This is a genomic window from Alkalibacterium pelagium (assembly GCF_900109325.1).
GTDB lineage: Bacteria > Bacillota > Bacilli > Lactobacillales > Carnobacteriaceae_A > Alkalibacterium > Alkalibacterium pelagium.
Genome location: NZ_FNZU01000004.1, coordinates 173,015 through 218,978, shown reverse-complemented (window position 1 = coordinate 218,978; position 45,964 = coordinate 173,015). Strand labels below are relative to the sequence as shown.

The window sequence follows — 45,964 nt, the reverse complement described above, 5'->3', positions numbered from 1 at the left end:
CTCTACCCAAATGAAGAACAAAAAAACTATTTTGCGAACTGTTTTGGTTGTGCCCGCTTCATTTATAACCAAATGCTTAGCGACAAGATCGACCACTATAAATTGACGAAACAAATGCTCAACAATACGCCCGCTCAGTACAAAGAAGCGTTTCCTTTTATGAAAGCGGTTGATAGTCTGGCTTTGGCGAACGCTCAGCAGAATTTGGAACGAGCCTACAAAAATTTCTTCCGGGATAAATCCATTGGATTTCCAAAATTCAAATCCAAACACCGTTCAAAAGCGAGTTATACCACCAACAATCAAGGGGGAAATATCCGAATTGAAGATGGTAAGATCAAACTGCCTAAAATCGGATGTGTAAAGCTTGTCCAGCATCGTACTTTTCAAGGCAAGATTAAATCATGTACGATATCAATGAATAAATCGGGAAAATATTTTATATCCATTCTTGTGGAATCAGCGGACGAAACGCCCCAATTAGTTGAACGGAAGATCGGGATTGATTTGGGTATTTCGGATTTTGCGATCACCACCAATGATTTAGGGGAGACTGAGAAGCACAAAAATCCAAAACCGCTGTACAAGTCCGAAAAGAAGCTGAAGAAGGCGCAACGGTCATTATCCCGCAAACAAAAAGGCGGTAAGAACCGCAATAAAGCACGCATTCAAGTGGCCAAAAAGCACGAGAAGATTGCCAATCAGCGCAGAGATTTCTTGCACAAACTATCCAAAAAGATTACAGACGAAAACCAAGTCATTGTAATCGAAACGTTGTCCAGTAAGAACCTGATGAAAAATCATAAACTGGCAAAAAGCATTGGTGATGCAGGATGGTATGAATTCGTCCGCCAATTAGAATATAAATCCAAGCAAAAAGGACGGACACTTATCAAAGCAGACCGATTTTATCCGTCCAGTCAGGTTTGTTCGAGTTGCGGACACCGAGACGGCAAGAAGCCGCTCAACATCCGGGAGTGGGACTGCCCGAATTGCGGGGAATACCTTGACAGAGATATCAATGCCAGCAAGAACCTCTTGGCGTTGGCCAAGTAAAAGAAAATCAATGAGGCAGGGACTGCCTTTTGAGCCTACCCATATCCGATTCCACTGTCTGTATGAAGTCTGTGCAGATAAGAATGGAGTTCGTAGGAAGCCCCCACTTCAAAATCCAAAGGATTTAAGTGGTGGGTAGTTCACCGGGTATTCACCGATTGCCTCCGGGTGGTAATCGACATCTTCCTCAGATGTTATGTAAAAAGGAATGCTGTTTTCTTCATTTGACTGATTTGTCCAGAAGACAGTTCCTTCTCTTCTAGACTCCCAAATAATATCAGTTACTTCCGGTTCTGTTTCAGTGACTTCCAGTGTCTGTACGGATTGTATCAATTCCGCCTGACGTTCCTGTTCCCGCCTTGCATGATTCTGATTGGCTGAGTCACTTCGATTCGTCATGAAAAAAGCAATGCCTCCTAGAAATAGAAGCATGAACATCACCACTGAAAGTGAGCCAAGTATGTATATGATTTTATCCTGTCGTTTCATCGAGAATACTCCTTTTGTACTCGCTACTCTCTCACATCTTCTACAGTTAACGTCACGTACTCATCTGATGGCTGCTCATAATCGGCAGCTGCATCGTTCATTACTACATTGACTATGAATGAAAAAGTCATGACTGCCACAATGATAATTCCCACTGCCATGGCTATCCCAGCAGTGATTTTTAGACGTTTATCCATGTGATTCCCTCCTTTTCGTATTTAATGGTGTTGATTAATGTGCAATAAAAACAGATTCACTTGCATTTAAATTCATTAGTATGATTTATAGTGATATATTCATTTTATTCACTCTTCTATACTTGTTTATTCTAGTTCAGATGATTAGAGACTTCAAGGTGACTGATGATTCTTCTAACTAATGTCACATTTGAGTGCCCATTTTTAAATCGAATTAAACGTTTAGTTTTAAGCAAAAAAAAACCGACCAATGTCTCGACTTTTATCATCAGCCCATATTCAGATTTGATTTCTGAACATGGGATGTAGGGACAGTCTTAAGCATTGGTCGGTCCTGCAATTTAGTCTACGTTTGCTTCAAATTCATCCTTCACGCGCTGCAGCATGTCGGGGTCTGTAATAAGTGCTAGAGCAGTATGGGTCAGTCCGGCAATGGTTTTTTCCATTCCCTGATACGCTTCTTCAGTCAGCGTGCAGTCTCTAAATTCAGTCGTGTGTGCTGAAACGGATTTGCCATTAGTGATTTCAAAATATGGATTTATTGCCGGAACAACCTGACTGACATTTCCCACATCCATTGACCCCATAGAATCCCGCTCATCAGTAATCATTTGAATGCCAAGCTCTGACATCTTCTCATTATATAAGGAAGACAGCGTCTCATTTGTGATCATATTCTTGTAGGCTGCTTCATAGTGACCCCATTCCATTCGGCAGTCCGCAGCTAGTGCTCCGGCTTCTGCACAGCGAATGACTTTTTCACGCAGCTCATTCAAGTAAGGCATATCCATTGCTCTAACGTAAAACTCGGCTCTCGTATAGTCCGGAATCACGTTCGCTGCCTCTCCGCCTTCTTTGATGACACCATGAACGCGTGCGCTCGGGTGAATCTGCTGGCGGAGTGAACTGACATTATTGAAGAAGTTGATGCAGGCATCAAGGGCATTTTTTCCCTCGAAAGGTGAGGCAGCTGCATGAGCGGTCTGTCCATAGAATCTGAATTCAATGGCTTCCATGGCCATGGACGTGCCACTGGCCTGATAACTGTCAGATGGGTGAGTACAGAATGCAATATCTACATCGTCAAAGGTTCCGGCATCCGCCATAGTCACTTTATCTCCATTAGTCTCCTCTGCCGGCGTTCCTAGGACAACCACTGTCCCACCTGCCTCATCAACCAGTTTGGACAAGGCTAGTCCCGCCCCAGTATCGGTCGCCCCGAGCAGATTATGCCCACAACCATGTCCGATACCAGGAAGGGCATCATATTCAGACAAGTAGGCAAGGGTTGGTCCTTCTTTTTCTCCTTTATAAACCGCTCTGAACGCTGTACCGATTCCCAGATAAGGGTATTCCACATCAAATCCATGTTTTTCAAGCAATTCCACATGAGCCTTTGATGACAGAAACTCTTCGTGACCCAGTTCAGGATTAGCATAGATATACTCGCTCAGCTCCTGAAGTTCCGGTCTTAAGTCTTTAGTGATTGAATCAATTTTTTTATTGTACTGCTCACTCATCCGTTTCATCCTCTACTGTTCGTCTTTTTCAGACTAATATAATATAAATGTCCGGTAAATACAAATCGGTTTTTGTGTTATGTCATTGTTACTAACCCTTCTTTTCGGTATAATACACCTAATAAAAAATTATATATTACATAACCACACTAATCTAAAGGAGCGATCCATTTGACCCAGTCTCTACATAGGTTCTCATTAGTAAAGCTAGCTATATTTTTTGGATTTCTGATCGTAATTAGTGGCGTAGCTATCTATCTGTTTTCTCACTCTATCCCTCAAGGAGTATTGAGCTTAGTTCTGGAATTCGGTATTACTTTATCGATATCTCTCTTTGTAATTAGAGAACTGAAAAAAGCAGATGTCTCTCTCCATTCGATTATTGGAGATTTATCCATGAAAAGAAAACTGACTGTCTTTTCAGCTGCCCTATCTGCAGGTAGACTGCTTATTTATTTTTCATTCGCCGGGCTGATTCTACGCCTCACTTTGCTCCAGCCTACGTTTCTAGCCCAAGTAGAAGCGCTTATGAATGATACATCAAGTTCACCTAAATTAAGCCCCAGATCCATGATCGGTGCCGTCCTCTTTGCTCCAGTTATAGAAGAAATTATTTTTAGAGGAATCATCTTGAATAAGTGGGCTGAGAGAAGCAGCAATATCCGTGCCCTTGTGCTGAGTTCGCTAGTGTTTGGACTCATACACTTCGATTCATTAATTGTGCCTCAACTCATTGGAGGGTTGATTTATGGTCTAGTCTATTTAAAAACTAAGAAACTCATCTATCCAATTTTCATGCATGTACTACATAACTTACTTCTTTTTTCACTATTACTTATACCTGTCGATGAAGTACCAGAAACGGCTATTGTAACTGAACAGTTGATCGATGAACTTACTACAGCTTTAAATATAAGCAGTCTGGTATTCATAATAAGTTTGCCCATTTTTCTATTTACTCTATATAAGTACAGTAGAAATCTAAACGATGAGATGACTCCTCTCACTTTCAATACTGGTCTCTATTCCGACCGGACATAACTGGTTACTTGAATAACATGTAAAGACCCTTTCCAAAGCAACTATAGCTGCTGGAAAGGGTCTTTTCTGTGTTTATTAAGGTGTCCGACTACTTAGTCAGCCTTTCCTGCAATAACGTCGATTTCAACTAATGCGCCAGCTGGAAGTGCGGCTACTTCATAAGCAACGCGTGCCGGGAAAGGCTCTTTGAAAAATTCTGAGTATACCTCGTTCATGTCCTGGAAGTTGGAAATGTCGCTTAGAAGTACAGTGACTTTTAGGACATCAGAAAGCGTCAGGTTTTCTTCTGCCAGGATATACTCAATGTTTTTCAATGATTGTCTTGTCTGTTCCTTGGCTGTTTCAGCTGTGATTTTTCCTGCTTCCGCATCGATCGGCAGCTGACCCGAAACGTAAACGGTATTTCCGAATATGACCGCCTGTGAGTAAGGTCCGATTGCTGCTGGTGCCTGTATAGAATTTAAAATGCGCTTGTCTGATGTTGTCATGAGTAAGTCTCCTTTTAATTGGTTTAATATGATAGATCTAAACTTTTACTATACTGTCTGGACACTGACTTGGCTTCCGGCAGTCGTCCGTTCGACAATAATATGAGAAGGGATGCGGGTCTTCAGTTCATCCACGTGAGAAATGATTCCCACTAGTCTGCCGCGTTCCTGTAAATCGAGTAATGTTTCGATGGCTTTGTCCAGAGAATCGGAATCCAGCGTCCCGAATCCTTCATCAATAAAGAGGGTGTCGACACTGACCCCGCCGCTCTGACTTTGGATCACATCGCTGAGTCCCAGAGCCAGTGCAAGGGAGGCTTTAAACGATTCCCCACCGGATAGCGTGTTGACCCCTCTCACTTTGCCTGTTTCGTAGTCGAACACGTCCATATCCAGCCCTTTGGGTTTATTCCCTTTGGCCGCATCCATCTTCCTCTGCAGCTCATAGCGGTTATTGGTCATTTCTCCAAAGCGTTCGTTGGCAGCGATCAGAATTTCATCGAAGTAAATCCCGAGGACATACCGTTCGAATGAGATCCGGTCCGTTTCATTACTTGTACCACCTGCCATCATGGCCAGTTCAGTATATATCCGGTAGTCTTTTTCCAGTTCATCGCTCTTGCCCTGATGAATGGTAATCGTTTCGACTGCACGCTGATTCTGATTTACTGTTTTGACCAGGTCATCCCGATTTTCTTCCAGGTCCGGCAACCTTTCAATAATCGACTCGCACTGATCACGGTAATCATCAACCGGCAGGAGCTTGTCTTCCTTATCCAGATGCGCCTGGACTTCTTTCATTTGAACAGTAAGGCTGTGTCTAGCTTTCTCATAATCATTGATCGCTCGCTGCATCTTGTCAGCTGTCTCGTGTTCTAGAACGAGGGACTCGAAGCTATCGTCCAGCTTACTTTCTTGAAGTCTATGTTCAAAGTGAATTCGCGCCTCTGAATGTTTGTCAGTCAGCTTATTGATGCTTTCCTCCGTCAGTTTGATCGCCTGCTTATTAGCAGACTGCCTGCTGCTTAGATCCTGGACAAGTGACTGATTATCTGAAGCTGCCTGCTCAGTTTTTCTGATCAGTGCTTCTTTTTCTGCGATGGATTCTTTGACCTGCTTCTCAGAGTCATAGGATACAGCTGCTTTCAGTTCACTGCATAATTCACTCAGCTCACCAATCCGCCTAGTCATATGCTGCTCGTCTGATGCCAGCTGAACGCGTGCTTCGGACAACTCTCGTTCCTCTTTTTGAAGAGCCTCCAGTTTTTCTGTCAGCTTGCCTTCAGTTTCCACCCGCTTCTGTTTCTGCTTCAGATCTTCTTCCAGCTTATTCAGTTCGTCTGTCAATTCACGACAGCTTTTCTTCGTCTGTTCAAACGCTTCATCCGCGTCCGTATGCTCAATGCCAAGTTCCTTGCACCGCTTACCGACTGCTTCCGAAAGCTGCTGCAGATGAACACCGATCCGATTATAGCGGGCTTCAGTATCTGCTTTTAATTTCTCCAGACGATCGACGTCTTCTTTAGATACTGAATCAGCTGCTGCGTGAGCTTTTTTAGGGTGATCCGTTCCACCGCAGACCGGACAAGGTTCGTTCTGTTCAAGATCTCCTGCCAGAACCACGGCGATATTGCTGTAATACGCTGACTTGGCTTCATCCAGTCTTTCTGTCGCCTGCTTGAGGTCCTTGTTGGCTTTTGAAAAGACCTGCTTAACTTCAGCACCTTCTTTTCTCAAATCGCACAGTTCCTTCAGTTTTTCGAGTCTCTGCATGGCTTCTGATTTTTTATCTTTCAGCTTGCCGATTCGATCATAGCTATCTGGAAAACTGCTTTTGATGTGTTGAAGTTCCTTCAGCTCATCCTGCTGAGACTGGACGGCCTGCTTGACTGCTTCCATTTTTTCTTTAATCGAAGCCTGTCTTAAGCGGTTTTCCTTCAGCTGTTTTTCTGCCTGACTGATTGCTTCTTCTGTCTTCTCCACTTCGCTCATGCGTTCCAGCTCTTTTTTCAGTGTCTGAATCGCTTCTCTGACACGATCCAGCTTACTCAGTTCGTCCTGAACCAGGGCCTTCTGTTTTTCCGCTTCAGCAAGAGAATCAGTCAAACTCTTCTGCTTGTCAGACAAGTCGTTCCGTTTTATCTGTTCGTCTTTTAACTCCTGGGCCAGATCATGTTCTCTCTTTTTTGCCTCTACAAGTTTTTGTGCTTCATCGTTTTTAGCCAGCTGTTCCTTGTAATCCGCCACTACTTTTTCAGTCGCATCCAGCTCGATTTTTTCTTTATCGAGAGCTGCCTTCTTCTCAAGGTATTCGATCAGTCGCTCAGTAGCTGTTCTTTCTTCCTGAAGATTTCCGATTTTCTGCTTGAGTTCAGTGAGGTGCTTAGCATCTGTTTCGATGAGTCTGGTCGTCTCTTCCAGTACTGTTGGAATGTCGAACTGGTCGATGGCTTTTTCCAGCGTCTGATTGTCTTTGATCTCGATCGACTGAAAAGCCAGACTGACTGCCTGAGCATAACTGTCTCTTTCTTGTTTAAGCACTTTGGCCTGTTCTTTAAGTTTCTCCTGAAAGGCTTCAAACTGGTCTGTCTGGAAAATATTCCGGAAAATCTTTTCCTTGTCCGCACTGTTCGAATCAAGCATGCGCCGAAAGTCCCCCTGAGGCAGCATGACGATCTGCCTGAACTGGTCATGAGTCAGTCCCAGAAGTGCTTCGATTTCTTTATTGGCTTCATTGATTTTAGTGGTGACCTGATCCCCATTATGAAATGCAACACTGGCTGCGACCTGCTTGGTTTTTGTCCGCGTTCCCGGACCGGTCTGATTCGGTTCCCGTCTGACGGAATACCGTTTCTGTCCCAGTTCAAACTCCAGCTCTACGTAACAGAGATCCGTATCTTTCGCATGATCGGATTTATATGTATCTTTTTCACGACCATCCTTTGATGGTTTGTCAAATAGGGCATAGGCAATCGCATCGAAAATCGTCGTTTTCCCTGCCCCCGTCGGTCCACTGACCAGAAAGAGGGCAGATTGATTGAACGCTGTAAAATCGATTTCGACTTCTCCTTTATAGGGTCCAAAGGCGCTCATTTTGAGTTTTAATGGACGCATCTACTCTCCTCCTTTCTGAACATCTTCCCAGACGCCGTTAACCACCTGTTTTCGCTCATCATCCAGCGGCTCGTCCTTGAAATTCTCGTAAAAATCATTGAAGAGTTCCAGGACATCCTTCTTGTCGGCCAGCTGATGGGTACGTGTCGTTTCTTTAGGCTGCCTGTCTTTTTTGGATAAATATTCAAGTCCCATAGCGTAAGGGTAGCGCCGTCTCAGCTGATGCATCGCGTCCATGACGTACCCTTTATCCTCCAGCTCGAAGAAAACATAATCTTCTGATTCATCCTGCATCAGTTCATCAAAGAACCCTCTTACCACCCGCAGGTCCCGTTTAGGATTGGTCGGAATCGTCTGCACATCGATCATGTCTTTTTTCAGATCGACCAGCAGATGCTGCTTCTTATGTCCGGCTTCTGATTTTGAATACTTCACAGGTGATCCACTGTAACGGACCCGGTCTGATTTGACCTTCTGAGCTTTGTGCAGATGGCCGAGGGCAACGTAGTCGAAGGCATCAAACAAATTGACATCAACGTATTCTGCCGTCCCGATGCTTAACGGGCGTTCTGAATCGGAATCTTCCACCGACTCTTTTCCACCGTTCACTACATACCCATGGGCAATCAATATATTCAACTCATCCGGGTTCATTTTTTCTTTAATCGACTCGATCTGGACGCGTGTCGCATCCTGCAGATCCTTGATTTCATCATTACCCAGCAGTTTTCGAATAGCGACATGATCCGCAAACGGCAGGAGATAAAAATTAGCGCCTTTGAGCGTTACTTTCCGGATATCTTTTTTGAGTGTGCCTTCAATGTACAGCTGGCTGGTCGAAAGCAAATCCGCACCGTATTCCAGCCGTTCATTGCTGTCATGATTTCCTGCGATAGCCAGGACCGGTATCCCCGCTTCGCGAATCAGACGAGTGAAAATCTCCGTAGCCAGAATGACCGCCTCTTTAGGAGGAATCGCCCGGTCATACAAGTCGCCTGCCATGATCAGGACATCGACATCTAATTTCTTGACCTCATCGACCAGTCGGTGCAGAACCTCTGCCTGATCTTCAAGCATCGAAAACTCATTGACGATTTTTCCAATGTGCCAGTCCGCAGTATGTAAAATTCTCATGCCTTACCTCTCCTTCTTTCCGTACGTTTCACGTCTTATCTTTGACTTGTATTTTATCAGAAAACTGGCACAGACTAAATAGGACAGTCGGGCATTCCGTTCTAAATGTGTATGCTGGTAACGGCTTTTAAATAAAAATCGAAACATAAAAAAAGCGCGCACCTTCTATATTTGAGGGTACACGTCAGTCTTTCTGAAAATTCATTTGTATTAAATTATGGCCAGGAAGGGAGTTGAACCCTCACGAGCGTTACGCTCACCAGATTCTGAGTCTGGCGTGTCTACCATTCCACCACCTAGCCGGAACATTCACTAGTATAGCACATCCCCCAGAATCTGTTAATACTTTTTTCATACCGGGAGTAAACTTTTATACAAGCTGACCCCTCTCAAGACGAGCGTCTGCAAGAGCTGATTCGTGAAGAAAGTCCTACGGTGATGGTATAATATATACGAAGCTCGACTGGATAGTGAATGGAGTGATCTTATGAGCAAATATGAATCGCCCGAGTATCATGTGCTGACGAAAGAAGACGAGTGTGAGCTAAGAAGGTATACCGATTTTTACGTTGTTGAATATGAGAACTCTAAGGATCCCGAACTTAATAAAGGATTCGGTACACTGTTTAAGTATATCTCCAGTGATAACAAGATGGACGAGAAGATTCCCATGACTGTCCCAGTTATTCAGAACAAATCGAAAGAAACAAAGAAAATGGCTTTTGTTGTCCCTGAAAAATATCGTGATCATATCCCTAATCCCAACAATCCCAATTTGACGGTCCGTAAATTTGAAGAAGGTCTCTTTGCGGCTGTTTGCTATTCTGGACGGACCAGAGAAGGCAAAGAGCTTCGAATGATGAATAAGCTGACACAGTGGCTGGAAGGTAAAGGCTATCAGACAGATTCCGACTTCATGGTCGCAGTGTATAATGGCCCGTTCACTCTTCCAACAGCCCGGCGTAACGAAGTCTGGGTAAGAGTGACCGAGAAAGATTCAATTGAAGATAACAAAAATGATGAAGGAGATAGCTAAATGACTGATTGTTACTACTGCAATAAAGAAAAAGAAGCCTTTCTCATTGAAAATGATGTGGCGGCGGGGTATTATGACGAGTCTCCCTCTTCACCAGGACATTTTCTAATTATTACTAAACGCCACACGCCAGACTTTTTTGGCATGACTCCAGAAGAGCAGCAGGGAGTCAATGACTTGCTCATGCAGGCCAAGGCACTCGTCGACAAGGAACATGGACCTGACGCTTACAATATCGGAGCGAATTGTGGCCCAGCTGCCGGACAGTCCGTGCGGCATGCTCATTTTCACCTGATTCCCCGCTATAAAGGTGATGTTGAGAATCCTAGAGGCGGGGTCAGAAATATCATGAAGTGAGGCTAGTGTATTACTACTATATATCTTTGAGGAGGACCTTTGATTGCAGCCTGAACACTCTAATAATAAAGTCAGTTCCACTCTTTTGCGGTTGATTCTTTTCGGGTTTCTTCTCGTCAATATTTACGTGATGGCAACGACAAAATCAAACATTGCATTGGGTCTTGCGGGATTGTCGTTTGTATTGATTTCCGGTCTTCTTCTTGTGCCCCTGATTACCGAATCAAGAAAATAAATGTCCACAAAGACAAATCAAGCACATGACAGGTTCATTTACCTTGTCTATGTGCTTGTTTGTATTTTCAGTCAATTTTAGTTGAATAATCCAACTCAGCCATCATGAAAAAAGTATCTAGTTGTCTGACTACCCGACCGGAGAAGTTCTGTTTCTCTTCTTCTGAAGCCTCATGAGAAAAGTGGATGTCAAAACCAAGTGCATCATCCGGTAAAGGGTTCATGACCATTTCTTTTCCGGTAGTCAAGCCATTGACCAGGCTGACAATATTGAGCAGAGCAACACTGGTAATCTGCTTTTCCTTAGGTGTTAAGCTATCTTCTTGAGTATTACTGGTTACAATAATTTGCATGCTAGTCTCCTTATCCTGACATATGATGCTTTTATTGTACCTTTTTGTTATGCTTAATCACATCAATAATTAAGAATTGGAGGATTTATCTTGTACACAAAAAAACAGCTGATTGTCTTATTGCTTCTCGTTTGTATAGGACTTGGTATCAATTATTTTCTCGAGCCTTCTTCTCCACTGCCCACTCTTTATTTCTTATTTTTTATCCTTGCTGGTTCGTACTTTCTGTATCAGAATCATAAGAACAGAGAATAACTTCCTTTCAGATTACATTTTCATCTGTCTGATGCCTTCTTCTAGAATCTCAATCTGACGAATGGTTTCATGATCCTTAACCAGCTTCTCTTTTCCATTCACAAGTGTCTCGTAGAGCGCTTCGTAGAAATAACTGTAGCTCCCTTTTTCCGAGACGACTTTTTCCTCGTGATACTGGCCATCTTCAGACATATAACACAGCGTGCCGTAATGTTCCGGCAGATCCAGGCCAAAGTCCTCGTTGGTCGGCATATAAAACAGCTTCAGATGTTCTTCCTGACGGTCTTTTGATTCCTTGATGAATGTGCCTTTTGTGCCATAGACAACGAAACTCGGGCGTTCTTTCAGACGGAAGTAGCTCGACTTGACGGATACTTTAAGGTTGTTGTCATAAAATAAGTCCAGGTCGAAATAGTCGTTCATTCGTCCTTCTCCCAGAAGCTGACGCACATCATATTGAATATCCTGAGGATTTCCAAAGTAAGACAGAACCTGATCGACGGTATGGCAGGCATGGGTGTACAGGAAACTTTCCATGGGATCGAAGTGGTCAATCTGCTCAGGCACTTCCGGACGGAAATAGTCGAAATGCATTTCCACTTCTAGAACATCTCCAATTTTTCCGCTTTCAATCACTTTTTGAACAGTCAGAAAGTCCGAGTCGAAACGGCGGTTCTGATAGCATTGGATAAACAAGCCTTTTTTTTCTGCCAGAGCAAACAGCTCCTTAGCCTGGTCCGATGTTTCCGCAAAAGGTTTCTCGACCAGTACGTTCTTCCCGTTTTCCAGCGCCTCTTTAGCCAGAGGATAATGGGTATGCGGCGGGGTCGACAGAACCACAAGGTCGATATCCGGATCATTCCAGATCTCTTCGCTTTCTTTAACGTACGTCACCCCCTCGACAGCATCCCAGTCAGAGGTATCTCCTTTCGAGAGAATTTTCTTTATCTTAATCGTGTCGACCAGACTTGAAAAAGGGATGTGGTAGCGGTTCGCACTCTTCCCGTTTCCGATGTAGGCAATAGTTAACATATGCTTCCTCCTAATGTGTTGTCATCTCACTTACTATTTAATCACGTTGGCTTCCTTCTGTAAATTATCTCAGTTAAGTGGGCAGTTTTTTCAGAAAAGTCGGTCAGAATTGTTTGTTTACTGAAATAAATTACCCAAAAACTGGTTAGATTGCTGACTTTTATGTACACTTAGTTTTAGGAGGTGGATCGCATGTCATTATTAACAGATCTGAAACACGATGAACAGTTCAATGCATCGGAAAAAGCAGTCGCTCAGTACATAATTACCAACAAGGAAGAAGTCCTTAATTTATCGATTCAGGCTCTTTCGGAACTGACTTATACCTCCCCTTCAACTGTGGTCAGACTCTGCCGGAAAATCGGTCTGAAAGGCTTCAAGGATTTTAAAATCAAGTGGTCCGCCGAGCTGCAGAAGGAATACAACGCCATATCGAATGTGGACCCTGATTTTCCTTTTACAGATGACGATTCTTACGGAGAGATTCAGAAGAAAATCCTCGAGCTGTTCACTGATTCTCTTAATCAGACGAGTCAGCTGCTGTCACCTGATAAGCTTGAACGGGCTGTGGAGCTTCTGCTTCAGGCTGATAAAATCGGGGTATTTGCGTACGGCGATACTTACCTGCCTGCCTTGAATTTCCAGAATAAGCTGATGAAAATCGACCGGTCTGTTCACATGGCAGCCTTGCCTGGAGAAAATCGCCACCTCGCAACAAATTTCAGACAAGGTGACTGCGCCATTGTCATTTCCTATAGTGGGGAAAGTAAGAATAATTACTACATCACCCAGCTGCTCAAGCAGAACGGAGCGACGATTATTGTGATAACGGGCAATCCGTCTTCGCATATTGCTTCGCTTGGAGATTTGATTCTTCCAGTGGCTGAAAGCGAAAGCCAGTCAGTCAAGCTGTCGACTTTCTCGTCACAGACAGCGATCGATTATGTGCTGAACACCTTGTACGGCTGTCTATTCGTTTCAAATTACGACAAGAACCAGTCCAAGCGCATCGCATCCGAGACCCTGTTTCTGGATGAGCGGTTTTAAGTTTGGTCTAATTTACTTATTGAGAGAAAGGGTTGAGTTAAATGTTTATGTTCGATTTTCTATTTGGTTTTATTTATATACTGGTTGCTCTGGCTGTACCCGTACTTGTCATTTACTTAGTGATTCTTATCAGGAGTATATCTAGATCACTTGAGCGGATCGCGACAGCTCAGGAACGAATGGTCGTGAAGGCCAGAAAAAGTGAACGCTTGAAAGAGTCGGAATAAATCAAAAGCAGTTGAGCGGATAATTAAATCCAGTGCTCAACTGCTCTTTTTCAATGATGAAGCCTTCCGACAGTCGTCGGAAGGACCATTATAATAGGGCCCAGGTGGGTTTTAGAACCCACTCAGGTTTCTTTTCCCCATCGAGTTGGTCGCAAGACATCACTTAGAACCAACCCAGTCCTCATTCCAAGGCGAGTGCGTCGCAAGACCATCCTTAGAACCCACTCGGCATCCAAATCCCATCGAGTTGGTTGCAGATGGCATAATACCATCCCGATATCGATCAAGAACTAAAACAGCACACCCACAAATCCCATAACTAACGGGGCCAGAATAACCACGACGATACCGGTCAAGACGATCGACAGCCCAGACATTGCGGCCTGCACATCACCAAGTTCGATAGCTTTAGCTGTACCCATAGCATGTGATCCAGATCCCAGAGCTACTCCTTGAGCGACCGGGTCGTTTATCTTTAGCAAGGCAAAGATTGGCGGGCCGACAACAGTTCCGAGCACCCCTGTGAAGACCACGATGGCTACTGTCAACGAAACAATGCCTCCTAGTGAATCAGACACGCCCAATGCAATCGCCGTTGTGATCGATTTCGGAAACAGGGTCGCCACCAGTTCCTGATTGAACTGAAACAGAATACTGACGATGACCAGTATCGCTGTATGGAACAGTACGCCCAGAGCGATGCCGGATAAAATAGCTGTGTAGTAGGTCTTCAAGTAGACGAAGTTTTTTTCCAGCTTAATAGCCAGTGCGACGGTAGCCGGTGTGATCCACAAATTGATGAATCGGCCACCTTCATTGTACTGCTCATAAGGAATTCCTGTAACCAGCAATAGAATGATGATGCAGGTAATTGAAAAGATCAGCGGATTGAATAACGGGTTTCCCGGCCATCTTCTATGAAACAGTGTACCTAACAGAAAGAAAAAGAAGGTGATGAATAAGCCGAAAAACGGGTTGGTCGATAAAATATCCATCATATCAGGCCAACTCCTTATTGAAGCCGGCTTGCTGGTCAGTTTTCTCATCTTTTTTCCGCTTGAGCCACTGAACGACTAATGCTACAAATCCAATCATCAACGTTGTCGTGACAAATATCGTCACCAGGAGCTGCCACCAGATGTCTCCTAATATACCGAAGTTCGTCATCAGACCTACTCCTGCGGGAACAAAGAAAATCGCCATGTTGTCAGTCAGCCAGCTACCGACTTCCTCTACCTGCTTCAGTTTGACCCATTTAAAATGAAGTGCAAAAAATAACATCACCATCCCGATCACGCTTCCCGGTACAGCAACCGGACTGATCAATGATAAAAACTCTCCTATGAATGAAAATAAAAATATCCAGAAAAGCTGTTTTAACTGTCTCACCTATACTCCTCCTCAAGCTTCTTCTGCTTTATTTTATAGCAAACCCCCTACTTTGAAAAGGAATGAAAGCGCATTTGTTCAACAGTTAACATAAACGACATAAATAATTCTAACGGTTTACACTCTACAAGTTAAAAGTATGTATAAAAAAGACCTTCAAGTCAGAAGGTCTTCTTGATTACAGTGGTGCTGATCACTATTTACCTGAATATCATTCCACCATCTGATATGATTGACTGTCCGGTAATGTAGTTTGATTCATCTGATGCCAGGAAAGAAACAAGGTTTGCTACATCTTCCGGTTCCTGTGTGCGTCCCAAAGCTATATCTTGAGCATATTGTTCGAATGCTTCGCCTTTTTTTGTTCCCATGTGTTCCATCATTTTTTCGTCCAATCTGTCCCACATTGATGTTCCTGCTATACCGGGGCAATAGGCATTAACGGTGATTTTATCTGGTGCGAGTTCCTTAGCCGCTGCCTGGGTCAGACCTTTAACCGCAAATTTTGAAGCAGTATAAGGGGAAAGCATTTCGAATCCTTCTTGACCCGCAATACTACAGGCATTAATTATTTTTCCGCCTTCGCCCTGTTCTTTTAGCTGTCTGGCAGCTGCCTGTATTCCATAAATAACCCCTTTTACATTGACATCAAGTACCATGTCGACTGAGTCCGGTTCAACTTCAACAATTGGAGCGACGTCTCCTTCGATACCAGCGTTATTGATAAAAACGTCCAGACGCCCAAATGTATCGACTGAATGCTTGACCAAATCTGTCTGATCCTCAGGTTTAGAAACATTGCCCTTGAAAGTCGATACATCATAATTACTGGACTTAAACTCTTCTTCTACTTTTTCCAATGCAGATTCATCCATGTCACTGATCACGACTTTAAAGCCATCTTCTGCAAGTCTCTTTGCGATTCCTTTTCCTAAGCCTTGAGCTCCACCTGTTATTACTGCAACTTTATCTTTTGCCATTTAAAAGCCCCTCCTATAAGGTTCTTATCCTTAGCTGACTACCGACTCTGATGTCACCTCTTTCTTTTTTATCTTTAGACCCAACTTACCACTAATTCTGTTTGATTCCTAACGAAAGCGTTTTTATTGCTTTTCACCTTCATTCTCTATGTACACATCGATTGTTGAATTATAAGTCAATCAAATAGAGCTAACAATTGGTACTATATAGTAAATATGGAGCTGGTGCGTAATGACTCTTATTTAAAATTATGTTACCCTTGCGGAGGTATTGTCATAGTTAAAGATAAATCTTGACAATGAGTCTCGGAAAGGAGGACAGGTACTTGAATTATAGTCTGATAATATATGTAGTGGGTGCTGTTTTTCTAGGTTCGCTTATGCGTTCTACTTTTGGCTTTGGGGATTCTGTTGTCAGTATGCCTTTACTGGCTCTGCTCCCGATTCCTTTTTCAACAGCGGTATCTCTTGTCGCACTTGTCGGTTTCACTGTTGCTCTTTTCTCTTTATTTTCAGGTTGGAATAAACTTGATCCAGCCATCTTGAAACAATTATCTCTGTCTACGTTAGCTGGCATCCCCATTGGGCTCCTCTTAGTCGTTTTTGCAGAACGAGCGTGGATTGATTTGTTTCTCGGCCTGCTGTTGGTCCTTTATGCTGGTTATTCATTAGTGAGTGCCAGTAGAACTAACCATTCAATTCAACAGACGGTCAGTCGACCTGGATATGCTATTCCTTTTGGCTTTTCCTCTGGAATGCTGGGAAGTGCCTATAATATGAATGGCATTCCTGTTGTACTGTACGGCACAATGAGAAACTGGACCCCCGATGAATTCAAGGATAACATACAGGCTCACTTTCTCATTTCCAGTATTCTGATTGTGCTAAGCCACTTCCTGAGCGGATTCTGGACACAGGAACTAGGTCTATACTACGCTCTTTCTCTTCCTGTAATAATAATGGCTATCAAGCTAGGAGACATAATCTATTCCAAAATACAAGTTGACAAGTTCAAGACTATCGTGCTAATTATCATCCTCTTACTGGGACTGTTTATGCTTGCTAGCTTGATTTGATTTGTCATAAGTCGATTATCGTACCTGATCTTTCACACCTTTATCACAATTTTTCAGGTATTTTATTCTATTCGCCAGGAGTGGATGTCGGGGCCGTACTTCTGTGGTATGATAGAAAAGATGAAAATAAAGGATGAGTTGGAAGGAGCCACAATGTCTGTGATTGTTTTAGCAGGGATGATTGGAGCTGGAAAAAGTACATATACCACTCTGATCTCAGAAGAATTAAATAGTACGGCGTTTTATGAGCAGGTAAAAGATAATGCGATTCTGGAGAAGTTTTATGACAACCCGAAAAGATGGGCATTTTCTCTGCAGATTTTCTTTCTGAATACACGTTTCAGAAGCATCAAGCAGGCGCTGGTGCATCGACATAATGTGCTGGACCGTTCGATCTACGAAGATGCCTTGTTTACTCGTATCAACTATGAACAAGGGAATATGAGTGAAGCGGAAATGTCTTTATACACTGATTTACTTGATAACATGATGGAAGAAATTGACGGCATGCCGAAAAAAGGTCCGGATCTGCTAATTTATCTTAGGGGATCACTGGATACACATCTGGAGCGCATCCAGAAACGTGGGCGTCCGTTTGAACAGGTCGAAGGGAATCCAGAACTGCTCGATTACTACAAGAAGCTTCATAGCCGATACGACGACTGGTTTGCATCGTATGACAAAAGCCCGACTCTGGTGATCGATATCGATGAAATCAATCTCGAGCTGCCAGGTCATCAGGAACTGGTCATGAAGAAAATAAAGGACGCCCTGAAAGAAACGCAGGAAGTCTAAATAACTTAATAAACACACAAAGTCATCAAACGTTCGGTCTGATTAATCTTCCATAGGATGAATAATTATTCAGTACGTTTGATGGCTTTTCTTATATCATTATCTCTAGGTTCAGCAAAATATTGAAAGGAATGTGATTCTAATGTCTATATCGTACTATGGCTTATTCTCATTCGAACATTGGCAGTTCTACATCGCAGCAACGAATGAAGGCCTGTGCTTTGTCGGCTCCATGCCTGCTTCAGTAGAAGAATGTCTGAACTGGCTGGCTGCCCATTACCCTGACCATTCTGCAGAAAAAAATGAAGTTGAACTAAGGCCATACGTCGAAGCCTTTCAGTCTTATCTGTCAGGCCAGTCACGGTCCATCGATGTACCGGTCGTTCAAAATGGAACGGATTTTCAGAAGAAAATATGGCAAAGTCTGGCTGCTATTCCATACGGAGAGACGGTCACGTACGGTCAGCTGGCTGAAAAAAACGGGCTCTCACCCAAAGCTGCCCGGTCTGTCGGGACAGCAATCGGTAAAAACCCGCTGCTTATTGTTTTTCCTTGTCATCGTGTCGTGCCGAAGTCTTCAGCTCCGAAGAAATTCAGAGGCGGCCTCGACATGAAAGCACAGTTATTAAAACTGGAAAAGGAGCATAAATCGCAAGGAACACGAAAATTTTGATCCTATTTAAAATCAAAGCCGTTATCCACTGGTGCATAGCCTGTTTTCTCTTTCGTATCGGTCAAGTCCATGAATTTAAAGGTGTTGTCAGACAGGCCGTGGACGATCATGAAAGGTTTCTCGAGCGTCACTTCTGCACACTTTTGTATCAGCTGATTCAGATCGCGTTTGCTGATGTATGTGCTGCGTTCACGCATATCCGGCTCCTCGCCGTTTTCCTTCATGACTTCCAGTGACCGGTAGCCGCCAATACGGATCGCAACGACTTCCATGTCAGTTTCACTTCCGTAGTAATGGCCGATCGCTTCACCGAATGCTTTGCTTGCCCCGTACAGATCCGGCGGCCGGACCGGGCTCGTCGTTTTGACCTGCTCATCAGCAGCATAACCTTTTACGGCATGAATACTGCTGGCAAAGATCAGCCGGCTGACTCCCCGCTCGCTCGCGGCCTGCATCATGTTGTAGGTGCCGTCGATATTTACCCCTTTCAGTTCATCGTACTTGGCGAAAGGAGACGGATTTCCGGCAAGATGAATCACCGTATCTATACCTTCACATAATCGTCGACAATCAGAGAGATCTGTCACATCAAATGTAACTAAACGACACCCTCTATCATCCCATTCAGCAATGGCGGAACAGTCCTTGTCCGCAGCGGTCAGATCATACTTATCCACTAAATCTTCAATCAGGCGCGAGCCGATTCGACCGGCCGCACCAGTAAGCAGCAGCTTCTTCATCTGTCACCTCTCCAGTTTAACTGATTTTTCCAGAACGTTTCATCAGATCGATCACTCTTAAAAATGCCAGCTTGTAGCACAGGAAGCGCATAGTGACATCACTTTCTGATGAGAAATAAGCGTTGTAGACACGGTAGCTGACATTTTTCATGCGGTCGCTCATGTCCTTCAGAATGGTTTCTTTAGATTTTGAATCATTTGTAAAGCCTTGAACCCATTCCAGATAGGACACGGTTACTCCTCCGGCATTAGCCAGAACGTCAGGAATAATGACTTTTCCTTTAGATTCCAGGTACTCATCCGCTTCTTTAGTAATCGGACCATTTGCACCTTCAACCAGAATATCCGCTTTGATGTCGGCCTGATTATCAGATGTGATCTGATCTTCAATAGCTCCCAGGATCAGAACATCACAGTCCAGCGTCAGGACTGCATCAGGATCTCTGACTACTCCTTCGACGCCCAGTTCCTTCAGCTCTTCTTCGTTCGGGAGGCGGTCATTCTTTTCTTTGAATGGAGCAAGTTTTTCAACATCCAGGCCATTTTCGTTATAGATAGTAGAGCGACTATCAGATACTGCGATCACCGTATGTTTCTTCTCACAGTTGGCCGCCTCAATGGCTGCAGCCCGACTCAAGTTTCCGAACCCTTGGACAGCGACGATTACATTATCTTTCTCTCCAATGGCTTTGACCGTTTCCTTACGTTCAGTATGATCGTCATTGACCGACAGACTCCCGCTCAGTACAGCTTCAACTAGATAATAGTAGCTCAGGAAGGTCCCTATCCCCGTCGATTCAGCACGACCTCTAGTTCCACCATTGGCAATGCTTTTACCAGTGAAGGTGTTGATAAACGGCTGGTTCGGATGCAGCAGCTTGTACTCTTCCGTCATCCAGTCCATCGTTTCTTCACCAGTTCCGACATCGGGAGCTGGAATATCTTTATACGGACCGATCTGATTCTGCAGCATGCGGACAAATGCTTTACTGACTTCTTTCAGCTCACGCTTGGAGTGTTCGCGTACATTGATATGCACGCCACCTTTTCCTCCACCATAAGGAAGATCATGCAGGGCATTCTTCAATGTCATCAGCATCGCCAGTGTTTCCACTTCTGACTGGTGTACACCTGTACTGAAACGGATTCCCCCTTTGTAGTATCCGCAGGCATTGTTGTGCTGGACACGAAATGCCGGGTATGTACCGATCGATCCATCATCCTTGATGATGCGCAGGTCACTTGAAATCACTTTGTCGATGCCCTTTAGCAGGTCTCCCCCCATTTGAACCCACTGATCTCGGCTGTCTCCCCATTGGGTCAACGCTTCCCTGTCTTCTGCTATCACGTGATCCACTACGTCCTGTATCAGCTGTGTTGTTGTATTTTCAGTCATGAAATCCCTCCGAATGATTATATTAGAATAATTTAATCGTTGCTTTATCATTGTATCATAATTATAAGTTATATGGCGAATGCCAGCTCAAATTTATCCGATTAATCCTTACGGCTTATAATCACAATACTGTACTATGAGTTTCTCCCATAATCTTTTTTCATAAAGAAAAAACAACCCTCAATTATGGTTCTGCCACTGACCTTTACACCGGTACCAACATTTACCTTTACGAACTACAAAAAACCGCCAGCTTCTCCAAAATATAGAGAAGTCTGGCGGTTCGATTGCTAAATAGAAGCATACAGCTTAAATGAGTGTACCTTGAATATTCAGCTTTTTCTTCAGGTACCATTTTGCTGCGAAGGCTACTACCCCGATAACGAGTGTAATGGATCCCGGTATCATCGGATTCAGTGCCTGAGGCAGCATGGCCGTACCGAATGCCATCAGGACGATCCAAGTAATCATGGTTATCGTCGTCGCCACGATGTACTTAATGAATCCACCTTTTACGCCTGGTTGAGGCGCATACTTAGTGATGACCATAACAGCCAGTCCACCAAGCAGGAAGTTCAGAATCATTGTGATCAGCCCGAGTCCCGCTTCCTGATTTCCTACAAGATAAGAAATCCCTGTAATGACGGCAAACATACCGCCTAACAGCAAGGCTCCGTCGAGATAGATCTTCCACGATTCTGAGCGTTCAACCGGACCAGTCATATCAGCGTGGTCACTTTCAGTCAGGTATCGGGCCTGGTCTGTAGCCGTCCCGTAGAGTTTGCGAGCTGTCAGGTGATTCGCCTGTTGAGAGACGATGTTCTTCAGCATCTCATTGAACACCAGTGTCTTATTGTCTTCAGGAAAACCCGCATCGTCAAGCTTGCGGTTCAGTGTCATCATGTATTCTCTGTTTTTATTTGTTAACTGATCGAACAAGGCGTCGTTTTCTCTCTTCTTATCTTCAAGAGTCACTTCCGGTTCCTGTTCAACCGTGTCTTTTTTCTTCGGCATGTGTTCTGTTTCCTCTCTTTCCTACACGTTAAAGCGGAACAAGATAACGTCTCCGTCCTGGACTACGTAGTCTTTTCCTTCTGCTCTCAGTTTTCCTGCTTCACGCGCAGCTTTCTCACTACCTAATTCATTGTAATCCTCAAAGGCTATCGTTTCAGCACGAATGAACCCTCTTTCGAAATCGGTATGAATGACGCCGGCAGTCTGAGGAGCCTTCATTCCTTTTTTGAATGTCCATGCTCTGACTTCTTTTGGTCCGGCAGTAAAGAATGTAGCCAGGCCAAGTAAATCATATGAAGAACGGATCAGTTTATTCAGTCCAGGTTCGGTTACCCCAAGGTCATCAAGGAACATCGCTTTTTCCTCATCATCGAGTTCAGCAATTTCTTCTTCAATCGCCGCTGAAATGGCAACAACTTCCGCGCCTTCTTCCTGAGCAATCTCGCGGACAGTCTGCAGGTACTGGTTACTTTCCGGATCCGCGATTTCTTCTTCAGCTACGTTAGCTACATACAGGACCGGCTTGCTTGTCAGTAAGAACAGCGAGCGAAGAATCGGCAGTTCTTCTTTAGTAAAGTCCAGTACGCGGACCGGTTTTCCTTCTTCAAGAACGGGTTTGATTTTTTCAAGAACTGCCAGAAGTGCGACAGCATCTGCGTCTTTGGATTTAGCCTGTTTTCTGACACGTTCGATTCGTTTGTCGACGGCTTCCAGGTCGGCCAATGCCAGTTCCAGATTGATTGTTTCGATATCTTCTGCCGGATTGACGCGTCCAGATACGTGAGTAATGTTATCATCTTCAAAACAGCGGACGACATGACAGATTGCATCAACTTCACGGATATTGGCCAGGAATTTATTCCCCAGTCCTTCCCCTTTGCTGGCTCCTTTGACGATACCGGCAATGTCAGTGAATTCGAACGTGGTCGGTACGACTTTCGCCGGGTTAACCAGTTCAGCCAGACGATCAAGACGCTCGTCCGGTACTTCAACGATTCCGACGTTCGGATCGATGGTCGCAAAAGGGTAGTTCGCAGCTTCTGCTCCTGCTTTAGTGATTGCGTTAAATAACGTAGACTTTCCTACGTTGGGTAATCCTACAATTCCTGCTGTTAAAGGCATGTATGTGTTCACCTTTCTCTTTCTATAATGGTCTTTCTCTTTGAACTCTAGTCTTTCAGTACTTTTTTCATCTTACGGTCGAATTCACGGCGGGGCATGAGAACCAAATGGCCGCAGCCTGTACATCTGATACGGATATCCGCTCCCAGACGAATAATTTCCCATCTATTGACCCCACATGGGTGAGCCTTCTTCATTTCAACTTTATCGTGCAGCTCATATGTTTTATCCACTTGATTGCCTCCTGTCCCAATAAATCCAGACGCTCAGTCTATTGATCTAATTTAAGTCGATATTCAGTTCTTCAAGAATACGGTTCAAGTCATCGGGTGAGACGTATTCAATTTCGATCTTCCCTTTGTCACCTTTTTCGCGAATGATGACACTTGTGCCGAACTTGTCCGTCAGCAGTTCTTCAGACTTTCTGATATAGACAGACTTCACGGGAGCATTATCCTTCTTGCCGTCCGTCTTCGGATTCTGATTAGCTTCTGCCACAAGGTGCTCCAGCTGTCTTACTGTCAGTTTCTCTTTCACTGCACGGCGGGCCAGCTTCTTGATCTTGGACTTGTCTTTAAGCCCTAACAGTGTACGGGCCTGGCCGTTTGACAGTTTGCCTTCCTGAACGAGCTTTTTCACTTCTTCAGGGAGAGACAACAGACGCAGGTGGTTAGCGATATACGAGCGGCTTTTACCCAGTCGTTCAGCGACCATTTCCTGTGTCATGGACAGTTTATCCATCATCATGTTGTAGGCTTCTGCTTCTTCCAGAGAGGTCAGGTCTTCTCGCTGCAGGTTTTCAAGAATGGCGACCTGCATCATGACTTCTTCATTCAATTCTCTAACGATGGCAGGAATGCTGTCTTTTCCTGCGAGTTTGGATGCTCTGAATCGTCGCTCACCTGCAATGATTTCATAGCCTTTAACAGATGACTTGCGAAGGATGATCGGCTGAAGAACGCCTGACACTTTGATTGACGCTGCCAGTTCATTCAGTGCATCCTCGTCAAAATGACGTCTAGGCTGATAAGGGTTCGGACGGATCTCCGTCAGATCGATCAGTTCCACACGTTCGTCATTGTTTCTGACTTCCTCTTCAAAGTCGGGCACGTCGAACAGGGCATCGATACCTCGGCCTAAGCCTTTTTTCTTATTAGCCATTACCCAACACTTCCTTTGCTAGTTCCTGGTAGACTTCTGCCCCTTTAGACTTCAGGTCGTAATCGATAATAGACAGGCCGTAACTTGGTGCTTCGGACAAACGGATGTTTCTTGGAATAATAGTCTGATAAACTTTTTCACGGAAATACTTCTTCACTTCATTGACGACTTCAAAGCCCAGATTAGTTCGGGCATCCAGCATCGTGAGCAATACGCCTTCAACTTTCAGATCTTTGTTGAAGTGCTTCTGGACCAGACGGACAGTGTTGAGAAGCTGACTTAATCCTTCCAGAGCATAATACTCACACTGGACAGGAATCAGGACAGAATCACTTGCTGTAAATGCATTGATCGTAAGATGTCCCAGAGAAGGCGGGCAGTCGATCAGAATATAGTCATACTGATCTTCAACCGTTTCTACTGCACGCTTCAGACGGGTTTCTCTCGCCATCAGACTCGTCAGTTCCACTTCTGCTCCGGCCAGCTGAATCGTTGCCGGGACCATGCTCAGGTTATCGCGACTTGATGACAAAATGACATCTTCAAGTGGTTCTTCGTTGATCAGAACGTCATAAATATCTTTGTCCACTTCACCTTTACGGACACCCAAACCACTGGTTGCGTTGCCCTGTGCGTCCATGTCGATCAGAAGCACTTTCTTACCGGCATAGGCAAGTGAGGCGCCCAGGTTGACAGTTGTCGTTGTCTTGCCCACTCCGCCTTTTTGGTTTGCGACAGCTATAATCTGTGCCATACTACTCCTCCATACTTTCTGTTATCATTAAACCAGCGGACTCTTATTTGGAGTGCCGGGTTTTCTAGGATATTTATTCGGTGTTTCTTTTGTCTTGTCTATAAGGATGATATGACGTTCCCCAGCCTCTTCAGGCAGTTCAAAGGAGATATCGTCTCTCACTTTTCCGCCCAGCAGACCGATCGCTTTGCGTCCTTCATCCAGTTCTTCCGGTGCATGAGCGGCCTTCATGGCAATAAAGGTTCCGCCTTTTTTAGCAAGCGGCAGACACAATTCTGACAGGACACTCATACGCGCTACTGCGCGGGCCGTCACAAAATCAAAAGAGGCTCTGAACTGTTTATTCTGACCGAATGTTTCTGCCCGGTCATGAAACAAATAAACATCTTCCAGCCCCAGCTCATTGACGACAGTTTCCAGAAAGCCGATTCGTTTCTTTAATGAATCGACAATGGTGATCTGCAGATTCGGGTAGATGATTTTCAGGGGGATACTAGGAAACCCAGCACCTGAGCCTACGTCGCATAGACTGTGGACCCCTTTGCTAAAATCTACATAAAGTCCTGCAGTTAATGAATCGTAAAAATGTTTCAAGTATACTTCTTCTTTTTTAGTTATTGCAGTTAAATTGATTTTTTCATTCCATTCCTGAAGCAGTTCCAGATAACGCTCAAACTGACGCATCTTTTCTTCTGTGACGGGAATGTCTCGCTTGGTTAATTCAGACTGAAATTCTTCTGGAGTCATTCTCTAAAATCCTTTCTATAGTCACTCGTGAAACAGTTTTTTGTTTCACAAAATCCCTCTCTTCACTTTATACCAAATGGCTTATAAATACAATGGCTGCAAGAGATTTTTTCCAATCAAAAAAATCAGACTGATATAAAAAATCGAGGAAAAGGTTACGTTCTGGATGTCACTTAACATTCTTAATGTCATCCTTGTGCAGCATCGACATTCAAAATTATTTGATCATCACTGGCATTACTAGGTAAAAAAACCACGATCAGACTTTTGTCAGTCCGAATCGTGGGTATCACAGCTTTTATTGCTTCTTAAATTTAGGGCTTCTCGCAGCTTTCGTTTCACCGACTGCTTTCAGAGCATAGCCAGTGATCATTGGTCCGAAAATCTCAAAGAAAACTGCTCCTGCCAGGACGACACCAGTAATAGCTCCGGAAACGTTAGGAATGCTTCGTTCAGCTACAGTAGCAAGTCCAATGGCTATACCAGCTTGTGGAAAGAGCCCGAGACCTATATAGGGCCGTATTTTCCTGCTCACATCTGTAAACTGAGAAAAGATCAATGAACCCACATATTTGCCGATTGAGCGGGCTGCAATATAAGCAAGTCCAGCGACGCCTACCGTACCTATAATCGATAAATTGATATGCGCACCAGCTAAGGTCAGGAATATGACGAACACCGGCATTTCAATGCGGTTTAGTAAAGTGGCGATCAGAACTTTTCTTGAAGTCAGGTTCGTAATGGCAATCCCTGAAAAGATATTGGTCAATACCGGAGACAGCCCGTACATGGAGGCAATACCAGTATTGAAAAGAATGACAGCAAGCAAAATGACCAGTAATTTGTCATTTGACGTCTCTTTTCGTATAAAGAAGGAAACAAACAGACCACTCAGTGCCCCGATCAGCGCGCCGAGGAAAATATCCAGCAGGACAGACCCCAGGAGAGCAATTCCTCCCGGCCCCTGATCTCCAAAGGACTGAACAAAAGATACCATCATACCAAATGCCATGATAGCAACCAAGTTGTCGAAAGCGACCAGTCCCAGTACATTCTGAGTCATTTCTCCTTCCGAACGCGTATCTTTAATGACTTCAACTACTCCTGCCGGCGACACAGTCAGTGCCAAAGTCCCTAAAATCAGCGCATACTGTATCGGCAATCCGACCAGCCATGTCAGCAGTGATGTGACCGCAACTGTCAAAACAGCATTGCCCATAGATATAGTTACCAGATTTTTTCCGAATTTTTTAAACATGAGATAATGCAGCTCAGTCCCTACGGAGATGGCCAGCATGCCGAGAGCCAGTTCGTTTACGAAACCTAAACTGTAATAGATCTCACTTGTAATAAGGTTCAGTACGCTCGGACCGAGCAGCAGACCACACAGGAGATACCCGCTGACAGTGGGCAGACCCACTTTACTTGCCAGTTTCCCTCCAGCCATGCCGACCAGCATAAGGATTGCAATGTATAACGAATATGTCATGTTTAAAACCCTTCTTCTATATTATTTTCGTTTTCGATGCCTTTCGTAAAGTTCACAGGTACACTAAAGAATATGGCTGTGTCAGGCTCCGACAAGTCTCCACAGACACTCTCCACAATCGATAGAACCTCTTTACGTTCTTCTTCGCTTTTAACTACTGTAAAGATCGTTTTGCTGTTTGATTCCCGTTCTTCTCCCAGTTCTGCAAACATTGAGAACATCGGAAACTGATTTGAAATAAGGTGACCCATGCCGCTACTGTCCAGCACAGTCGCACCCTTTATTTTATAACGCATAAATAACGTCAATATCTCGTCCAGCAGATCCGTTTTGTTCAGTACGATGACAACTAACTCCATTTGTCTCTTCCTTCTTTCTAAAATTTTTAAAAGTCATCTAAATCCATATTAAATTATGCGCCTAATAGCCTTTAAATTCAAGGGATTCTTGAAAATTGATTTATTTTCAAAAAATGATTTGACCTTTTTATTTAAAGATGTATACTATGTGTGTGGATCTCATATGTGTTCCGGCAATTACGGACGTATGTGGGATATATTTGACTAAAAAAGGAGATTGACACAACTAAATGTGGCAGTATAAACAATTTGAAGAATTAAGTGCACATGACTATCATCAGATCGTTAAAGAACGTACAAAAGTGTTTGTTGTCGAACAAGGTTGTGCCTATCAGGAAATCGATGACATCGACCTGCACGCTGTTCATCTGATCAAACGTCAAAAAGGAACTATCAAGGCCTATGCCCGAATCTATAAGCAGGATAAAAAAATGCGCATCGGACGCGTACTCGTTCCTCAGGAATTTAGAAGCGAAGGACACGGACGTGAACTGCTGAAAATTGCTCTCGATTATATTATATGCAAATACCCTAAAGCCGAAATCGAAATTCAGGCTGAAGCCTATCTTAAAGATTTTTATGAATCCTTTGGCTTCCGTGCAATTTCAGATTTATATTATGATGAAGAAATCGGACACTACGACATGGAACTGAAAAAAGAAGAACCTGTCGTCCACGTTTAATTTTAAACTATGACAAAGCAGCCGCCCTCTATGATTATTTTAGGGAGCAGCTGCTTTTTTTGTTATATAAAATTGAAGAAAAGATACACGGCGTAGATGAGTGCAAGCAAGATGCCTTGTCCCTTATTGATCGACTCTACTCGCTTGGTGAGAATCGGTATGCTCAGCAGGATGAAGATAAGGATCAGAATCGGGAACTGCAGCAGGTAATAACTCTGCGGCACTGAAACCCCACCAGGCAGGATACTGATCGTCGTACCCATGACAAGCAGCAGGTTCATCATATTGGCGCCCAGAACATTACCGATCGCCAATTCCCCATGGCCGTACCTGACTGCCACCAAAGTCGTGGTCACTTCCGGCACGCTTGTCCCGAAGGCAACCAGTGTTGACGAAATGACCGTATCAGGTATTCCCAGGCGTGCGGCTCCAACTTCAGCTGAAGCGACAAGTAAAGTGGCACCTGCCGTCACACCCAGTGAGCTGGCTGCGAGTATAAGAATGGATTTTATCAGGCCGCCTTGTTCAGCTGGTCCACCAGAATCGTTAGCTGCTTCAACCGGGAGCTCTTCCATCAGATGATCCGGTTTCTGCTTCACGGTGTACCAGAGATACAGCGGCAGAATAACAAGCAGAGCGCCACCGCTCCATCTAGGAAGCAATCCACCGGCTTCGTTCATTCCAGCTACAAAACTGGTCCCGATAAACAGAAAGGACAGCCCACTCATGAACAGGAAGGTCTGCTGCATGCCTTTCTTTACAGGGATAATCCCTCCAAGGGCACCAACCCCCAGAACCAGGGAGGCGTTGGTGATCATTGATCCGATGGCATTTCCTAGCCCGAATTCACCATTTCCTCCAATCGCCGCAGCAAGTGAGGATGCAACTTCCGGAAGAGTCGTGCCTATGGACAGGACCGTCGCTCCGACCACCACTTTCGACAAGCCAAGCTGCAGAGAAAGCTCCACTGCCTTATCAATCAGCTTATCCGCAGACTTGGATAGAATCACTAAGGACAAAATAAATATAAGTATGATAATGCTCAAATGAAAATCTTCGATGTAACCAGCCAACACACGCGCCTACTTTCTGATTTGTACTATTTATCAATAGTATAACAGAATATAGGGCCCTGGAGATTAATAAGGTTATTAGAATGTTTCTTATATCTGACGACCGATTGTTCAGACACCAGAAGATAAGCTGTCTTTTTTGATGATGATACTATTCATTGTAAAGCCAGCGTTCGTCCATACAAACAATCTAAGGTCATAACGCCTCATCTAATAAAAAACCTCCTTAAAGACAATACACATCTAGAAGAAGGTTCGTTTTATGATTTATTATTATGGGTTTACCTTACGCTGGTAATCAGCAGGAAACCAAGCCCTCCGATAACAGAGCCGATGAACGGACCCAGGACCGGAATCCAGGCGTAAGCCCAGTTTGACGCCCCTTTATTGGCCACTGGCAGAACCGCATGCGCGATTCTCGGACCCAAATCTCGCGCCGGATTGATGGCATAGCCCGTCGTTCCGCCTAATGACAGCCCGATCGTCAGAATCAGCAGACCGACGATGACCGGATTCAGCCCTTCTGTAAATTCGCCTTGCGTGAATGCCAGTAGAGCATAGACCAGAAAGGCCGTAGCCATCGCTTCACTCACAATATTCCATTTATTTTTCTTGATAGCCGGCGAAGTGGAGAAGACACTTAAGATCGCATCTTCATCCGAAGTTTCTTCAAAATGCGGATAATAATGCAGCCAGACCAGGGTCGCCCCTAGAATACCACCGATGATTTGAACCAGAATATAAGGCAGCACGAGTGCCCAGTCGAACTGTCCGGCAGAGGCCATACCCAGTGTCACGGCCGGGTTCAGATGAGCCGGTGACAGCCACCCGATTGAATAGACGGCCATGGTTACAGCCAGTCCCCATCCTATTGTGATATGCAGCCAGCCTGTATTAAATGATTTTGTTTTGTTCAGTACGTTTCCTGCCACGACACCATTCCCGATATAAATCAGAATGGCCGTCCCGAAAAATTCCCCTGTCAATTGTTGTAATACTGAAGTCTCCATACTGTCTCCCTTTAGTCGTTAGTTGAATGAATGGTTAGTTTCCGATTGCGTCCATATAATAGTGAAAGTTCGTGTTGCCTCCAGACAGCACATACACCTCTTTGAACCCGATGTTCAACAGCAGGTTCTGGGCTGTGTTGCTGGTCACCCCTTTATTGCAGTATACCACTGTCGGCAGTGAGCGGTCCAGATCAGCCACACCTTTGCGCAATTCAGGCATTGGAATGCTGACGGCGTTATCGACATGCCCTTTCGCATACTGCTTAGGCGAACGGACATCGATCACTTGAAGCTTGTCGCCTCTTTTCTGACGATTGATGAGTTCTTCCGGAGTCATGACCGGCAGCTGTTCTCTCGCATTTTCCAGCACCATTCCCGTGTACATAACCGGGTCTTTAGTTGTGCTGAATGGCGGCGCATAGGCCAGATCAAGATGGAAGAGGTCTTCCGCATTGGCTTCAAAAGTGATGGCGGTCGCAAACACATCAATGCGCTTGTCCACGCCTTCTGGTCCCACGATTTGTGCTCCTAGAAAACGTCCAGTCTCTCTATCCGCTACAGCTTTGATGATCATATTCTGGCCGCCTACGTATGTCGCATGTGCGGGCTTGATATTATGGATCACCACTGGATCGAAGCCGGATTTTTCAGCTTCTGCAGCAGACAGACCTGTATATCCTACAGTCAAGTCGAATAACCTGAAAATGCCGGTTCCAATTGTTCCTTTGAATGACAGTTTGCCTCCTGTCATGTGATCCCCTGCGATACGTCCCATTTTGTTGGCAGTAGATCCAAGGGGATGATAAATCGGCTGTCCTGTCACCCGATGGAAACTTTCAGCCACGTCTCCCACTGCATAGACATCTTCTACAGATGTGCGCATGAATTCATCAACTTTTACTGCCCCTGTTTCACCTAGTTTGATTCCTGTTTCTTTAGTCAGGAACGTGTTCGGACGGACACCGACAGCCAGGATGACCATATCTGTCTCAATATCTACGCCTTTATCAGTCTTCAGCACGGTCGCCTTTCCGCTGCCCTCTATTGTCTGAACTTTATCATTCAAATGCAGCTTAACGCCTTTGTCTTTGAGTTTCTTTTCAATATGATAAGCCATATCCGGATCGATTTTAGGAAAGACCTGAGACGCCAGTTCGACTACTGCCACGGTCATTCCTTTTTCTGTCAGCTGTTCCGTCATTTCCAGACCGATAAACCCTGACCCGACAACCGTCACGTGTTTAATGTCATTCTGGTTCATGTAAGCATCAATAGCTTTCGTGTCAGCCATCGACTTCACATGAAAAATATTGCTGTACGTATCCAGGCTGAACGGAGAAGGCGCAAGTGAATATGACCCTGTCGCCAGAACCAGTTTGTCGAACGTTTCACGGAACCCCTTGCCTTCTTTTTTATTGTACACTTCAATTTCTTTTACTGAAGGATGGATTGCTTTGACATGGTGGTCTGTATGGATATCGAAATCAAATCGTTTCTTGAACCACTGAGTATTTCTTGGGATGAGCGTGTCCACTGAGTCGACTTCTCCACCTAAAAAATATGGCATCCCGCAGACTGAGTAAGAAATATCTTCTCCAGATTCATATACGACAATCTCAGCCGTTTCATCATTTCGTCTCGCTTTTGCGGCAACAGATGTCCCAGCTGCAACCGATCCAATCACTACTATCTTCATTTGTTTCCTCCTTAAAGTGCATGAAAATCCAACTTAAGTCTCCTTTTTAGTTTAACAGATGCCCTTATAGCTGGCTATCAAAGTTTTTTTGCCTTTGTGTAAATATTGTGTAAAGGATAGGGACTAGCTGAACAGCCATCCGACTGCCTCATTTTCCACCATAATATACAGTCCCAGGGCGATAAAGACTAGAGATACAATCCACCGCTCATACTTTTCAATAAACACGTTGATCCGTCTCACTTCTGATATTTTATAAGCAGCTCCAAGCATGACTCCCGATAGAGCGTAATATACAATCAGCGTCAGAACCAGCTGATACCAGTCGATCGAGGCAAATAGAGGAATGTATACCCCTAAATTATCTCCGCCGAACGCCAGCATCAGGAAGAACACTCCGACAAAGGGTTTGGAATGTCTGGAAAAAGAAACGGATATTTTTTCTTCAGCTTCTTTTTCATCATCAGCCGGTCTGAAGAAGACACGTACCCCCAGGCCAATAGGAATCAGCCCAAGAAATCCGATCCATTCCTGCCGGACGAACTGCAGACCGAAACGAGCCATCAGACTGATCAGGATAATCACAGTAAAGCCTGTGAAAACGGCAGATATGATACCGATATACTCCCTTTTACTGTGGTCAGTCCGGCTGAACAACAGAACCATTACGATAATATGATCAATACTGGTTCCTATATACGATAAGATCGCTGTCACAAGTGCTTCACCCATTCTGCTCACCTCAGTTTCAAATCGTTTTATTCAGTTTATCAGTTACAGATGCCGTTAGCTACAGTAACGCCGGCTCATGTAAAAAGTATGTCAATTATTGAATAGTCTATTCTATTAAGGGAGCTTTTTTATTATACTGATAAGAGCTAGTTGAGGGGGAATTAATTTGAGTGAAATGAAAAAGAACGTGCCCTGGTCGACATTCCTAAAAGATGTTCTGGTCTGCTCGCTGGGTGCATTCGGTGGACCTGAAGCACACTACGGTGTCTTTACAGACCAGATGGTACTGAAAAAAGAGTATTTGACTGAGGAAGATATTGTGGAACTGATGGCTTTGTGTGCCTTTCTTCCAGGTCCGAGCAGTACACAGACGATCATCGCCATCGGATATAAAATGGGCGGACCGCTCCTTGCACTGCTGACGATGCTTGTATGGGCTCTGCCTGCACTGGCAATCATGACTACCTTATCCTTCCTGTACCAGTTTCTGGATGTCTGGAACATCTCGCCGGACGTGCTCCGCTATGTCGGACCGATGGCGGTCGGCTTCATCATATTGGCTGCGTACAAAATCGGGAAGAAGGTCGTCTACGATAAATTGACGCTTGTTCTGTTCCTATTTGGAGCGATAACCACTTACTTTATACGATCGGCCTGGATTTTTCCATTGGTCTTCTTGATCGGTGGACTGGTCACCCTGTCGATTACGCGCGAGAAAGATCTGTGGTATAAAGTTAAACTGAATCCTCCATATAAATATATGGCCTTGTTCATTTTCTTTACTTTAGGAAGCCTGCTTGCTGCCTTTCTGTTTGAAAATCAGTTCGTCAGCTTGTTTGAACGCTTTTATCGTTACGGATACTTAGTGGTTGGTGGCGGTCAAGTCGTCATTCCTCTAATGTACACCGAACTTGTTGATGTCAATGCATTCATGAGCAGCGACCAGTTTCTGACTGGGTACGGTCTCGTTCAGGGTATGCCTGGTCCGATGTTCAGCTTCAGCGCCTATGCTGGCGGGATGGCTGTCCAGAATCCGACCGTGCTGACACAGATTCTTGGTGCACTTGCCGGCGGGATCGGGATTTTCCTGCCCGGTGTCCTTCTGATTTATTTCGTTTATCCGATGTGGGAAAGACTTAAACTGGTCAAAGGCTTCCGCGTCGCTCTGAAAGGAGTGACTGCTGTTGCAGGAGGACTGATCGCTGTTGCGGCTGTCATCCTCACCCAGCAGAGCGGGGCGACCTGGGACAATTTGCTTGTGACGCTGTTTACACTCGTTCTACTATACACTAAGAAAGTTCCGGTGCCTGTCATTGTGGGGACAGTTATTCTTTTGGGCTTTATTGTCTCCTGAACGCTTGAACTTGAATTGCAGCACTATTAATAGGTCCTATCCATTTTACTTGGGTAGGACCTTTTGATGTGTCAGATTATAGTGTCTAATTCGTCTGCCTGTCTGCTTATTTTATCAGATTCAGCAGCGATCCCATTAAATTCAGAGATCGCTACATGAATTTCTTTTTCACTTTGTTCAATATGCTCCTTGAGATGTGTATTCCCATCTACAACCAGATCGATGTTATTTGTGACTGCCTGAACATCAAGTTTTATATTTTCTGCAGATTCATGAACTTGTTTGGACAGCCGCTTGACCTCCTCAGCAATGACCCCAAATCCTAACCCATACTTGCCCGAACGTGCAGCCTCTATAGAGGCATTCAGTGCCAGAAGATTAGTTTGAGATGCAATATCCTGAATCGTTTTAACAATACTCTTGACCGATTCATTCTTTTTGAGTAGTTCGCTCAAGTTCTCTGTACTGTCATTAGATTCTCTGATCATGGCCTTACTTTTTTCAAGCAGATCTTCTCCTTTTGAAATCCCGTTTCTCGAAGACACAGCCATGCTCTTGGATAGCTCCAGTAATTCTTGGGTCACAGCTTCAATTTTTAACTGCCTTTCTGTTATATCCGTCGCAACCTTTGACACCCCGATGACTCTATTTCCAAGAGCATCATAGATTGGAAAGTATGTAGCTTCAAGCCAAATTACCTCTCCATAAGCATTTTTACGCATGATTTTATCCTGGAAGCTTACGCCATTAAGCAGGTTATTCCAGAGTTCTACATAGTCAGGGGAATTATAGAAATCAGGAAAACAGAACGTCTTATGTTCTTTACCAAGCACATCCTCTTTTCTATATTTGAGGGCGTGTGCAAAATTATCGTTAACATATGTGACTCGTTTGTTTGTATCAAATCTGACAATGGCCAAATTGTCCTCCAGCGCCTTGACCAGCACCTCATCGTAAATAGAATGTGCTTTTACCTCTCCAACATACTCCACACCTTTATCTCCTTTTTAAAGGGCGTTATATAACGCCTCATATTTTTAATAAAATTATAATCGTCGGATTACTGCTTTGTTAACACGACCGTTGAGGGTCACTATTCCTAATTCGAACTAATTTTGTAACGTTATTTATTATAACTCACGAGCCATGATATAGGAAGAATTTGAACTCGCTTTGTCTTTTTTTCTCAGAAAGAAAAGAATAACCCTTTAAACCAGTGCATTTTTCTAAAAAGTAGGTATAATAAAACCTAATGACTTATTGAGAATATAGAGTACAAAAGAAACGAGGCAAATATTTAATGATTACAGTAACAGATGTAAGCTTGCGCTTTTCAGACAGAAAACTGTTTGAAGACGTCAATTTAAAATTCACAAATGACAATTGCTATGGCGTTATCGGTGCGAACGGTGCCGGTAAATCGACCTTCCTTAAAATCTTATCTGGAGAAGTTTCTCCAACGACTGGTGACGTTTCTATGCCAAATGACCAGCGTATGGCTGTCTTGAAGCAGAACCATTTTGACTACGAAGACTATACGGTTATCGACACAGTCATCATGGGTCACGAACGTCTGTATGCCATTATTCAGGAAAAGAACGATATCTACATGAAGCCGGACTTCTCTGACGAAGACGGCATCAAAGTGGCGGAACTTGAAGGTGAATTTGCTGAACTGAACGGTTGGGAAGCTGAACCTGAAGCCACTACTCTGCTACAGGGTCTGGGTATTCCTGAAAATCTGCATAGCCAGAAGATGAGCGAACTGACAGCCGGACAGAAAGTGAAAGTCCTTCTGGCTCAAGCTCTATTCGGTCAGCCCGATGTCCTGCTTTTAGATGAGCCGACTAACGGACTCGACACGCAGTCCATTATCTGGCTGGAAGAATTCCTGATCAATTTTGAAAATACAGTTATTGTCGTTTCCCACGACCGTCATTTCCTGAACAAGGTCTGTACACACATGGTCGATGTGGACTTCGGTAAGATCAAGCTCTTCGTCGGAAACTATGATTTCTGGCTTGAATCAAGTCAGCTGGCTGCCAAGCTGCAGGCTGACCAGAACAGTAAAAAAGAAGAGAAAATCAAAGAACTTGAGGCCTTTATTGCACGATTCAGTGCCAATGCATCGAAATCCAAGCAGGCAACATCTCGTAAGAAAATGCTGGATAAGATCACTCTGGATGACATTCAGCCGTCTTCACGCCGCTATCCATTTGTCGGATTCAAACCTGAGCGTGAAATCGGAAACGACTTGCTCCGTGTAGAAAATCTGTCTAAAACAATTGATGGAAAACAAGTCTTAAGTAATATTTCCTTCAATCTGGGCCGTGACGATAAAGTGGCATTTGTCAGCCGTAACGATGTCGCCATTACAACTTTATTCAAAATTATCACGGGTGAAATGGAACCTGATACTGGGTCATTCCAGTGGGGAATCACGACTTCACAGGCTTACCTGCCGAAAGATTCGTCAAGTGAGTTCAACAACAGCTCAATGACTATTCTTGACTGGCTGCGTCAGTATGCTTCCAAAGAGGAAAACGATAATACATTCCTGCGCAGCTTCCTGGGACGCATGCTGTTCTCCGGTGAAGAAGTGCTGAAAGAAGTCAACGTGCTGTCCGGTGGAGAAAAAGTCCGCTGCATGCTGTCCAAGCTGATGCTGAGCAAGGCGAACGTTCTGGTTCTGGATGATCCGACCAATCACCTGGATCTGGAATCCATCACCTCACTGAACAACGGGTTGATCGATTTCAAAGGGTCTGTCCTGTTCGGTTCACATGACCACCAGTTCATTCAGACAGTAGCCAACCGCATCATTGAACTGACACCAAATGGCGTCGTCGACCGTGCGGAAACCACTTACGATGAATTCCTTGAAAATAAAGACGCTCAGAAACAAGTCGCTGCTTTATATGAAGCGTAAGACAGCCTGACTGACGTTAAATAATTATAATCAGCCGACTTAAGAGACTTGATTCTCTTGGGTCGGCTGTTTTTTGTTTACCCGGTGGCATGTTTTCCTCGATTTAGTCGAAATCCGAGGTTCAGTCTGCCTAAGATAGTCATCTTCAGCAGAGTCCCCTCATTTGCTCGACTGAGCTTACCGAAATCGAGACTAAGTTCTCAACGTTTTAAGCTGAATCTTGTCTATTAGTATGAGCTTTATGGCTTTATGGCTATAAAATATGTTATACAAGTTTTTGCTTCTTTAAAAAAAGATTAGTTGACATTACATAGACGACTGTCTATATTTATTACATAGACAGCCATCTATGTAATGATGGCAAACTTGATTAAAGGAGGTCATGTATTTGGATTACCAGGAGACTTCAAAAATTCTAAAAGCCATCAGTGATCCTAACCGGATGAAAATCATTGATATCCTATCCTGCGGCAGCCAGTGTGCCTGTGATATTCTGGAGCATTTTGATTTTACACAGCCGTCTTTGTCTCACCACATGAAAGTACTTGAAAAAGCCGGCATTATAACGGTCAGCAAGCAGGGGCAGTGGCATCATTACGAGCTGAAGGAAGCTTTTATCACGTCATTCATGGATACAATGATGTCTCTCTTTTCAGCAAATGAAGACAGCTGTATTTGTACAACTAAAAACTGTTCACACAAAGGAGAAATAACTCATGACAAAACTCGAACTATTTGAACCAGCAATGTGCTGCTCTACAGGCGTCTGCGGACCTTCCGTCGACGAGACATTACTTACAATCACGTCTGTATTCGAAGGACTCTCCCAGGTATCCAGTGTAGAAGCGTCCAGACACAACCTGACAAGCGACCCGGATGCATTCGTCAGCAACCAGAAAGTTCTGACCCTTATGAAAGAAAGCGGGAAAGATAGCCTGCCTATTACATTAGTAAATGGCGAAGTCGTTAAATCAGGCACTTACCCTTCGATTGAAGAACTGACCAATTATACTGGTGTGGTTTTCGTCGAGCAGAGCGAGTCTTCCTCAAGCTGCTGCGGAGGATCTGGATGCTGTTAGGAGGCAAACAATGAATGTATATGACCCAAATGAAATTGATCTGACTCCTTATCTTTTCTTTACCGGCAAAGGGGGCGTCGGTAAGACAACGACAGCCTGTGCCACTGCTGCACACTTGGCTGACCAGGGACATGCTGTTTTACTAGTCAGCACAGACCCGGCCTCTAATTTACAAGATGTATTCCAGACGTCTTTATCCAATAAGCCTGTGGCGATTGAGGGCATCCCCAATTTAAGTGTCGCAAACTTCGACCCCGTCACTGCAGCGGCTGAATATAAAGAAAGTGTCATCGCGCCTTACAGAGGAATTCTTCCTGATTCTGCTTTAGAAAATATGGAAGAACAATTATCCGGTTCCTGTACAGTGGAGATTGCCGCCTTCAACGAATTTGCCCATGTTTTAACAGATAAGACAATCAAGTCCAGCTACGACTACATTCTCTTCGACACGGCGCCTACTGGACATACGCTGCGTATGCTTGAACTACCTTCCGCCTGGAGCCAGTATCTCGATGAAAATACAACTGGCGCTTCCTGTTTAGGCCAGTTATCAGGTCTGGGCGACAAGAAAGACATGTACGCGCACGCTGTAGAAACGTTAAGTAAGAAGGATCTGACGACATTGATCCTGGTCTCACGACCGCAAGCCTCTTCACTTATTGAAGCAGACAGAGCGAGCCAGGAGCTTAGCCAATTAGGCATCATGAATCAGCTGCTTATCTTAAACGGCCTGCTCGAAGGTGCTGACGATGCATTATCTTCAGCGATAATTTCTCAGCAGGAGCGAGATGTGAAACAGATGCCACAACAGCTCCAGTCAATCACACAGTATGCCATTCCTTTAAGACCTTATTCTATTACCGGTATCGACAGATTGCGTGCTTTTCTCACTGATAAACCAGTTGAAGCAATTCAGATGAATCAGTCCGTCACCCCATCTGCTACACTTCAGGACATGGTTGACGATCTGATCCAGTCTAATAAAAATATCATCTTTACTATGGGCAAAGGTGGCGTCGGCAAGACAACGGTTGCGATTCAAATTGCACAGTCCCTTGTTCAGGCTGGTAAACAAGTGCACCTGGCCACTACTGATCCGGCTAATCATATCCATCTCTATCTAAATGATACAGATAAACTGACTATCAGTCATATCGATGAAGAAAAAGAACTCGCTGACTATACAGAAGATGTATTATCGAAAGCACGAAAGACGATGAATAAAGACGATCTCGCTTATATAGAAGAAGATCTCCGTTCCCCCTGTACACAGGAAATTGCTCTATTCCGTGCTTTCGCAGATATTGTAGACCGTGCGGATGAGGAAATTGTCGTTATTGACACTGCACCTACAGGTCATACCCTGCTTCTTTTAGAATCCACACAAAGTTATGCAAAGGAACTTGAACGAAGTGCCGGAGAAGTCCCTATCTCTATTCAGAAACTTCTGCCACGTCTTCAAAACCCTGATGAAACAGAAGTCGTCATGGTGACTCTTCCAGAGACGACGCCTGTCTATGAGTCCATGCGGCTGGACGAAGACCTCACTCGTGCCGGCATTGCGCACTCCTGGTGGCTGATCAATCAGAGCATGTATGCTGCTGATTCCACACATCCAGTCTTGCGTGCCCGTGCTGAAAATGAAGTTCAATGGATCAACAGAGTGGCCGACTTATCTGACGGACGATTTGCCACAGCTGAATTTACTCCTGAATTTGATACCGCACTAACTAAATGACTGAATACAGACAGCCTAGCAAGGATGTCTCTGTTTTTGCTCATTTAAAGCTATATTACCTCCTCAAACTCCCGTCATATCAATGGTTAAAATTGACAACGGTTACGGGGTGTGCTAGATTTTGGATAACATAATGCGCGAAGAAGGGGAGGATACATATGGGAAGAGGAGGCGGCCGTGGCGGCGGCGGAGGTTTCAGTGGCGGTGGTCGAGGCGGCGGTTTCGGCGGTGGTCGAGGCGGTGGCGGACGCAGCAGTGGAGCCGGTAGAGGCGGCGGAAGCTTCGGTGGCGGTGGTCGAGGCGGTGGAGGCTTCGGCGGAGGTTTCGGTGGCGGCGGCTACAATAGGCGACCCGGACATTACGGGCCTCGCATGGGACCGATCTGGATGTTTGGCGGTTTAGGACGGCGCCGGAGATACCCTCGAGGGGGCGGTGGCTGTGGATTTATGGGCTGCGGCAGTATAATATACGTAATGATTTTTCTTTTTATAATGTTCAGCCTATTCTATGCAGTTGATGACGGATCAAGCGGAAACGGTGGATCAGGTAATATCACAACGTCCACTGTTGAGCGAGAGCCTTTGCCCGCAGGTTCCGTTAATGAAACGGATTACTATACCGATAACTTGGACTGGATCGGGAATCATACTCGAATGGTCGACGGGCTTCGCCATTTCTACAATGAGACGGGTGTCCAGCCTCATGTCTACATCACTGGAGATATCGACGGCAATACATCACCTTCAATGGATGAAGTGGAAGCATACGCAAATAACTTATACGATGAATTATTTACAGATGAAGCCCACCTTCTGCTTGTATTTTTTGAACCCCGGTTAAATGACTACACGACCTATTATATCGTTGGTTCTCAGGCTAGAAGTGTGATCGATAGAGAAGCAGGAGACATCCTGCTCGACTATCTGGACAGATATTACGCTGATGGAACCCTGACTGATGAAGAATATTTCAGCAACTCGTTCAGAGATGCAGCTGATCGGATCATGGAAGTCACGACGTCTCCATGGATTCCAGTACTGAGTATTTTCGGACTCGTTGTTCTGATTTACGTGTTATATAAATGGTGGAAGTCACGTCAGGATGCTAAAGAAAAAGAAGCTAAACGGAAAGACGATATGCTTAACAAACCGATCGATACATTCGGTCGTTCAGAAGCAGAAGATTTATCTAAAAAGTACGAAGATGACGATTGGGATAATTATTAACATGCACCATCACTATAGGAGGATGAAGACATGGCAATTTTAGACCGCTTTTCAGATATTATCAGTGCGAACGTTAATGCACTGATCGACCGTATGGAAGATCCGGAAAAAATGATCGACCAGTACTTGCGCAAGATGATGGACGATCTGGCAGAAGTGAAGCAGAATACAGCCAGTGTCATGGCAGAGGAAACACGAGCTAAGCGTCTGGTGGATGAAAATGAAGCCGAAGTAGTTAAGTATGGTAATTTCGCTAAAAAAGCCCTGGAAGCAGGCAACGACGACGATGCCAGAGTATTCCTTTCCAAAAAACAGGAACTGGAAGATGTGGGTACCGGTCTGGCCAATGCTTATGCTAAAGCACACGAAAATGCGTCCAAGATGCGTCAGATGCACGATAAGCTGGCCACAGATATTGAAAAAATGCGTCAGCGTCGGGCTATGATCAAAGCTCAGCTGTCCGTTGCGGATACTCAGGACAAACTGAACAAAGCATCGGAATCTGCAGGAAAATCAAAAGGTGCCATGAGCTCCTTTGAACGGATGGAAGAAAAAGCCAGCCGTCGCCTGGACGAGTCCAATGCGATGGCTGACTTGAACAAGGAACATAAAGACGAAGCACAGACCCTTGAAGAAAAATATGCGTCAGAATCCGGGTCGGCAGCTGTCGAAGATGAACTTGCGAGAATGAAAAAAGAAATGGGTCTGTCTTCTTCAGACGAAGACTAATTTTATACTAAATGAAAAAACAGCCGCTTACCGATTCGGACATACAGTCCTGCCGGTAAGCGGCTGTTTATTTTATTAAGTCAGCAGTGTTGACTGTTTTAACCTACTCGCCCTCTTCTTCAATCGAGAACACTGGCGTAGAAAGATATCGTTCACCCGTATCCGGAGCGACAGTCACAACCGTTTTCCCTTTGCCCAGTTGTTTTGCCACTCGAATAGCCGCCGCAATGTTGGCACCTGACGAAATACCTACCAATAGTCCTTCTTTCCGCGCCACTTCACGTGTCATGTCGATGGCTTCTTCACTCGTCACGGTCACGATGTCATCAATCAGATCACGTTCAAGGATATCCGGAATGAATCCTGCCCCCATCCCTTGAATTTTGTGCTTCCCTTTTTCTCTTCCGCTTAATACAGCGGACTCATGGGGTTCAACAGCAATGATCTGGGTAGATGGGTCATGCAGTTTCATCACTTTCCCTGCTCCAGTAAGCGTTCCGCCAGTTCCGACCCCTACTACAAAGGCATCAGGAGTCTGTCCTTCAAGCGCTTCGATGATTTCAGGACCAGTTGTCTGAATGTGAACAGCAGGGTTTGCCGGATTCTTAAATTGCGAAGGCATGAAATAATTATCCTGTTCAGCCAGTGTCTGCGCCCTGTCCATGGCTCCAGGCATGCCATCATCGCCAGGCGTCAGTTCAAGTTCAGCACCGTAAGCTTTCATCAAGGCACGTCTTTCCACACTTAACGTGTCCGGCATGACAAACACTGCCTTGTACCCTTTAGCCGCAGCGATCATCGCCAGTCCGACACCTGTATTTCCACTGGTCGCTTCAACTATGGTATCGCCTTTTTTCAGAAGACCCTCTTTCTCTGCCTCTTCAATCATATTCAAGGCAATACGATCTTTCACACTTCCTCCTGCATTACGCATCTCGATTTTTACATAAACATCTGCAGAATCATCTGGTAACAGACGGTTCAGTTTCAATAAAGGTGTTTGACCGATTAATTCTGTAATGGATTGGGCTATTTTCACGTTTACACTTCCTCAATTGTTAGTTTGATTACAGTTTAGTATGTATAAGCCTATTATACAAGAAAAGGGTATCAGACAGAAGACAAAGAAATCTCCGACCGCTGAACTCATGATAGGCGGTCGGAGGATGTAATAAGTCTATTCGATTTCAATGCGTTTGGAGTTGGATGGTGTCGGATTCTGCTTAGGCAAAGTAATCGTTAATAGCCCCTTATCAAACTGTGCACCGATGTTGTCTTCGTCGATATCCTGAATGATGAACTGACGACTGAAGGAACGACTGGAACGCTCTCTTCTAATATACTGACGTTCATCATCACGTTCATCTGATTCAGTTTCTTTTTTAGCTGTGATCGACAGAACGTTATCTTTGTAATCCAGTTCAATGTTTTCCTTTGACATGCCCGGAAGTTCCGCTTCAACAACAAAAGCATCATCTTTTTCAATGATATCTGTTTTGAATTGACCGAAGTCTCCGAAGTTCTGCCCTAAAGCGTCATCGAAAAACCGTCTGCCGAAATCCATGAAGTCTCTTCTGGTTGGAAATAAGTCACTCATCTTTAGCCCTCCTTTCCATAGTTCTATATACTTTTCCCTTATCCTCGCTTATAGTGTACTCTTTTTTTGTGAAAAGACAAACGAAATATACCGGATGTCATTATATATTTTTTACAGATTTCATTTAGTCCGTAGCCTCTTTAAGTATCTCTTCTACCTGAATAAAGAGGGCCTCTGGTGACAGCTCCGGATGGATAATCTCCTCAGTCTGGAGGGTCATCACGGATGCAGCCATTCCCATTCTTACAGCCTTCTCTAGAGAACAATCTTTGACCAGACCATATATCAGTCCACTTAAAAAGGCATCACCTGCACCAGTTGTATTGACAGGATCTACCTGTATCCCTTTAAGGCGACGAATACTATTCGAATCATTATATACAGCTCCTCCATCTTCAAGAGGCAGAACGATCTGCTTTGCCCCTTTTTTCATTAACGAATCGACAGCCCTTTTCGCGTCCTCGTTACTGCTTATTTTCTGATCAGCCCAGATCTCAGCTTCGGACTGATTGGGTTTGATGATATCTGCCAGTGTGAATACCTCTACAAGTTTATCAGCTTCTTCTTCAGAAGCTGGATCCAGCAGGATGGTCGCCTCTGGAAGAAGCTCTCTTATACCCGCAAGAACCTCCGGCTCAAGACTGCCGTCCAAAATACAATACTTACTTAAATGGATCGTTTCTCTGATCGACTCGAGGGAATCTCTTGTGATGCTGTCTAAGACATTGGGCGACTTGACACTGAGACTTTCACTCCCATCTGCATGGGTAGCGATTAGAATCGTCGGTGTCGATCTCTCATCTTTGATGACGACATCACTAGTATCTATCCCCCATTTATCCGCCTCCTTCAGAGCTTCCATTCCAAAAGCATCGTTACCCACTGCAGAGATCAGCTTCACAGGTAAATCAAGAGCGCTTAAGTTTCTAGCAATATTCCACCCCACTCCCCCAAGGGTATAACTGGACGTTCCTCTGTTCATTTTGCCCTGATTAAAGGACTCTGCTGTAATACTAATATCAGCTGTTATTGCACCAATTACAAGGATTGGTGCTTCTTCAGATTCGCTTTGTTTTTGAGTCATAGGTATCATCTCCGTTTAAGTCGATAGAGTCAAACATCCACTTTCAATCCTGATCAAAGGGATGGGAAGTGGATGCTGGTCTTTGTCTAATTATTAAGATGTTTTTCAAGTTTGTCTACATAATGCTTATCAAATAGTGGCTTGATTGACTGATGTCTCTGAATGCGTCTGATCGCATCCCCTAGAATCGGGGCGATACTGATGACCTCAATCAGTTCACAGTTATTTTTCTCTCTGATGTCGATCGTATTCGTTACAATCGCTTTTTTGATTCCTGATCGGTCAATTCGATCGATAGCGTTATCAGATAACACAGGATGTGTCACGCAGACATACACGTCTTTTGCACCGGCATCCTTGAGCATCTCGCAGGCTTTTGTGACGGTCTTTGCCGTGTCCATGATATCATCGAATAAAATACAGGTGCATCCTGATACATCTCCTACTACGTGCATTTCTTCATCAATATCTTCATCTGCCAGTCGTTTGTCGATAATCGCCAACCGGGAGTCAAGCAGCTCAGCCATTTCTCTAGCTCGAGAGACTCCGGCATGATCTGGTGAAACAACAACGGTCTCTTCTCCCCCGAAGTCTCTGTCAAGGAAATAGTTCGCCAGCGTTGCAATGGCGGACAGATGATCCATTGGAATATCGAAAAAGCCCTGAATCTGAGGTGCATGCAGGTCCATGGTAATCATCCGTGTGGCTCCGGCAATCGTCAGCATATTCGCCACTACCTTAGCTGTGATTGCTTCACGTGGCCCCGGCTTTCTGTCCTGCCGGGCATACCCGTAATAAGGCATAATTACATTGATCGTTCTGGCGCTGGCCCGTCTCAATGCATCAATCATGATCAGAACTTCCATAATATAGTCATTGCTCGGATCATTTGTGGACTGCAGGATATATACATCAGCCCCCCGCACACTTTCTTCTATGTTGATCCGTATTTCTCCATCTTCGAACCGGGTAATATCCGCTTTGCCCAGCTCCATTCCAATTTCCTCAGCAATTTCTTCAGCCAAGGGACGATTGGAATTCATTGAAAACAGCTTCAAATTAGATTGTCTGATTTCTCTATCCATGACAGCCTCCACTCATTCGATGATCCCATCTTTACCTTAATTTAAGCATACTTATGTAAAAATGCAAGCGTTAGCGAAAGGAAATTATACCATCGTTTTTCTCTGGGTTGCATCCTTAGAATTGATCAGGACCTATTTAGGATAGGAGATTTAAGAGCCCATAATGGGTATGCACCCTCTACTCTATAGGCTGACGAAAAATGTGCTACACTAGGACCAAACACTAAAAGGAGACGATCGATAGATGACATTTTCATTCAATGGTCTGGACCACTTTCAGATTACCGCACCCTTAGGGACAGAAAAAGAGGTCAGACACTTCTTTGTAGAGGTCCTTGGGTGTCCCGAAGTCGAGAAGCCTCAGTCTTTGAGCCATTTTGACAGCCTCTGGTTTGATATGGGCCGGCACATTATCCATGTCGGACTGGATGCAGATCATCGGCCTGAAAAAAGAGGACATCCCGCTTTTGATGTCAAAAATATTCAGGGTCTGATGGATCGGCTTGACGACCATGGCGTCGCTTATGAGGAAGACTCCAACATGCCCGGAGCCCGTCGCTTTTATACGTACAGCTTCTTCGGTCACCGCATGGAGTTTCTGGAATGGACCGACAAACCGGACACTCTGAAAACGCAAGCTGAAAAAGCCGGTGAGCAGTGAGGACATAGCCAGG

The 45,964-nt window shown here is 44.6% G+C and carries 49 protein-coding genes and 1 tRNA gene; 19 read left to right on the top strand and 31 right to left on the bottom strand.

The genetic code is table 11. The features are described 5' to 3' along the window. Nucleotides 1-1,056: IS200/IS605 family element RNA-guided endonuclease TnpB (gene tnpB, locus BMX79_RS05135; RefSeq protein WP_091479897.1), on the top strand; the 1,056-nt coding region annotated here is incomplete at its 5' end. Between the two features lie 108 nt (nucleotides 1,057-1,164). Here the strand turns inward: tnpB and BMX79_RS05130 are convergent. From BMX79_RS05130 to BMX79_RS05125, 3 genes are all read right to left on the bottom strand, one after another. Further along, on the bottom strand, nucleotides 1,165-1,545 hold the full coding sequence (locus tag BMX79_RS05130; RefSeq protein WP_091479895.1) for a hypothetical protein: 381 nt from the start codon (nucleotides 1,543-1,545) through the stop codon (nucleotides 1,165-1,167). A gap of 23 nt (nucleotides 1,546-1,568) precedes the next feature. After that, a complete protein-coding gene (locus BMX79_RS12505; RefSeq protein ID WP_170230966.1) occupies nucleotides 1,569-1,742 on the bottom strand; it encodes a hypothetical protein in 174 nt (57 codons plus the stop codon). Nucleotides 1,743-2,083: 341 nt separating this feature from the next. Further along, nucleotides 2,084-3,262, bottom strand: coding sequence for a M20 family metallopeptidase (locus tag BMX79_RS05125; RefSeq protein ID WP_218025347.1), 1,179 nt, complete (start codon nucleotides 3,260-3,262; stop codon nucleotides 2,084-2,086). A 171-nt stretch (nucleotides 3,263-3,433) separates the two neighbouring features. Between BMX79_RS05125 and BMX79_RS05120 the strand changes: the two genes are divergently transcribed. Beyond that, nucleotides 3,434-4,303 (top strand): CPBP family intramembrane glutamic endopeptidase, encoded by an 870-nt coding sequence (locus BMX79_RS05120; protein WP_091479890.1) that lies wholly within the window; start codon nucleotides 3,434-3,436, stop codon nucleotides 4,301-4,303. Nucleotides 4,304-4,395: 92 nt separating this feature from the next. Here the strand turns inward: BMX79_RS05120 and BMX79_RS05115 are convergent, their stop codons facing one another. From BMX79_RS05115 to BMX79_RS05100, 4 genes are all read right to left on the bottom strand, one after another. Beyond that, a complete protein-coding gene (locus BMX79_RS05115) occupies nucleotides 4,396-4,791 on the bottom strand; it encodes a Rid family detoxifying hydrolase (RefSeq protein ID WP_091479887.1) in 396 nt (131 codons plus the stop codon). A gap of 48 nt (nucleotides 4,792-4,839) precedes the next feature. Continuing rightward, nucleotides 4,840-7,905, bottom strand: coding sequence for an AAA family ATPase (locus BMX79_RS05110; protein ID WP_091479884.1), 3,066 nt, complete (start codon nucleotides 7,903-7,905; stop codon nucleotides 4,840-4,842). Next, on the bottom strand, nucleotides 7,906-9,039 hold the full coding sequence (locus BMX79_RS05105; RefSeq protein WP_091479881.1) for an exonuclease SbcCD subunit D: 1,134 nt from the start codon (nucleotides 9,037-9,039) through the stop codon (nucleotides 7,906-7,908). A gap of 218 nt (nucleotides 9,040-9,257) precedes the next feature. Next, nucleotides 9,258-9,341, bottom strand: a tRNA-Leu gene (locus BMX79_RS05100). 185 nt (nucleotides 9,342-9,526) lie between these two features. On the opposite strand from BMX79_RS05100, the gene BMX79_RS05095 reads away from it, so the two are divergent. Genes BMX79_RS05095 through BMX79_RS05085 form a run of 3 tightly spaced genes read left to right on the top strand, consistent with a single transcriptional unit; the run spans nucleotide 9,527 to nucleotide 10,667 of the window. Then, nucleotides 9,527-10,075, top strand: coding sequence for an SOUL family heme-binding protein (locus BMX79_RS05095; protein WP_091479878.1), 549 nt, complete (start codon nucleotides 9,527-9,529; stop codon nucleotides 10,073-10,075). Beyond that, nucleotides 10,076-10,432 carry an HIT family protein gene (locus BMX79_RS05090; RefSeq protein WP_091479875.1) on the top strand — a complete coding sequence of 119 codons (357 nt, stop codon included), beginning with the start codon at nucleotides 10,076-10,078 and terminating at the stop codon, nucleotides 10,430-10,432. Nucleotides 10,433-10,475: 43 nt separating this feature from the next. Beyond that, a complete protein-coding gene (locus BMX79_RS05085) occupies nucleotides 10,476-10,667 on the top strand; it encodes a hypothetical protein (protein WP_091479872.1) in 192 nt (63 codons plus the stop codon). Nucleotides 10,668-10,734: 67 nt separating this feature from the next. Here the strand turns inward: BMX79_RS05085 and BMX79_RS05080 are convergent, their stop codons facing one another. Both BMX79_RS05080 and BMX79_RS05075 read right to left on the bottom strand, forming a co-directional pair. After that, nucleotides 10,735-11,019, bottom strand: coding sequence for a hypothetical protein (locus tag BMX79_RS05080; RefSeq protein WP_091479870.1), 285 nt, complete (start codon nucleotides 11,017-11,019; stop codon nucleotides 10,735-10,737). Between the two features lie 267 nt (nucleotides 11,020-11,286). Beyond that, on the bottom strand, nucleotides 11,287-12,306 hold the full coding sequence (locus BMX79_RS05075) for a Gfo/Idh/MocA family oxidoreductase (RefSeq protein WP_091479868.1): 1,020 nt from the start codon (nucleotides 12,304-12,306) through the stop codon (nucleotides 11,287-11,289). 192 nt (nucleotides 12,307-12,498) lie between these two features. On the opposite strand from BMX79_RS05075, the gene BMX79_RS05070 reads away from it, so the two are divergent. Together BMX79_RS05070 and BMX79_RS05065 are read left to right on the top strand one after the other, a co-directional pair. Further along, nucleotides 12,499-13,353 carry a MurR/RpiR family transcriptional regulator gene (locus tag BMX79_RS05070; protein ID WP_091479865.1) on the top strand — a complete coding sequence of 285 codons (855 nt, stop codon included), beginning with the start codon at nucleotides 12,499-12,501 and terminating at the stop codon, nucleotides 13,351-13,353. Between the two features lie 41 nt (nucleotides 13,354-13,394). Then, a complete protein-coding gene (locus BMX79_RS05065; RefSeq protein WP_091479863.1) occupies nucleotides 13,395-13,580 on the top strand; it encodes a hypothetical protein in 186 nt (61 codons plus the stop codon). 290 nt (nucleotides 13,581-13,870) lie between these two features. On the opposite strand, the gene BMX79_RS05060 is transcribed toward BMX79_RS05065, so the two are convergent. The 3 genes from BMX79_RS05060 to BMX79_RS05050 form a co-directional block, all read right to left on the bottom strand. After that, nucleotides 13,871-14,578, bottom strand: coding sequence for an LrgB family protein (locus BMX79_RS05060; RefSeq protein ID WP_091479861.1), 708 nt, complete (start codon nucleotides 14,576-14,578; stop codon nucleotides 13,871-13,873). Between the two features lies 1 nt (nucleotide 14,579). Then, a complete protein-coding gene (locus BMX79_RS05055) occupies nucleotides 14,580-14,969 on the bottom strand; it encodes a CidA/LrgA family protein (RefSeq protein ID WP_091479858.1) in 390 nt (129 codons plus the stop codon). A gap of 200 nt (nucleotides 14,970-15,169) precedes the next feature. Continuing rightward, a complete protein-coding gene (locus BMX79_RS05050; protein WP_091479856.1) occupies nucleotides 15,170-15,949 on the bottom strand; it encodes an acetoin reductase in 780 nt (259 codons plus the stop codon). Nucleotides 15,950-16,275: 326 nt separating this feature from the next. Here BMX79_RS05050 and BMX79_RS05045 point away from each other — a divergent pair, with 326 nt between their 5' ends. From BMX79_RS05045 to BMX79_RS05035, 3 genes are all read left to right on the top strand, one after another. After that, nucleotides 16,276-17,025 (top strand): sulfite exporter TauE/SafE family protein, encoded by a 750-nt coding sequence (locus tag BMX79_RS05045; RefSeq protein ID WP_091479854.1) that lies wholly within the window; start codon nucleotides 16,276-16,278, stop codon nucleotides 17,023-17,025. A 153-nt stretch (nucleotides 17,026-17,178) separates the two neighbouring features. Then, a complete protein-coding gene (locus BMX79_RS05040; protein ID WP_174760385.1) occupies nucleotides 17,179-17,820 on the top strand; it encodes a deoxynucleoside kinase in 642 nt (213 codons plus the stop codon). Nucleotides 17,821-17,962: 142 nt separating this feature from the next. Continuing rightward, entirely contained in the window at nucleotides 17,963-18,493 is a 531-nt protein-coding gene (locus BMX79_RS05035) for a methylated-DNA--[protein]-cysteine S-methyltransferase (protein ID WP_091479852.1), read from the top strand. Nucleotides 18,494-18,495: 2 nt separating this feature from the next. On the opposite strand, the gene BMX79_RS05030 is transcribed toward BMX79_RS05035, so the two are convergent. The 10 genes from BMX79_RS05030 to BMX79_RS04985 all read right to left on the bottom strand — a co-directional run bounded on the left by BMX79_RS05030 (nucleotide 18,496) and on the right by BMX79_RS04985 (nucleotide 27,275). Then, entirely contained in the window at nucleotides 18,496-19,233 is a 738-nt protein-coding gene (locus BMX79_RS05030) for an NAD-dependent epimerase/dehydratase family protein (RefSeq protein ID WP_091479849.1), read from the bottom strand. Between the two features lie 16 nt (nucleotides 19,234-19,249). Then, nucleotides 19,250-20,629 carry a Glu/Leu/Phe/Val family dehydrogenase gene (locus BMX79_RS05025; protein ID WP_170230965.1) on the bottom strand — a complete coding sequence of 460 codons (1,380 nt, stop codon included), beginning with the start codon at nucleotides 20,627-20,629 and terminating at the stop codon, nucleotides 19,250-19,252. A gap of 309 nt (nucleotides 20,630-20,938) precedes the next feature. Next, nucleotides 20,939-21,643: a DUF1129 domain-containing protein gene (locus BMX79_RS05020; RefSeq protein WP_091479844.1), complete on the bottom strand. Its 705-nt coding sequence runs from the start codon at nucleotides 21,641-21,643 to the stop codon at nucleotides 20,939-20,941. A gap of 21 nt (nucleotides 21,644-21,664) precedes the next feature. Further along, nucleotides 21,665-22,765: a redox-regulated ATPase YchF gene (gene ychF / locus BMX79_RS05015; RefSeq protein ID WP_091479842.1), complete on the bottom strand. Its 1,101-nt coding sequence runs from the start codon at nucleotides 22,763-22,765 to the stop codon at nucleotides 21,665-21,667. Between the two features lie 47 nt (nucleotides 22,766-22,812). Beyond that, nucleotides 22,813-22,998, bottom strand: a complete 186-nt coding sequence (locus BMX79_RS05010) for a DUF951 domain-containing protein (RefSeq protein WP_091267780.1) — start codon at nucleotides 22,996-22,998, stop codon at nucleotides 22,813-22,815. A 46-nt stretch (nucleotides 22,999-23,044) separates the two neighbouring features. Then, nucleotides 23,045-23,926, bottom strand: a complete 882-nt coding sequence (locus BMX79_RS05005) for a ParB/RepB/Spo0J family partition protein (RefSeq protein WP_091479840.1) — start codon at nucleotides 23,924-23,926, stop codon at nucleotides 23,045-23,047. Beyond that, nucleotides 23,919-24,680 (bottom strand): ParA family protein, encoded by a 762-nt coding sequence (locus BMX79_RS05000; protein WP_091479837.1) that lies wholly within the window; start codon nucleotides 24,678-24,680, stop codon nucleotides 23,919-23,921. Before BMX79_RS05000 ends, BMX79_RS05005 begins: the two co-directional genes overlap by 8 nt. A gap of 27 nt (nucleotides 24,681-24,707) precedes the next feature. Further along, the gene (gene rsmG / locus BMX79_RS04995) at nucleotides 24,708-25,427 is read right to left on the bottom strand and encodes a 16S rRNA (guanine(527)-N(7))-methyltransferase RsmG (protein WP_091479835.1); all 720 of its coding nucleotides are present in this window, start codon (nucleotides 25,425-25,427) and stop codon (nucleotides 24,708-24,710) included. A gap of 298 nt (nucleotides 25,428-25,725) precedes the next feature. Next, on the bottom strand, nucleotides 25,726-26,916 hold the full coding sequence (locus tag BMX79_RS04990; RefSeq protein ID WP_091479832.1) for a cation:proton antiporter: 1,191 nt from the start codon (nucleotides 26,914-26,916) through the stop codon (nucleotides 25,726-25,728). A 2-nt stretch (nucleotides 26,917-26,918) separates the two neighbouring features. Beyond that, a complete protein-coding gene (locus BMX79_RS04985; RefSeq protein ID WP_091479829.1) occupies nucleotides 26,919-27,275 on the bottom strand; it encodes a hypothetical protein in 357 nt (118 codons plus the stop codon). Nucleotides 27,276-27,505: 230 nt separating this feature from the next. On the opposite strand from BMX79_RS04985, the gene BMX79_RS04980 reads away from it, so the two are divergent. Beyond that, entirely contained in the window at nucleotides 27,506-27,958 is a 453-nt protein-coding gene (locus BMX79_RS04980; RefSeq protein WP_091479827.1) for a GNAT family N-acetyltransferase, read from the top strand. 62 nt (nucleotides 27,959-28,020) lie between these two features. Here BMX79_RS04980 and BMX79_RS04975 read toward each other — a convergent pair whose 3' ends face one another. The 4 genes from BMX79_RS04975 to BMX79_RS04960 all read right to left on the bottom strand — a co-directional run bounded on the left by BMX79_RS04975 (nucleotide 28,021) and on the right by BMX79_RS04960 (nucleotide 32,469). Further along, nucleotides 28,021-29,034 (bottom strand): sodium:calcium antiporter, encoded by a 1,014-nt coding sequence (locus BMX79_RS04975; RefSeq protein WP_091479825.1) that lies wholly within the window; start codon nucleotides 29,032-29,034, stop codon nucleotides 28,021-28,023. 278 nt (nucleotides 29,035-29,312) lie between these two features. Continuing rightward, nucleotides 29,313-30,041 (bottom strand): MIP/aquaporin family protein, encoded by a 729-nt coding sequence (locus tag BMX79_RS04970; protein ID WP_091479823.1) that lies wholly within the window; start codon nucleotides 30,039-30,041, stop codon nucleotides 29,313-29,315. Nucleotides 30,042-30,075: 34 nt separating this feature from the next. Next, nucleotides 30,076-31,737 carry an FAD-dependent oxidoreductase gene (locus BMX79_RS04965; protein ID WP_091479819.1) on the bottom strand — a complete coding sequence of 554 codons (1,662 nt, stop codon included), beginning with the start codon at nucleotides 31,735-31,737 and terminating at the stop codon, nucleotides 30,076-30,078. A gap of 123 nt (nucleotides 31,738-31,860) precedes the next feature. After that, nucleotides 31,861-32,469: a cadmium resistance transporter gene (locus BMX79_RS04960; protein WP_091479818.1), complete on the bottom strand. Its 609-nt coding sequence runs from the start codon at nucleotides 32,467-32,469 to the stop codon at nucleotides 31,861-31,863. A gap of 175 nt (nucleotides 32,470-32,644) precedes the next feature. Here BMX79_RS04960 and chrA point away from each other — a divergent pair, with 175 nt between their 5' ends. Continuing rightward, nucleotides 32,645-33,823: a chromate efflux transporter gene (gene chrA / locus BMX79_RS04955; protein ID WP_091479921.1), complete on the top strand. Its 1,179-nt coding sequence runs from the start codon at nucleotides 32,645-32,647 to the stop codon at nucleotides 33,821-33,823. Nucleotides 33,824-33,894: 71 nt separating this feature from the next. Here chrA and BMX79_RS04950 read toward each other — a convergent pair whose 3' ends face one another. Beyond that, a complete protein-coding gene (locus BMX79_RS04950) occupies nucleotides 33,895-34,815 on the bottom strand; it encodes a methyl-accepting chemotaxis protein (protein ID WP_091479816.1) in 921 nt (306 codons plus the stop codon). 308 nt (nucleotides 34,816-35,123) lie between these two features. Between BMX79_RS04950 and BMX79_RS04945 the strand changes: the two genes are divergently transcribed. The 6 genes from BMX79_RS04945 to BMX79_RS04915 all read left to right on the top strand — a co-directional run bounded on the left by BMX79_RS04945 (nucleotide 35,124) and on the right by BMX79_RS04915 (nucleotide 41,524). Beyond that, nucleotides 35,124-36,752: an ABC-F family ATP-binding cassette domain-containing protein gene (locus tag BMX79_RS04945; protein WP_091479814.1), complete on the top strand. Its 1,629-nt coding sequence runs from the start codon at nucleotides 35,124-35,126 to the stop codon at nucleotides 36,750-36,752. 388 nt (nucleotides 36,753-37,140) lie between these two features. Continuing rightward, a complete protein-coding gene (locus tag BMX79_RS04940; protein WP_091479812.1) occupies nucleotides 37,141-37,491 on the top strand; it encodes an ArsR/SmtB family transcription factor in 351 nt (116 codons plus the stop codon). Then, entirely contained in the window at nucleotides 37,469-37,831 is a 363-nt protein-coding gene (arsD, locus tag BMX79_RS04935) for an arsenite efflux transporter metallochaperone ArsD (RefSeq protein ID WP_091479810.1), read from the top strand. Before BMX79_RS04940 ends, arsD begins: the two co-directional genes overlap by 23 nt. A gap of 10 nt (nucleotides 37,832-37,841) precedes the next feature. Continuing rightward, a complete protein-coding gene (arsA, locus tag BMX79_RS04930; protein ID WP_091479808.1) occupies nucleotides 37,842-39,569 on the top strand; it encodes an arsenical pump-driving ATPase in 1,728 nt (575 codons plus the stop codon). A 158-nt stretch (nucleotides 39,570-39,727) separates the two neighbouring features. Beyond that, entirely contained in the window at nucleotides 39,728-40,795 is a 1,068-nt protein-coding gene (locus BMX79_RS04920) for a hypothetical protein (RefSeq protein WP_218025345.1), read from the top strand. Between the two features lie 30 nt (nucleotides 40,796-40,825). Then, the gene (locus tag BMX79_RS04915; RefSeq protein ID WP_091479805.1) at nucleotides 40,826-41,524 is read left to right on the top strand and encodes a PspA/IM30 family protein; all 699 of its coding nucleotides are present in this window, start codon (nucleotides 40,826-40,828) and stop codon (nucleotides 41,522-41,524) included. 103 nt (nucleotides 41,525-41,627) lie between these two features. On the opposite strand, the gene cysK is transcribed toward BMX79_RS04915, so the two are convergent. The 4 genes from cysK to BMX79_RS04895 all read right to left on the bottom strand — a co-directional run bounded on the left by cysK (nucleotide 41,628) and on the right by BMX79_RS04895 (nucleotide 45,290). After that, nucleotides 41,628-42,563 carry a cysteine synthase A gene (cysK, locus tag BMX79_RS04910; RefSeq protein WP_091479803.1) on the bottom strand — a complete coding sequence of 312 codons (936 nt, stop codon included), beginning with the start codon at nucleotides 42,561-42,563 and terminating at the stop codon, nucleotides 41,628-41,630. A 138-nt stretch (nucleotides 42,564-42,701) separates the two neighbouring features. After that, on the bottom strand, nucleotides 42,702-43,121 hold the full coding sequence (locus BMX79_RS04905; protein ID WP_091479801.1) for an Hsp20/alpha crystallin family protein: 420 nt from the start codon (nucleotides 43,119-43,121) through the stop codon (nucleotides 42,702-42,704). Between the two features lie 124 nt (nucleotides 43,122-43,245). Beyond that, a complete protein-coding gene (locus BMX79_RS04900) occupies nucleotides 43,246-44,205 on the bottom strand; it encodes a carbohydrate kinase family protein (RefSeq protein WP_170230964.1) in 960 nt (319 codons plus the stop codon). Nucleotides 44,206-44,291: 86 nt separating this feature from the next. Beyond that, a complete protein-coding gene (locus BMX79_RS04895) occupies nucleotides 44,292-45,290 on the bottom strand; it encodes a ribose-phosphate diphosphokinase (RefSeq protein ID WP_091479796.1) in 999 nt (332 codons plus the stop codon). A 244-nt stretch (nucleotides 45,291-45,534) separates the two neighbouring features. Between BMX79_RS04895 and BMX79_RS04890 the strand changes: the two genes are divergently transcribed. Continuing rightward, nucleotides 45,535-45,951: a VOC family protein gene (locus tag BMX79_RS04890; protein ID WP_091479794.1), complete on the top strand. Its 417-nt coding sequence runs from the start codon at nucleotides 45,535-45,537 to the stop codon at nucleotides 45,949-45,951. The last annotated feature ends 13 nt before the right edge of the window (nucleotides 45,952-45,964 follow it).

Coding starts and splice junctions, on each gene's coding strand:
- BMX79_RS05065 (WP_091479863.1), top strand. CDS start 13,395: ATGTTTATGTTCGATTTTCTATTTGGTTTTATTTATATACTGGTTGCT.
- BMX79_RS05005 (WP_091479840.1), bottom strand. CDS start 23,926: ATGGCTAATAAGAAAAAAGGCTTAGGCCGAGGTATCGATGCCCTGTTC.
- arsD (WP_091479810.1), top strand. CDS start 37,469: ATGACAAAACTCGAACTATTTGAACCAGCAATGTGCTGCTCTACAGGC.
- rsmG (WP_091479835.1), bottom strand. CDS start 25,427: ATGACTCCAGAAGAATTTCAGTCTGAATTAACCAAGCGAGACATTCCC.
- BMX79_RS05115 (WP_091479887.1), bottom strand. CDS start 4,791: ATGACAACATCAGACAAGCGCATTTTAAATTCTATACAGGCACCAGCA.
- BMX79_RS05030 (WP_091479849.1), bottom strand. CDS start 19,233: ATGAAGAAGCTGCTGCTTACTGGTGCGGCCGGTCGAATCGGCTCGCGC.
- BMX79_RS04900 (WP_170230964.1), bottom strand. CDS start 44,205: ATGACTCAAAAACAAAGCGAATCTGAAGAAGCACCAATCCTTGTAATT.
- BMX79_RS05095 (WP_091479878.1), top strand. CDS start 9,527: ATGAGCAAATATGAATCGCCCGAGTATCATGTGCTGACGAAAGAAGAC.
- BMX79_RS04985 (WP_091479829.1), bottom strand. CDS start 27,275: ATGGAGTTAGTTGTCATCGTACTGAACAAAACGGATCTGCTGGACGAG.
- BMX79_RS04905 (WP_091479801.1), bottom strand. CDS start 43,121: ATGAGTGACTTATTTCCAACCAGAAGAGACTTCATGGATTTCGGCAGA.
- BMX79_RS05110 (WP_091479884.1), bottom strand. CDS start 7,905: ATGCGTCCATTAAAACTCAAAATGAGCGCCTTTGGACCCTATAAAGGA.
- BMX79_RS05090 (WP_091479875.1), top strand. CDS start 10,076: ATGACTGATTGTTACTACTGCAATAAAGAAAAAGAAGCCTTTCTCATT.
- BMX79_RS04915 (WP_091479805.1), top strand. CDS start 40,826: ATGGCAATTTTAGACCGCTTTTCAGATATTATCAGTGCGAACGTTAAT.
- BMX79_RS05130 (WP_091479895.1), bottom strand. CDS start 1,545: ATGAAACGACAGGATAAAATCATATACATACTTGGCTCACTTTCAGTG.
- BMX79_RS05000 (WP_091479837.1), bottom strand. CDS start 24,680: ATGGCACAGATTATAGCTGTCGCAAACCAAAAAGGCGGAGTGGGCAAG.
- BMX79_RS05025 (WP_170230965.1), bottom strand. CDS start 20,629: ATGACTGAAAATACAACAACACAGCTGATACAGGACGTAGTGGATCAC.
- BMX79_RS04990 (WP_091479832.1), bottom strand. CDS start 26,916: ATGACATATTCGTTATACATTGCAATCCTTATGCTGGTCGGCATGGCT.
- BMX79_RS05125 (WP_218025347.1), bottom strand. CDS start 3,262: ATGAGTGAGCAGTACAATAAAAAAATTGATTCAATCACTAAAGACTTA.
- BMX79_RS04980 (WP_091479827.1), top strand. CDS start 27,506: ATGTGGCAGTATAAACAATTTGAAGAATTAAGTGCACATGACTATCAT.
- BMX79_RS04890 (WP_091479794.1), top strand. CDS start 45,535: ATGACATTTTCATTCAATGGTCTGGACCACTTTCAGATTACCGCACCC.
- BMX79_RS05080 (WP_091479870.1), bottom strand. CDS start 11,019: ATGCAAATTATTGTAACCAGTAATACTCAAGAAGATAGCTTAACACCT.
- BMX79_RS05070 (WP_091479865.1), top strand. CDS start 12,499: ATGTCATTATTAACAGATCTGAAACACGATGAACAGTTCAATGCATCG.
- BMX79_RS05050 (WP_091479856.1), bottom strand. CDS start 15,949: ATGGCAAAAGATAAAGTTGCAGTAATAACAGGTGGAGCTCAAGGCTTA.
- BMX79_RS04960 (WP_091479818.1), bottom strand. CDS start 32,469: ATGGGTGAAGCACTTGTGACAGCGATCTTATCGTATATAGGAACCAGT.
- BMX79_RS05105 (WP_091479881.1), bottom strand. CDS start 9,039: ATGAGAATTTTACATACTGCGGACTGGCACATTGGAAAAATCGTCAAT.
- BMX79_RS04920 (WP_218025345.1), top strand. CDS start 39,728: ATGGGAAGAGGAGGCGGCCGTGGCGGCGGCGGAGGTTTCAGTGGCGGT.
- BMX79_RS05020 (WP_091479844.1), bottom strand. CDS start 21,643: ATGCCGAAGAAAAAAGACACGGTTGAACAGGAACCGGAAGTGACTCTT.
- BMX79_RS04945 (WP_091479814.1), top strand. CDS start 35,124: ATGATTACAGTAACAGATGTAAGCTTGCGCTTTTCAGACAGAAAACTG.
- BMX79_RS05060 (WP_091479861.1), bottom strand. CDS start 14,578: ATGATGGATATTTTATCGACCAACCCGTTTTTCGGCTTATTCATCACC.
- arsA (WP_091479808.1), top strand. CDS start 37,842: ATGAATGTATATGACCCAAATGAAATTGATCTGACTCCTTATCTTTTC.
- chrA (WP_091479921.1), top strand. CDS start 32,645: ATGAAAAAGAACGTGCCCTGGTCGACATTCCTAAAAGATGTTCTGGTC.
- BMX79_RS04895 (WP_091479796.1), bottom strand. CDS start 45,290: ATGGATAGAGAAATCAGACAATCTAATTTGAAGCTGTTTTCAATGAAT.
- BMX79_RS05035 (WP_091479852.1), top strand. CDS start 17,963: ATGTCTATATCGTACTATGGCTTATTCTCATTCGAACATTGGCAGTTC.
- BMX79_RS05040 (WP_174760385.1), top strand. CDS start 17,179: ATGTCTGTGATTGTTTTAGCAGGGATGATTGGAGCTGGAAAAAGTACA.
- ychF (WP_091479842.1), bottom strand. CDS start 22,765: ATGCCTTTAACAGCAGGAATTGTAGGATTACCCAACGTAGGAAAGTCT.
- BMX79_RS04970 (WP_091479823.1), bottom strand. CDS start 30,041: ATGGAGACTTCAGTATTACAACAATTGACAGGGGAATTTTTCGGGACG.
- BMX79_RS04965 (WP_091479819.1), bottom strand. CDS start 31,737: ATGAAGATAGTAGTGATTGGATCGGTTGCAGCTGGGACATCTGTTGCC.
- BMX79_RS12505 (WP_170230966.1), bottom strand. CDS start 1,742: ATGGATAAACGTCTAAAAATCACTGCTGGGATAGCCATGGCAGTGGGA.
- BMX79_RS05075 (WP_091479868.1), bottom strand. CDS start 12,306: ATGTTAACTATTGCCTACATCGGAAACGGGAAGAGTGCGAACCGCTAC.